The 55,009-nt window shown below is 68.3% G+C and carries 59 protein-coding genes and 1 pseudogene (1 of these 60 cut by a window edge); 20 read left to right on the forward strand and 40 right to left on the reverse strand.

The window, feature by feature from the left end:
- Window positions 1–328 precede the first annotated feature (328 nt).
- Window positions 329–1,654, reverse strand: a complete 1,326-nt coding sequence (locus ACWGIC_RS17050) for a glycoside hydrolase family 27 protein (RefSeq protein WP_452076885.1) — start codon at window positions 1,652–1,654, stop codon at window positions 329–331.
- A 235-nt stretch (window positions 1,655–1,889) separates the two neighbouring features.
- Here ACWGIC_RS17050 and ACWGIC_RS17055 point away from each other — a divergent pair, with 235 nt between their 5' ends.
- Entirely contained in the window at window positions 1,890–4,514 is a 2,625-nt protein-coding gene (locus tag ACWGIC_RS17055; protein ID WP_452076886.1) for a fibronectin type III domain-containing protein, read from the forward strand.
- Between the two features lie 52 nt (window positions 4,515–4,566).
- Here the strand turns inward: ACWGIC_RS17055 and ACWGIC_RS17060 are convergent, their stop codons facing one another.
- Entirely contained in the window at window positions 4,567–5,505 is a 939-nt protein-coding gene (locus ACWGIC_RS17060; protein WP_452076887.1) for a GlxA family transcriptional regulator, read from the reverse strand.
- 71 nt (window positions 5,506–5,576) lie between these two features.
- On the opposite strand from ACWGIC_RS17060, the gene ACWGIC_RS17065 reads away from it, so the two are divergent.
- Complete coding sequence (locus tag ACWGIC_RS17065) at window positions 5,577–5,912, forward strand: cupin domain-containing protein (RefSeq protein ID WP_452076888.1); 336 nt, start codon at window positions 5,577–5,579, stop codon at window positions 5,910–5,912.
- Here the strand turns inward: ACWGIC_RS17065 and ACWGIC_RS17070 are convergent.
- Window positions 5,909–6,301 (reverse strand): VOC family protein, encoded by a 393-nt coding sequence (locus ACWGIC_RS17070; protein ID WP_452076889.1) that lies wholly within the window; start codon window positions 6,299–6,301, stop codon window positions 5,909–5,911. The genes ACWGIC_RS17065 and ACWGIC_RS17070 overlap by 4 nt on opposite strands.
- On the reverse strand, window positions 6,298–7,122 hold the full coding sequence (locus ACWGIC_RS17075) for a helix-turn-helix domain-containing protein (RefSeq protein WP_452076890.1): 825 nt from the start codon (window positions 7,120–7,122) through the stop codon (window positions 6,298–6,300). Before ACWGIC_RS17075 ends, ACWGIC_RS17070 begins: the two co-directional genes overlap by 4 nt.
- A gap of 74 nt (window positions 7,123–7,196) precedes the next feature.
- On the opposite strand from ACWGIC_RS17075, the gene ACWGIC_RS17080 reads away from it, so the two are divergent.
- The 3 genes from ACWGIC_RS17080 to ACWGIC_RS17090 are packed head-to-tail and all read left to right on the forward strand — an operon-like array spanning window position 7,197 to window position 8,814.
- A complete protein-coding gene (locus ACWGIC_RS17080) occupies window positions 7,197–7,451 on the forward strand; it encodes a hypothetical protein (RefSeq protein ID WP_037820327.1) in 255 nt (84 codons plus the stop codon).
- Window positions 7,452–7,472: 21 nt separating this feature from the next.
- Entirely contained in the window at window positions 7,473–8,534 is a 1,062-nt protein-coding gene (locus ACWGIC_RS17085) for a DUF2891 domain-containing protein (RefSeq protein ID WP_452076891.1), read from the forward strand.
- Window position 8,535: 1 nt separating this feature from the next.
- Window positions 8,536–8,814: a hypothetical protein gene (locus ACWGIC_RS17090; RefSeq protein ID WP_452076892.1), complete on the forward strand. Its 279-nt coding sequence runs from the start codon at window positions 8,536–8,538 to the stop codon at window positions 8,812–8,814.
- Here the strand turns inward: ACWGIC_RS17090 and ACWGIC_RS17095 are convergent.
- On the reverse strand, window positions 8,811–9,416 hold the full coding sequence (locus ACWGIC_RS17095) for a TetR/AcrR family transcriptional regulator (RefSeq protein ID WP_452076893.1): 606 nt from the start codon (window positions 9,414–9,416) through the stop codon (window positions 8,811–8,813). The genes ACWGIC_RS17090 and ACWGIC_RS17095 overlap by 4 nt on opposite strands.
- A gap of 89 nt (window positions 9,417–9,505) precedes the next feature.
- Here ACWGIC_RS17095 and ACWGIC_RS17100 point away from each other — a divergent pair, with 89 nt between their 5' ends.
- Window positions 9,506–9,982 (forward strand): nitroreductase/quinone reductase family protein, encoded by a 477-nt coding sequence (locus ACWGIC_RS17100; RefSeq protein WP_452076894.1) that lies wholly within the window; start codon window positions 9,506–9,508, stop codon window positions 9,980–9,982.
- A gap of 66 nt (window positions 9,983–10,048) precedes the next feature.
- Here ACWGIC_RS17100 and ispG read toward each other — a convergent pair whose 3' ends face one another.
- The 4 genes from ispG to dxr form a co-directional block, all read right to left on the reverse strand.
- Window positions 10,049–11,200: a flavodoxin-dependent (E)-4-hydroxy-3-methylbut-2-enyl-diphosphate synthase gene (gene ispG / locus ACWGIC_RS17105; protein ID WP_337822568.1), complete on the reverse strand. Its 1,152-nt coding sequence runs from the start codon at window positions 11,198–11,200 to the stop codon at window positions 10,049–10,051.
- Between the two features lie 118 nt (window positions 11,201–11,318).
- Window positions 11,319–12,521 (reverse strand): M50 family metallopeptidase, encoded by a 1,203-nt coding sequence (locus tag ACWGIC_RS17110; RefSeq protein ID WP_452076895.1) that lies wholly within the window; start codon window positions 12,519–12,521, stop codon window positions 11,319–11,321.
- 174 nt (window positions 12,522–12,695) lie between these two features.
- Window positions 12,696–14,033: a flavin monoamine oxidase family protein gene (locus tag ACWGIC_RS17115; protein ID WP_452076896.1), complete on the reverse strand. Its 1,338-nt coding sequence runs from the start codon at window positions 14,031–14,033 to the stop codon at window positions 12,696–12,698.
- A 64-nt stretch (window positions 14,034–14,097) separates the two neighbouring features.
- Window positions 14,098–15,294, reverse strand: coding sequence for a 1-deoxy-D-xylulose-5-phosphate reductoisomerase (gene dxr / locus ACWGIC_RS17120; RefSeq protein ID WP_452076897.1), 1,197 nt, complete (start codon window positions 15,292–15,294; stop codon window positions 14,098–14,100).
- Between the two features lie 93 nt (window positions 15,295–15,387).
- On the opposite strand from dxr, the gene ACWGIC_RS17125 reads away from it, so the two are divergent.
- Window positions 15,388–15,642 carry a DUF2631 domain-containing protein gene (locus ACWGIC_RS17125; protein WP_452076898.1) on the forward strand — a complete coding sequence of 85 codons (255 nt, stop codon included), beginning with the start codon at window positions 15,388–15,390 and terminating at the stop codon, window positions 15,640–15,642.
- Between the two features lie 42 nt (window positions 15,643–15,684).
- Window positions 15,685–16,359 (forward strand): peptidylprolyl isomerase, encoded by a 675-nt coding sequence (locus tag ACWGIC_RS17130; protein WP_452076899.1) that lies wholly within the window; start codon window positions 15,685–15,687, stop codon window positions 16,357–16,359.
- Here the strand turns inward: ACWGIC_RS17130 and ACWGIC_RS17135 are convergent.
- Window positions 16,343–16,948, reverse strand: coding sequence for a TetR/AcrR family transcriptional regulator (locus ACWGIC_RS17135; RefSeq protein WP_452076900.1), 606 nt, complete (start codon window positions 16,946–16,948; stop codon window positions 16,343–16,345). The two genes, ACWGIC_RS17130 and ACWGIC_RS17135, sit on opposite strands and share 17 nt — an antisense overlap.
- A gap of 65 nt (window positions 16,949–17,013) precedes the next feature.
- Between ACWGIC_RS17135 and ACWGIC_RS17140 the strand changes: the two genes are divergently transcribed.
- The 4 genes from ACWGIC_RS17140 to ACWGIC_RS17155 are packed head-to-tail and all read left to right on the forward strand — an operon-like array spanning window position 17,014 to window position 19,622.
- Entirely contained in the window at window positions 17,014–17,607 is a 594-nt protein-coding gene (locus tag ACWGIC_RS17140; RefSeq protein ID WP_452076901.1) for an NADPH-dependent FMN reductase, read from the forward strand.
- Entirely contained in the window at window positions 17,604–18,971 is a 1,368-nt protein-coding gene (locus tag ACWGIC_RS17145) for a DHA2 family efflux MFS transporter permease subunit (RefSeq protein WP_452076902.1), read from the forward strand. Before ACWGIC_RS17140 ends, ACWGIC_RS17145 begins: the two co-directional genes overlap by 4 nt.
- Before the next feature lie 7 nt (window positions 18,972–18,978).
- A complete protein-coding gene (locus ACWGIC_RS17150) occupies window positions 18,979–19,401 on the forward strand; it encodes a barstar family protein (protein WP_452076903.1) in 423 nt (140 codons plus the stop codon).
- A 5-nt stretch (window positions 19,402–19,406) separates the two neighbouring features.
- Window positions 19,407–19,622, forward strand: a complete 216-nt coding sequence (locus ACWGIC_RS17155; protein WP_452076904.1) for a DUF1737 domain-containing protein — start codon at window positions 19,407–19,409, stop codon at window positions 19,620–19,622.
- On the opposite strand, the gene ACWGIC_RS17160 is transcribed toward ACWGIC_RS17155, so the two are convergent.
- Entirely contained in the window at window positions 19,588–21,354 is a 1,767-nt protein-coding gene (locus ACWGIC_RS17160) for an MFS transporter (protein ID WP_452076905.1), read from the reverse strand. The genes ACWGIC_RS17155 and ACWGIC_RS17160 overlap by 35 nt on opposite strands.
- A gap of 146 nt (window positions 21,355–21,500) precedes the next feature.
- Window positions 21,501–22,874: an FAD-binding oxidoreductase gene (locus ACWGIC_RS17165; RefSeq protein ID WP_452076906.1), complete on the reverse strand. Its 1,374-nt coding sequence runs from the start codon at window positions 22,872–22,874 to the stop codon at window positions 21,501–21,503.
- Between the two features lie 103 nt (window positions 22,875–22,977).
- Between ACWGIC_RS17165 and ACWGIC_RS17170 the strand changes: the two genes are divergently transcribed.
- Both ACWGIC_RS17170 and ACWGIC_RS17175 read left to right on the forward strand, forming a co-directional pair.
- Window positions 22,978–23,220, forward strand: coding sequence for a hypothetical protein (locus ACWGIC_RS17170; RefSeq protein WP_452076907.1), 243 nt, complete (start codon window positions 22,978–22,980; stop codon window positions 23,218–23,220).
- Window positions 23,221–23,260: 40 nt separating this feature from the next.
- A complete protein-coding gene (locus ACWGIC_RS17175) occupies window positions 23,261–23,755 on the forward strand; it encodes a MarR family transcriptional regulator (protein WP_452076908.1) in 495 nt (164 codons plus the stop codon).
- A gap of 58 nt (window positions 23,756–23,813) precedes the next feature.
- Here the strand turns inward: ACWGIC_RS17175 and ACWGIC_RS17180 are convergent, their stop codons facing one another.
- The 9 genes from ACWGIC_RS17180 to ACWGIC_RS17220 all read right to left on the reverse strand — a co-directional run bounded on the left by ACWGIC_RS17180 (window position 23,814) and on the right by ACWGIC_RS17220 (window position 31,272).
- Complete coding sequence (locus ACWGIC_RS17180) at window positions 23,814–24,392, reverse strand: class F sortase (protein ID WP_452076909.1); 579 nt, start codon at window positions 24,390–24,392, stop codon at window positions 23,814–23,816.
- A complete protein-coding gene (locus tag ACWGIC_RS17185) occupies window positions 24,389–25,222 on the reverse strand; it encodes a choice-of-anchor P family protein (RefSeq protein ID WP_452076910.1) in 834 nt (277 codons plus the stop codon). Before ACWGIC_RS17185 ends, ACWGIC_RS17180 begins: the two co-directional genes overlap by 4 nt.
- A 539-nt stretch (window positions 25,223–25,761) precedes the next feature.
- Window positions 25,762–26,766, reverse strand: a complete 1,005-nt coding sequence (locus ACWGIC_RS17190) for an NBR1-Ig-like domain-containing protein (RefSeq protein ID WP_452076911.1) — start codon at window positions 26,764–26,766, stop codon at window positions 25,762–25,764.
- 83 nt (window positions 26,767–26,849) lie between these two features.
- Window positions 26,850–27,212, reverse strand: a complete 363-nt coding sequence (locus tag ACWGIC_RS17195) for a hypothetical protein (protein ID WP_452076912.1) — start codon at window positions 27,210–27,212, stop codon at window positions 26,850–26,852.
- A 147-nt stretch (window positions 27,213–27,359) separates the two neighbouring features.
- Window positions 27,360–27,590: a hypothetical protein gene (locus ACWGIC_RS17200; RefSeq protein ID WP_452076913.1), complete on the reverse strand. Its 231-nt coding sequence runs from the start codon at window positions 27,588–27,590 to the stop codon at window positions 27,360–27,362.
- 27 nt (window positions 27,591–27,617) lie between these two features.
- A complete protein-coding gene (locus ACWGIC_RS17205) occupies window positions 27,618–28,076 on the reverse strand; it encodes a GreA/GreB family elongation factor (RefSeq protein WP_452076914.1) in 459 nt (152 codons plus the stop codon).
- Window positions 28,077–28,157: 81 nt separating this feature from the next.
- Window positions 28,158–28,334: a hypothetical protein gene (locus ACWGIC_RS17210; RefSeq protein WP_452076915.1), complete on the reverse strand. Its 177-nt coding sequence runs from the start codon at window positions 28,332–28,334 to the stop codon at window positions 28,158–28,160.
- Between the two features lie 7 nt (window positions 28,335–28,341).
- Window positions 28,342–29,604, reverse strand: coding sequence for an NAD(P)/FAD-dependent oxidoreductase (locus tag ACWGIC_RS17215; RefSeq protein WP_452076916.1), 1,263 nt, complete (start codon window positions 29,602–29,604; stop codon window positions 28,342–28,344).
- 144 nt (window positions 29,605–29,748) lie between these two features.
- A complete protein-coding gene (locus ACWGIC_RS17220; RefSeq protein WP_452076917.1) occupies window positions 29,749–31,272 on the reverse strand; it encodes a PucR family transcriptional regulator in 1,524 nt (507 codons plus the stop codon).
- A gap of 49 nt (window positions 31,273–31,321) precedes the next feature.
- Between ACWGIC_RS17220 and ACWGIC_RS17225 the strand changes: the two genes are divergently transcribed.
- Window positions 31,322–31,729, forward strand: a complete 408-nt coding sequence (locus ACWGIC_RS17225) for an MmcQ/YjbR family DNA-binding protein (RefSeq protein ID WP_452076918.1) — start codon at window positions 31,322–31,324, stop codon at window positions 31,727–31,729.
- Between the two features lie 53 nt (window positions 31,730–31,782).
- Window positions 31,783–32,397, forward strand: a complete 615-nt coding sequence (locus tag ACWGIC_RS17230; RefSeq protein ID WP_452076919.1) for a glyoxalase — start codon at window positions 31,783–31,785, stop codon at window positions 32,395–32,397.
- A 45-nt stretch (window positions 32,398–32,442) separates the two neighbouring features.
- Here the strand turns inward: ACWGIC_RS17230 and ACWGIC_RS17235 are convergent, their stop codons facing one another.
- The gene (locus ACWGIC_RS17235; RefSeq protein ID WP_452076920.1) at window positions 32,443–32,745 is read right to left on the reverse strand and encodes an Imm53 family immunity protein; all 303 of its coding nucleotides are present in this window, start codon (window positions 32,743–32,745) and stop codon (window positions 32,443–32,445) included.
- Between the two features lie 159 nt (window positions 32,746–32,904).
- Here ACWGIC_RS17235 and ACWGIC_RS17240 point away from each other — a divergent pair, with 159 nt between their 5' ends.
- Complete coding sequence (locus tag ACWGIC_RS17240) at window positions 32,905–35,076, forward strand: molybdopterin-containing oxidoreductase family protein (RefSeq protein ID WP_452076921.1); 2,172 nt, start codon at window positions 32,905–32,907, stop codon at window positions 35,074–35,076.
- Here the strand turns inward: ACWGIC_RS17240 and ACWGIC_RS17245 are convergent.
- Window positions 35,073–35,657, reverse strand: a complete 585-nt coding sequence (locus ACWGIC_RS17245; RefSeq protein ID WP_452076922.1) for a TetR/AcrR family transcriptional regulator — start codon at window positions 35,655–35,657, stop codon at window positions 35,073–35,075. The two genes, ACWGIC_RS17240 and ACWGIC_RS17245, sit on opposite strands and share 4 nt — an antisense overlap.
- A 56-nt stretch (window positions 35,658–35,713) precedes the next feature.
- On the opposite strand from ACWGIC_RS17245, the gene ACWGIC_RS17250 reads away from it, so the two are divergent.
- Window positions 35,714–36,607, forward strand: coding sequence for an alpha/beta fold hydrolase (locus tag ACWGIC_RS17250; RefSeq protein WP_452076923.1), 894 nt, complete (start codon window positions 35,714–35,716; stop codon window positions 36,605–36,607).
- A 56-nt stretch (window positions 36,608–36,663) separates the two neighbouring features.
- Window positions 36,664–37,257 carry a TIGR03086 family metal-binding protein gene (locus ACWGIC_RS17255; protein ID WP_452076924.1) on the forward strand — a complete coding sequence of 198 codons (594 nt, stop codon included), beginning with the start codon at window positions 36,664–36,666 and terminating at the stop codon, window positions 37,255–37,257.
- Window positions 37,258–37,331: 74 nt separating this feature from the next.
- On the opposite strand, the gene ACWGIC_RS17260 is transcribed toward ACWGIC_RS17255, so the two are convergent.
- From ACWGIC_RS17260 to ACWGIC_RS17315, 12 genes and pseudogenes are all read right to left on the reverse strand, one after another.
- The gene (locus ACWGIC_RS17260; RefSeq protein ID WP_452076925.1) at window positions 37,332–37,703 is read right to left on the reverse strand and encodes a ribbon-helix-helix protein, CopG family; all 372 of its coding nucleotides are present in this window, start codon (window positions 37,701–37,703) and stop codon (window positions 37,332–37,334) included.
- 8 nt (window positions 37,704–37,711) lie between these two features.
- Window positions 37,712–38,029, reverse strand: coding sequence for a hypothetical protein (locus ACWGIC_RS17265; protein WP_452076926.1), 318 nt, complete (start codon window positions 38,027–38,029; stop codon window positions 37,712–37,714).
- A gap of 249 nt (window positions 38,030–38,278) precedes the next feature.
- Window positions 38,279–38,983 carry a hypothetical protein gene (locus ACWGIC_RS17270; protein ID WP_452076927.1) on the reverse strand — a complete coding sequence of 235 codons (705 nt, stop codon included), beginning with the start codon at window positions 38,981–38,983 and terminating at the stop codon, window positions 38,279–38,281.
- Window positions 38,980–39,606 (reverse strand): hypothetical protein, encoded by a 627-nt coding sequence (locus ACWGIC_RS17275; protein WP_452076928.1) that lies wholly within the window; start codon window positions 39,604–39,606, stop codon window positions 38,980–38,982. Before ACWGIC_RS17275 ends, ACWGIC_RS17270 begins: the two co-directional genes overlap by 4 nt.
- Before the next feature lie 467 nt (window positions 39,607–40,073).
- Window positions 40,074–41,329, reverse strand: a pseudogene (locus ACWGIC_RS17280) (aspartate aminotransferase family protein).
- A gap of 31 nt (window positions 41,330–41,360) precedes the next feature.
- Complete coding sequence (locus tag ACWGIC_RS17285) at window positions 41,361–42,476, reverse strand: Zn-dependent alcohol dehydrogenase (RefSeq protein WP_452076929.1); 1,116 nt, start codon at window positions 42,474–42,476, stop codon at window positions 41,361–41,363.
- A 28-nt stretch (window positions 42,477–42,504) separates the two neighbouring features.
- On the reverse strand, window positions 42,505–43,860 hold the full coding sequence (locus ACWGIC_RS17290; protein ID WP_452076930.1) for an NAD-dependent succinate-semialdehyde dehydrogenase: 1,356 nt from the start codon (window positions 43,858–43,860) through the stop codon (window positions 42,505–42,507).
- Entirely contained in the window at window positions 43,857–44,561 is a 705-nt protein-coding gene (locus ACWGIC_RS17295) for a transporter (RefSeq protein WP_452076931.1), read from the reverse strand. The genes ACWGIC_RS17290 and ACWGIC_RS17295 overlap by 4 nt, the downstream gene beginning before the upstream one ends.
- Window positions 44,558–45,952 carry a flavin monoamine oxidase family protein gene (locus ACWGIC_RS17300; RefSeq protein ID WP_452076932.1) on the reverse strand — a complete coding sequence of 465 codons (1,395 nt, stop codon included), beginning with the start codon at window positions 45,950–45,952 and terminating at the stop codon, window positions 44,558–44,560. Before ACWGIC_RS17300 ends, ACWGIC_RS17295 begins: the two co-directional genes overlap by 4 nt.
- Window positions 45,953–46,013: 61 nt before the next feature.
- On the reverse strand, window positions 46,014–47,360 hold the full coding sequence (locus tag ACWGIC_RS17305; RefSeq protein ID WP_452076933.1) for an NAD(P)/FAD-dependent oxidoreductase: 1,347 nt from the start codon (window positions 47,358–47,360) through the stop codon (window positions 46,014–46,016).
- A 15-nt stretch (window positions 47,361–47,375) separates the two neighbouring features.
- The gene (locus tag ACWGIC_RS17310; protein ID WP_452076934.1) at window positions 47,376–48,299 is read right to left on the reverse strand and encodes an alpha/beta fold hydrolase; all 924 of its coding nucleotides are present in this window, start codon (window positions 48,297–48,299) and stop codon (window positions 47,376–47,378) included.
- Complete coding sequence (locus ACWGIC_RS17315) at window positions 48,292–49,824, reverse strand: flavin-containing monooxygenase (RefSeq protein ID WP_452076935.1); 1,533 nt, start codon at window positions 49,822–49,824, stop codon at window positions 48,292–48,294. Before ACWGIC_RS17315 ends, ACWGIC_RS17310 begins: the two co-directional genes overlap by 8 nt.
- 164 nt (window positions 49,825–49,988) lie before the next feature.
- On the opposite strand from ACWGIC_RS17315, the gene ACWGIC_RS17320 reads away from it, so the two are divergent.
- The gene (locus ACWGIC_RS17320; protein WP_452076936.1) at window positions 49,989–51,224 is read left to right on the forward strand and encodes a PucR family transcriptional regulator; all 1,236 of its coding nucleotides are present in this window, start codon (window positions 49,989–49,991) and stop codon (window positions 51,222–51,224) included.
- Window positions 51,225–51,226: 2 nt separating this feature from the next.
- Here ACWGIC_RS17320 and ACWGIC_RS17325 read toward each other — a convergent pair whose 3' ends face one another.
- The 5 genes from ACWGIC_RS17325 to ACWGIC_RS17345 all read right to left on the reverse strand — a co-directional run.
- Window positions 51,227–51,352 (reverse strand): hypothetical protein, encoded by a 126-nt coding sequence (locus ACWGIC_RS17325; RefSeq protein WP_452076937.1) that lies wholly within the window; start codon window positions 51,350–51,352, stop codon window positions 51,227–51,229.
- The gene (locus ACWGIC_RS17330; protein ID WP_452076938.1) at window positions 51,334–52,371 is read right to left on the reverse strand and encodes an MFS transporter; all 1,038 of its coding nucleotides are present in this window, start codon (window positions 52,369–52,371) and stop codon (window positions 51,334–51,336) included. The genes ACWGIC_RS17325 and ACWGIC_RS17330 overlap by 19 nt, the downstream gene beginning before the upstream one ends.
- 374 nt (window positions 52,372–52,745) lie before the next feature.
- A complete protein-coding gene (locus ACWGIC_RS17335) occupies window positions 52,746–53,204 on the reverse strand; it encodes a hypothetical protein (RefSeq protein WP_452076939.1) in 459 nt (152 codons plus the stop codon).
- A gap of 655 nt (window positions 53,205–53,859) precedes the next feature.
- On the reverse strand, window positions 53,860–54,267 hold the full coding sequence (locus ACWGIC_RS17340; RefSeq protein ID WP_452076940.1) for a hypothetical protein: 408 nt from the start codon (window positions 54,265–54,267) through the stop codon (window positions 53,860–53,862).
- A gap of 390 nt (window positions 54,268–54,657) precedes the next feature.
- A protein-coding gene (locus ACWGIC_RS17345; RefSeq protein WP_452076941.1) for a hypothetical protein crosses the window boundary here: on the reverse strand, window positions 54,658–55,009 show its 3' portion. The gene runs 419 nt beyond the window's last position; 352 of the gene's 771 nt are visible here — the last part of the coding sequence; its start codon lies beyond the right edge, outside the window; it ends in the stop codon at window positions 54,658–54,660.

The following is a 55,009-nucleotide window of genomic DNA, read 5'->3' on the forward strand; positions in this document are numbered from 1 at the left end:
CACTTTTTTGTTTTATTTTTGGTGGGTTGTTTTTTTTTTTTACGACACTGGGTGCCCTCGGCGCCATGCCCCGGGGCGGCCCCCCCCCGGGGCCCCGCCGCCCCGCTTCTCCCCTGGAGTCCGTGAAGGACCCCCTGAGGGAATCAGTGTCCGTGAACGTGGCCTTCACGGACGGCGAACTCACGATGCACACCGAGCCAGCCCTAGCCGGCGAGCCTTCGGTCTGGCCTGCCAGCCGAGGTTGTGGTCCGTGAAGGGCTCCTTGAGGGAATCTGATTCCCTCAAGGAGTCCTTCACGGACGGCTGGAACGGCTGAGGCTGTCGTGGCTCAGTGGTGACGCGGAACCAGGTGCAGCAGCCGCGAAGCGTGCGGCGCCAGGGTCGCGGTGAAGCTGTCCCGGCTCATGCCCAGGTTCCGGTGCGCCCACAGATCCCGCACGGCCGCCGGGCCGCGCAGTCCCAGGTCCTGCCAGGACGCCGTCACCGGGGCTTCTGTCGAACCCAGGTTGAACAGCGCGACCGTCACCCCGCCCCGCCCGTCGGGGCTGAACCACACCTGCTGCTGGGTGGCCTGCGAGACCGGACGCGCCGGGCGGCCCGCCTGGTCGACAGCCAGCACCTCGCGGTTGGTGAGCAGTTTCAGGTCGTCGGGATCGAGTTTCGTCAGGTCGGTGCCGAGCAGCAGCGGCGAGGCTTCGATCGCCCACAGCGTCATGACGCTCTGCCGCTCGTCCGGGGTGATGCCGTTCGCTTCGCCGTTGCCGACCTCGATGGAGTCCAGGTCGTTCCAGTGGCCGGGCCCGGCGTATTGCGTCCACTTGGGAGCGTCGGCGAAGCGCAGTTTGACCCGCACGTCCCAGTTCGTGAGGCCGACGCAGTGCGAGTAGCACTCGATGTCGCCTTCGATCCGCCAGCCGTTGCTGTAGCGCTGCCAGGTCCCGGCCTCGGCGATGCTGAGCGAGTTCGACAGTTCCAAGTGGATCGGGCGGCCGGTGGCCTGTATCGCCGAATGCCACTGCCGGATGTCCTCGCGGTTGTCCGCGGGGATCTTGCCGCCGCCGGGCCCGACGAAGTCCATTTTGATGTAGTCGACGCCCCACGAAGCCAGCTGCCGCGCCTGCGAGCGGACGTACGCGGCCGCGCCGGGCTTGCTGAAGTCGAGTTTCGCGGATTTGTCGTCCGCGGTGTTGCCCGCGCCGGGCATGACGATGTCGTGCACCCGGTACGGCGTGCCCTCGATCGGAGAATCCGCCGCGACCGCTTGCGCCGGGACGCCGGGCACCAGGTAGATGCCGAATTTCAGGCCGCGCTGGTGCAGATACCGGGCCAGCGAGGCGACGCCGTTGGGGAATTTCTTCGGATCGGCCGCGACCCGGCCGAACTCGTCGACGTGGTCGTTCCAGCCCGCGTCGATGTTGATGTACCGGTAGCCGTAGGCGGCTAGCCGGTCGTGCAGGACGTCGGCCTGCGCCTTGATCGTCTCCTCGGTGAATTTCCGGCGCAGCGCGCTCCAGCTGCTCCAGCCCATCGGCGGCGTTCTCGCCACCGGTGTCCAGGACTCGATCGACTGACTGTCCGCCGCCGCTGTTCCCGCCAGCGCACCGGCCAGCACCGTCACCGCCGCGGCCAGCACACCGATCCGACTCCGCTTCATCGCGACCACCTCTCCCGGGGATCGCTTCGTTGTACGCGCGCCGGACGCACGACAGCAATGATTCATCGGATCACTGACCGCTAGCCGGGACGGAACCCGCCGACCGGGCCAACCCTGTTCACCACCGTGAATGCCGGGAATATCCGTGCGAGACCTCTCGACACGATCGTAAATAGATCCTATCTTTCTCTCGGCGCTGACTCGCGTCGTTCACTGGCGAACACGGAGGTCCCGGATGAAGCTCAGACCAGCGCGCTCCAGCCGGCGGCGCGCACTCGGGCTCGCCGCCGCGGTGCTGACCGCGACCGCGGTGCTGCCCGCCGGTGCGGCCGCGGCGTGGCCGGGCGGCCAGGACGTGTACGTCTCGCCGTGGGGCAACGATTCCGGATCCGGCGCCGTCTGGTCGCCGGTGCGCACGCTCCCCCGCGCGCAGCAGCTCGTCCGGCAGCGCGCCGCGCACCTGAACTCCGACCTGACCGTGCACGTCGCCTCCGGCACCTACCGGCTCGACAAACCGCTCGAACTCGACGCGGCCGATTCCGGCACAAACGGACACCGCGTCGTCTGGCAGGGTTCGCCGGGCACCGTGGTCAGCGGCGGCAAGCAGGTCACCGGCTGGCGTCCGGTCGCCGGACGGCCGGGCCTCTACTCCGCTCCCGCGCCCGCCGGGCTGGACAACACTCGCCAGCTGTACGTGGACGGCGTCCGCGCGCAGCGGGCGTCCGGACGGCTTCCGGTGAGCGTGCAGGCGACCGACACCGGATACACCGCGTCCGCGGACACCATGGCGCACTGGCGAAACCCGAGCGACCTCGAACTGGTTTACACCAGCGGCGAACAGCTGTGGAACGTCGTGCGCAACGGCCTCGGCCAATGGACCGAGCCGCGCTGCCCGATCGCCTCGGCAACCGGCACGACGATCACCATGGCGCAGCCGTGCTGGGACAACTCCACCCGGCGCGTGATGTTCGCCGACATCCCCGGCCGTTCGGTCAACATGGTCGGCCCCGGCGATCTCACCAACGGGCGGCAACCGTCCTATGTGGAGAATGCGTTCGAACTCCTGGACACCCCCGGCGAGTGGTACCTCGACCGCGCCGCGCACACCGTGTACTACCTGCCGCGCAAGGGCGAGAACCTGCACTGGGCCGACGTCGAGATGCCTGCGCCGGAAAAGCTCGTGGACGGCCGCGGCACCGCCGAAGCGCCGGTCCACGACATCTCCTTCCGCGGCATCCAGTTCTCCTACGCGACCTGGCTCGAACCGTCGTCGCCGGAAGGGTTCTCCGAAATCCAGGCCGGCTACCGGATCACCGGCGAACGCGGCTGGGCCACGCAGGGCCTGTGCCAGTTCACACCCGGCGGCACCTGTCCTTACGCGGACTGGACGAAGGAACCCGGCAACGTCTCGATGTCGCACGGGCACCGGATCGAATTCCGTGACACCGTGTTCGCGCACCTCGGCGCGGCTGGGCTCGATCTCGGCGAAGGCGCGCAGGACAGCAGTGTGTCCGACAGCGTGTTCACCGACATCTCCGGCAACGGCGTCGAAATCGGCGGGGTCAGCAAGCCCGCCGCGTCCGGCGCGGACCTGACCGCTCGGGTCAAGGTGACCAACAACCACCTGTACGGCATGCCGCGCGAATTCACCGGCGGGGTCCCGATCGTCAACGGGTACTCGCAGGACAATGTCGTGTCGCACAACCAGATCGACCACGTCGCCTACTCCGGCATCTCGATGGGCTGGGGCGGCTGGCCGGACAAGATCAAGCAGGCCGCGACGCCGAACGTCTCGCGCAACAACGTGGTGTCGGACAACCTGATCCACGACTACATGCTTTCGCTGGACGACGGCGGCGGCATCTACACCCAGGGCATCACCGGGCCGTCGCAGGCCGAGGGCGAGAAGGTGACCGGCAACGTCATCTACGACCAGTGGGGTCTCGGCAAGTCCGTCTACACCGACAACGGCTGCACCTACGAAACCGTTTCGGGCAACGTGCTTTACCACGCGGCGTACGCCAATGTCGCCTCCACGCACACCGACTACCGGGACTCGCTGGGCAACCTCGACCCGACTGTCATCTCCGGGAACTACTGGGAGCAGGGCGACAAGGACGGCAACAACAAGGGCGTCATCACCCAGGGCAACCACCTGCTGAACAACCCGGCCGCCGCCCCTAGGTCCATTGTGGACAACGCGGGCATCGAACCGGGCCACCGTTCGGTGCTGAACCGCCGGATCGACGGCGCGTCCGCCCCGCAGGCTCCGACGCGGATCGGCACCTTCTCGGTGTCCGGTCAGCTGTACGCGACCTGGAACCCGACGGTCGCGGAAAACGGTGCGCCGGTGCAGGACTACGTGCTGACCGCCTCGGACGGCAAGCACAGCGTCACGAGTTCGGTGTCCGCAAGGGACTTCGCACGCACCGGCTACACCGTGATCCCGAAGCTGACGGACGGTCAGACGTACACGGTCACGGTGGCCGCGCGCAACCGGTTCGGCACTGGCCTGCCGTCGCTGCCCTCGGCACCGGTCACCGTCGCGCAGCCGGGCACCCAGCCCGCTGCCGCGCCGACCGGAGCGAAGGCCCTGCCGAGCACTGACGCGGCGAGCATCCGCTGGACGCCGCCGAAGGAAACCGGGTCGACCCCGGTGATCGGCTACCGGATCACCGTGTCCGACGGCCGCACCATCGAGGTCACCGGACGCGACACGATCGTCAGCCAGCCGACGCAGAAGGGCCTGACGCGCGTCGTGGACGGACTGAAGCCAGGCACCGCGTACACCTTCACCATCGCCGCCGTCACCGGAACCGGTGTCGGACCCGCGGTGACGGTGCAGACCGCCACCGCGTAACCCGGTGATCGGCGCGTACCGGACCTCCCTGCCGGTGCGCGCCGATCACCCTTCATCCCAGGCGGAACGCCCTTCGATACGCCCCCGGCGTCGTCCCCACCTGAGCCCGGAACCGGCGGCGCAAGTTCACTGCCGACGCCAGGCCGACCCGCGTGGCGATCGTGTCCACCGGCAGATCCGTCTCCTCCAGCAGCCGCCGCGCCTCCGCCACCCGCCGCGACAACAGCCACGCGCCCGGGCTCGTCCCCAGCTGATCAGCGAACCGGCGAGCCAGCGTCCGCGGCGAAATCCTCAAGTGCGCAGCCAAATCCTCCACCGACAACGGTGTCGCCAAACGCTCCCCCGCCCAGTCGAGCAACCCGTCCAGAGAAGCGTCCACGGACACCGGCCGCGGCACATACTGCACCTGGCCGCCCTCGCGATGCGTCGGCATCACCATGTGCCGCGAGATGAGCGCCGCGTGCGCCGCCCCGTGGTCGCGCCGGACCAGATGCAGGCAGAGATCGATGCCCGCCCCCGCGCCCGCGCTCGTGGCGACGTCGCCGTGGTCCACGTAAAGGACGTCCGGTTCCACGCGCACTTCCGGGAAATCCCGTTGCAGCTGCTCGGTGCGCGCCCAGTGGGTCGTCGCCGTTCTTCCGTTCAGCAGCCCGGTCTGGGCCAGCGCGAAGACCCCTGAACAGATCGTGACCAGCCGCGCGCCTCGGTCGTGCGCGCGCAGCAACGCCCGGCGCACCTTCGGCGAGAGCGGCGTTTCCACGGGCGTCCAGCCGGGGATCAGCACCGTGTCGGCCTTCGAGAGCGCCGAAAGCCCGCTGGAAACGTGGATCTCATATCCGGCCGTGGTCGGCACCGGGCCGGGATTTTCGGTGCACACCTCGAATTCGTAATGCTGCGGCACCCCGTCCCTGATCGTGCCGAACACCTCCGTGCCGCAGCCGAGCTCGAACGTCGACTGCACCGGCCGGACAAGAGCCACCACGCGATGCATGGCAAGAAAGTACCCGATGACGTCTTTCCTGACACTGTCTCGCCCGGGTCCGGGTTGCCAAGCTGGGGGCCATGCATCCCGAAATCCTTGCCCAGCCGGGCTACACCTCGGTCCCGGTCGGCGAAGCCCCGGTGAAGGACCTGTTCCCCGGCATCCGCCTCCGTCCGCTGTGGAAGGGCGAAAACGGCGCGCACGCCAACGTGGTCGAGTTCGATCCCGGCAGCACCTGGCCCGAACGCGACGTGCACGAGCCCGGTCCGGAAGAGGTCTTCGTCGTGTCCGGCACCTTCAACGACGGAGCGCGCGACTACCCGGCTGGAACGTTCATCCACGCCCCGGCCGGTTCGTGGCATGTCCCGGCGACAGAGAGCGGCTGCACCCTGTTCGTGTTCTACCCCGAAGGTTAAGCGCCGCGGTAACTCCCGATCGTCCAAGCGTTCCCCTCGGGATCGCGGACGGTGAACGTGTGCGAGCCGTAGTCGGTGTCGTGCAGCTCCAAGCTGATTTCGGCACCGGCTTCGCGCACGCGGGCGTAGATCTCGTCCACGCGATCCGAGACCACGTACACCGCGCTGGCACCGGGTTTCATCTCGTCGTGCACGCCGTCGGCGGGCCCGCCGCAGCTGCCCAGCATCACGGCACCGCCTTCGGGCCACCGGAGTTCGGCGTGCGCGACGCCGTTTTCCCCAGGCACCACGAGGGTCTCCTCGAAGCCGAGAACGTCGGTGAGGAAACGGATCGCGCCGCGGGCGTCGGTGTAGCGGAAAGCGGGCCAGACCGTCGGTTGTGGTGTCATGCCGTCGATTCTGCGGCGGCGGCCTTGGTCTCGTCTTGGAGAAACGGGAGCTCCTCCGCCATCCACGTCCGCGGCGAGCACCCGGCCAGCGCGCGCCACTCGTTCGAAAAGTGCGCCTGGTCGTAATACCCGGCCGCATAAGCGATTCCGGCCAGCTCACGGTGTCCGGTACGCAACAACCGGACCGCGCGCTCGAACCGCAGCACGCGCGCCGCCTGCTTCGGGGCCAACCCCAGCTCGGCGCGGAACCGCTCCCCCAGATGCCGCCGGCTCCAGCCGACCTCGTCCGCCAAATCGCCGACCCGCACCAGCCCGCCGCTGCGGCGCAGCTCGTGCCACGCGCGGTCCAGCTCCGGCGGCTGCTCGGCGCGCTCGACCGCCCGCGCGGCGAGCACGTCGTCGAGAATCGCGAACCGGGCACGCCAATCCGCGGCCTCGGCCAGCCGGTCCGGCAGCCGGGCGAGGTCGCCGCCGAAATCGGCGAGGTCGGCCACCCGGCCGGTCAGCTCGGCGGCCGTGACGCCCAGCAGCGTCCGCGCTCCCAGCGGGTCCAGCTCCAGCTGCACGCCGCGCTGCACCCGGTCCTGGGTGATCAGCGCGGGTTCGGTGTGCAGGCCGCCGACCGCGCTCCGCAGCGTTCCGGCCCCGTCCAGCCCGGCGTACCGGATCGGCTCTTCGAGGCTGATCACGAGCGTGAGGTGCCGCGAGGGCAGCCCGCGGTGCACCGCGAGGGTGACGTTCTCCTGTGCGTAGCCGACGTAGCGCGTGACCAGGCCCCGCAGCACCGGATGCGGCGGACGGGCGGCCCAGCTGTGACTCACGCGACCAGGCTAGCCCGGAAACGCGCGGATTCTGCTACCACGGGAGAGCGGTCCCCACGATGAGGAGAAGCCCGATGACGATCCAGGAACAGGCGCAGCAACTCGAACTGCTCGCCGACCAGGTGCCGACCGGAATCGCCCTCGCCACGAAGGGCGAGCTGGAAGACCTGCAGGCCCAGGTGCTCGGCCTGCTCGGCGAAACCGGCAGCGCGACCGCGATCCAGGGTTCGGTGCAGATCGCGATCCGGCAGATCGACGAGGTCGCGGCCTCGCTGGAGAACGTGCGGATCCAGATCCGCGAAGCCGCGCAGCATCACCTGCGCGGCTGACTTTCGCGGCACTATGGACCGATGACCGGATGGAGCGCGGAACGAGCCCGGCTGCTGGCCGCGCACGCCGGTGAATTCGCCGAAACGGCGCTGGCCAACGTCGTCCGCGAGTACCCGCACTACGAGAGCCACTGGCGCACCGACGACACTCCTGTCCCGCCGATCCGCCAGCTGCACCCGTGTTTCTACGGCAGCTTCGACTGGCATTCGTGCGTGGAAATGTTCTGGGTGCTGGCACACCTGCTGCGCCGATACCCGGCGCTGGTACCGGCCGACGAGATCCGCGCCGTCCTCAACACCCGCCTGACCGCGCCCGCGCTGGCCGCCGAAGCCGCCTATTTCACGCCTGACCACCACCGCACGACCCAACGCCCGTACGGCTGGTCGATCCTGCTCGCGCTGACCGTGGAAACCGCTACCTGGGACGACCCCGACGCGGCGCGCTGGTCCGCTGCTCTTCAGCCGCTGAGCAAGCTTTTCACCACCCGCTTTCTCGAGTGGCTGCCGAAGGTCATCTACCCGATCCGGTACGGGCTGCACGAGAACGGCGCCTTCGGGCTCTCTCGCGCGCTGCCGTACGCCGATTACCTGGCCTCCCGGGGCGAACCGGCGTTGCAGCAGGTCATCACCGAGACGGCGGGGCGGTGGTTCGGCGCAGACCGCGACTACCCCGGAGCCTGGGAGCCGTCCGGAGCCGACTTCCTCACTCCGGCGCTGGCCGAGGCCGAGCTGATGAGCCGCCTCCTGACTGCCGCCGACTTCGGTGCTTGGCTGGACGCCTTCCTCCCCGGAATCGCCGACCATGTCCCGACGGCGCTGTTCACGCCGGTGCGGGTGACCGATGCTTCCGACGGGTTGATCGCCCATCTGCACGGGCTCAACCTGCACCGCGCTTGGTGCTGGCGGCGGATCGCGGCGGCGTTGCCGGGCGGGGACGGGCGGGCCGGGGCGATGGAGGAGGCCTCGCGGGAGCATGCGGAGGCCTCGCTGGCGCAGGTTACGGAGGGCCCGTATGCGGTGGAGCATTTCCTGGCCTACTACGCGCTGCTCCTGCTGAGTGACGCCGAATCGGGGACGGCCTGAGGTGTCGGATCCCTGGCTGCTCATCGAAGTGCTCGACGGAGAAGTGCCAGCAAGCGCCTGGCGACGCGCTTGCTCCGACGCGCTGTTCAAAGCCGCGATCACCGACCGCGCGGTGCGGTGGTCATGGCGGACGCGCGAACGCGGTGTCGTCTTCGAGATCGCCTTCAAGACCAGGGCCATCCGCGACGAATTCTGCGACCAGCCTTCAGTGAGGTCGGCGCTCGACGCCGTACCGGATCCGCGCCACGGCCTCACCATCACACCCGGCGGCGGTGATTAGCCCTCCGGCAACGGCTCCCGGTGCTCGGCGCGCAACCCGTCCAGCGAAACCCGCAACAGCCGGTTCCACAGATGCGGCTGCTCCGCGTCGGTGAACTGCGCCGCGTAGCCCAGCGAAATCAGCAACAGCACCAGGTCATCCGTAGTCACCCCAGGCCGCAGCGACTCCGCCGCCCGGGCCCGCAGCTCCTCGAGCACCTCCCGAAGCCGCGGAATCCCCGCCGGATCGGGATCGGTCCACGTCAGCGCGAAGCTCTCCATGATCGCCCGGTGCCGGGCGCAGCCGGACAACGCCTGCCGGTAGAAATCCGCCAGCGCCGCCCACGGGTCCTCCGCCTCGACCGCGGCCTGGCGCGCGGCCTCGGCCCACCGGGAGAAGTCCTGGTCCAGGACGGTCCGGACGAGGTCTTCCTTCTTCGGGAAATGCCGGTACAGCGTCCCCATGCCGACCCCGCTGCGCCGGGCGATCTCCCGGACGTCGACCGCTGCTCCCTGTTCCGCCATCACCTCGGCGGCGGCTTCGACGATCGCCTCCCGGTTGCGGATCGCGTCCGCGCGCGGGGCGCGGCGCCGGGGGGTGGTGTGCGGTTCGACCACGGTCATGCGCCGAGCATACCCGCTTACCCGGAGCACTTGCTCCTCCTAGTGTGCTAGTTTGCGGAGCAAGTGCTCCGCCTAGTAAAGGAGATGCTGTGCCCGACCCCACCCTCGCCGACTGGAACGTCCGGATCATCGCCGAATTCCGGGAGAACTCCGGCTACGTCGCCTGGAGCAGTCCGGAGGAATTCGCGGCGGGCCGTCCCGTTCCGCCGCACATGCCCGGGTTTCCGGAAAAGGGAATGCCGCTGATCCTCGTGCACCACGTCGGCGCGAAAACCGGCAAGGCGCGGATCAGCCCGCTGTTTTCCCTGCCGGTCGGCGACAGCTGGGCCGTTTTCGGCACGCACGGCGGCAGCCCGCACAACCCGCCGTGGTACGTGAATCTCATGGCGAATCCGCAGACCGTCATCGAAGCGGGCGTGGAAAAAATCCCGGTCCAAGCACGGCTCGCCGCCGGAGCGGAGCGGGCCGCGATCTGGGCCGAGCAGATCGCGCTGGTCCCGAAATTCGCCGAATTCGAGGCCGCTTCCGGACGGGAGATCCCGGTCGTCCTGCTGGAACGCCGCTGAAAAGCCGTGAAGGGCTCCTTGAGGGAATCTGATTCCCTCAAGGAGCCCTTCACGGACCGGGAAAACTCAGCCGACGGTGACGCTCGGCGCGCCCTCTCCGATGCTCTCGCCGGATTCCTCGGCGATCCGCATGGCCTCTTCGATCAGGGTCTCCACGATCGCGTGCTCCGGCACGGTCTTGATGACCTCGCCCTTCACGAAGATCTGGCCCTTGCCGTTGCCGGAGGCGACGCCGAGGTCGGCCTCGCGGGCCTCGCCGGGGCCGTTCACGACGCAGCCCATCACCGCGACGCGCAGCGGGATCTCCATCCCTTCCAGCCCGGCGGTGACCTGGTCGGCCAGCGTGTAGACGTCCACCTGCGCGCGCCCGCACGACGGGCACGACACGATCTCCAGCTTCCGCGGCCGCAGGTTCAGCGACTGCAGGATCTGCGTGCCGACCTTGACCTCTTCCACCGGCGGCGCGGACAGCGACACCCGGATGGTGTCGCCGATGCCCTGGCGCAGCAGCGCGCCGAACGCGACGGCGGACTTGATCGTGCCCTGGAACGCGGGCCCGGCCTCGGTGACGCCGAGGTGCAGCGGGTAATCGCACTGTTCGGCGAGGATCTCGTAGGCGCGCACCATCACGACCGGGTCGTTGTGCTTCACCGAGATCTTGATGTCGTGGAAATCGTGCTCGGCGAACAGCGACGCCTCCCACATCGCCGATTCGGCGAGCGCTTCCGGGGTGGCCTTGCCGTACTTCTCCAGCAGCCGCTTGTCGAGCGACCCGGCGTTGACGCCGATCCGGATCGGCGTGCCGTGGTCCTTCGCGGCCTGCGCGATTTCCTTGACCTGGTCGTCGAACTTGCGGATGTTGCCCGGGTTCACCCGCACCGCGGCGCAGCCGGCCTCGATCGCGGCGAACACGTACTTGGGCTGGAAGTGGATGTCGGCGATCACCGGGATCTGCGACTTCTTCGCGATCGCGGGCAGCGCCTCGGCGTCGTCGGCCGACGGGCACGCGACGCGCACGATGTCGCAGCCGGCCGCGGTCAGCTCGGCGATCTGCTGGAGGGTGGCGTTGACGTCGGAGGTCAGCGTCGTGGTCATCGACTGCACCGAGATCGGGTGGTCGCTGCCGACCCCCACCGACCCCACCATCAGCTGGCGGGTCTTGCGACGCTCGGCGAGAACGGGCGGGGGCAGAGCGGGCATACCTAACGCGACGGTCACGCTTCCAGCGTACCCACCCCACCCCGGCGCGTTTCAACGAAGTCAGCCGACGCGGTGAGCAGCGTTACCCCCGGTCGGGCGGGGCGGGCCGGAGGCGTGACCCGGCCGGTGCGCGCGGTTACTGCAGGCGGATCGGATTGACGATGTCCGCTGTCACCGTGAGCAGCGTGACGCCGCCGCCGATGACCACTAACACCATCGTGATCGCGGACAGCTTCGTGTAGTCGACCGGGCCGCCCGCGGGTTTGCCGCGCAGGCCGCGCAGCCAGTCGCGGACGCGTTCGTACCAGACGATCGCGATGTGCCCGCCGTCCATCGGCAGCAGCGGCAGCAGGTTGAACACGCCGATGAAGAAGTTCAGGCTGGCCAGCAGCAGCAGGAAGACCTGCCACAGCCCGGCCTCGACCGCCTCGCCGCCGAGCCTGCTCGCGCCGACGACGCTGACCGGGGTGTCCGGGTCGCGCTCGCCGCCGAAGATCGAGTTGAAGACCGCCGGGATGCGCTTCGGGAAGGCCATCAGCCCGTCCCACGTGCGGGCGAACATGTCGCCGGTGAACGACGCCGCGCCGCCGAACGCGCCGCCCACGCTGTACTGGATGCTCCGCGCGACCCCGACGCCGACCGCGCCCACCGATTCGGTGCGGCCGTTCGCGGCGGGCCGGGTCACCTTCGGCACGTCGACGACGAACGTCTGCTGCGTCCCGCCGCGCTCCACGACCACCGGGACCGGCCCGGAGACCGCCTTGACCTGGGTCACCATCTCGGTCCAGGTCGGGGTCGGCTTGCCGGCCACCGAGAGCACGACGTCGCCGGGCAGCAGGCCCGCCTTCTTCGCCGGGGCCGGGTCGCCGGGCTGGCAGACCGGGTTGTTGACCTGCTCGACCGTGGCACCGCCGCGCACGCAGTCGGAGATGGTCGAGACGATCGGCTTCTGGTCCACGTTCGGCAGGCCCATGGTGGCCGCCATGATGAACAGCACGATGAAGCCGAGCAGGAAGTGCGTGATGGAACCGGCCGACATCACGACGGTCCGCTTCCATGCCTTGAACCGCCACATCGCGCGCGGCGCTTCCTCCGGGGTGACCTCGTCGAGCGCGGTCATGCCGGCGATGTCGCAGAAGCCGCCGAGCGGGATCGCTTTGAGGCCGTACTCGGTCTCGCCGCGCCGGAAGGAGAACACGGTCGGCCCGAAGCCGACGAAATACCGGCGGACCCGCATCCCGAACATCCGGGCGGTGACCATGTGGCCCGCTTCGTGCAAGGCGACCGAAACACAGATCGCGAGCGCGAAAAGCACCACGCCGATCACATAGGCAAGCACGGGCCTTGCACCTCACCCCTCAGCCGCGATCCGCGAGGCGGTGGCGGCAGGTTCGTCGTCTTTCACGGCTCCAGCAAGCGGTGAGACCACCCGACAAGTTCCGGGTTCAAGTATCCGCCGCCAGCGTGAAACCAGTGTTGCATCGACCGGCGCGGCTCCGTGCACCGGTCGAGGTCAGCTTGCCAGGTCCGCGACGATTTCCCCGGCGGCCCGGCGTCCGGACTCGACGGCGCCGTCGAAGTAGCCGTTCCAGTGCACCGCGGTCTCGGTGCCCGCCCAGTGCAGCGGTCCCACCGGCTGCCGCAGCGACGGGCCGAAGGTGGTCCACGCGCCGGGGACGAAATGTCCGGAGAAACAGCCCCTCGTCCATTCCTCGCCGAGCCAGTCGAACTCCACGTAGTCCTGGGGTTCCTGCGCCTGCGGGCCGAAGAGCGCGGCGAGGTGGTCCAGCACCAGACGACGGCGCACCTCGGGACGTTCGCGCCGCAACGCGACGGCTTCCGCGCCGTACGCGAAACCCGTCAGCACGGCCCGGGGCGAGCCGGGCGGGGTGTTGTCGACGGTTTCGGTGAGGACGCCGTCGGTCGAGCGGGCGACGCCGGAAAGCCCGGCCTCGTGCCAGAACGGTTCGGCGTAGATCGCGTGGACCTTTAGCGCGGTACCGGCGGGCATCCGCTGGAACGCGCCTTCCCGGAGCGCGGGCAGCGGCGGGTCGTAGCGCATCCGCCCGGCGAGCGAGGGCGGGACCGCGACGATCACTCGCGCGGCCTGCCAGCAGGTGGTGCGGGTGTGCACGCGCGCCGCGTGGTCGTCGTACTCGATCGCCGTCACCGGGTCGCCGAGCCGCAGTGTGCCGGGCGGAAGCGCGGCGGCCATCTGCTCGGCGATCTGCTGGGCTCCCCCGACGATCCGGCTGTCCTGTGCCCCGCCTTCGTACCCGAGCAACGGCTCGACGCCGCCCGCGCTGGCGAGGTAGAACAGCGTCTCCAGCAAGGACGTCTCCGCGGCGCTGCCGGCGAGCAGACCGCCGGAGACGACGCGGTCGAGAAACCGGAAAGCCGCCTGCGGCAGGTCTTTCGCCGAGAGCCAGGACGCGAACGTGCACTGGTCCCATTCAGCGGCGCGCGGGCTCGTCCACGGTTGTTCGACGACGATTTCCCGCGCCAATGCGTCCAATTCGGTCAGCACCGCGGCGGCTTCCGGCGGGGTGTCCGGAACCCGTTGCCCGCCGTACTCGACGACCATCTCCCCCTGCCCCGGCGTGGGGTAGAAGCCGATGCCGTACCGCTCGACCAGCGCCATGATGTTGCTTTGGGACGGGCCGATCCACTGGCCGCCCAAATCGAGCTGGGTGCCGTCCGGCAAGTACCGGGTGAGCACCCGGCCGCCGACCCTCGGCCGCGCTTCCAGCACGCGCACCGACAACCCCGCCTCGGTCAGCGTTTCCGCCGCGCTCAGCCCGGCGAATCCCGCACCGACCACCGCGACCTCGGCCTCGCCGTAGCTCGTCATGCCGCCAGCATCGCCCCGGATCGGCGGGGACCGCGCGCGAGCGCCCCCGAACGGGGGACCGCGATCACCCCAGCAGCTCGGCGGCCCGGGTGCGAGCCCACTGCTCAGCGGCGAGCACGTCCGCGACGTCGCGGGGTTCGCGCCGCCATTCGCCCGCGTCGGACACCACCTGCGAGACGGTGTCCACAATCGACAGGAACCCGGCCTTGCCCGCCAGGAAAGCGGCCACCGATTCCTCGTTCGCCGCGTTGAAAACCGCGGGAAGGCAGCCGCCCGCGGCACCCGCCTCGCGAGCCAGTTCGACGGCCGGGAACGCCTCGTTGTCGACCGGCTCGAAGGTCCAGCTCGCCGCGGCGTCCCAAGTGCACGCGGGGGCCGCGCCGGGAACGCGGTGCGGCCAGTTCAGCGCCAGCGCGATCGGCAGCCGCATGTCCGGCGGGCTCGCCTGGGCGATCGTGGAGCCGTCGGCGAAGGTGACCATCGAGTGCACGATGGACTGCGGGTGCACCGTCACGTCGATCCGCTCCGGTTCGATGCCGAACAGCAGCGACGCCTCGATCAGCTCCAGGCCCTTGTTCACGAGCGTCGCCGAGTTGATGGTGACCAGCGGACCCATCGACCACGTCGGATGCGCCATCGCCTGCTCGACGGTGACCTCGCCGAGGTCCCCGCGCTTCCGGCCGCGGAACGGGCCCCCGGACGCGGTGAGCACGAGCCGTGCGACCTCGTTGTCCTCGCCGGAACGCAGTGCTTGCGCCATCGCGGAATGCTCGGAGTCGACCGGCACCAGCTGTCCCGGCTTCGCCGCGGCGAGCACGAGCGGACCGCCCGCGATGAGGGATTCCTTGTTGGCCAGCGCGAGAGTCGCGCCGGTGGCCAGCGCGCGCAGCGTCGGGTCGAGGCCCTGCGATCCGGGCACCGCGTTGAGCACGACGTCGACCGGCACCGATTCGATCAGCTCGGCCACCGCGTCGGAACCGGCGAGGATGCGCGGGAGACGGAACTCGCCCTTCGAGTACCCCCGGCGCTGCGCTTCGGCGTACAGCGCGAGCTGCACGTCTTCGACCGCCGTGGGCTTCGTCACGGCGATCGCGGCTACTTCGTGCGCGATCGCTTGCTCGGCGAGCGTCGCCGGGTCGGAACCGCCGGCGGCGAGGCCGGCGATGGTGAACAAATGCGGGTTACGTGCGGCGACGTCGAGCGCCTGGGTCCCGATCGACCCGGTGGAACCCAGCACGAGGACGCTTCGCGAAGTAGTCATCAGCAAGCATTATGGCCCGGGTCCTGTCCGCGCGGCGGCCAGCGGTGTGGGATCATGCGGGGGCACAACGTCAGGCGGTTTGAAGGAGTGGTCGTGGCAGGCAAGGCGGTCGAAAAGCGCCCCGAGGTCGACCCGCGCGACGAGCCGTCGGCGGAATGGGGCTGGCACGGCTCGTTCCCGAAGGCCACCCGCATCGCGGGCTGGGTGTCCGCGGCCATCCTGCTGGTGATGATCAAGGGCAACCACGAGAACAACACGGAGAACGTGTGGCTCGTCGGGCTGTCCGCGTTCATCGTCCTGCTCCTGCTGCTCGACCTGCGCAAGAGCCGCACCGCCTGGCGCAAGTAAGCCCTGGCGCCCGGTGCCCGGGATTCGCTAGTTTCCGGGCCCATGAAGCCTCGCTGGGCCGCGCTCGCGGCCGCCGTCATCGCCGGTCTTTCCCTGTGCACCGCGGCCCCGGCCAGCGCCGCGTCTTCGGTGACGCCGCCGGTGGTCAGCTGCACCTTCACGCCGACGCCGGACAACCCGGCGGCGCGTCCGGTGCTGCGCCCGTTGCCGTTCGCGCTCACCCGCGGGACGGTCGACGTCACCTTCCACTACAACTACGGCCCGGTCACCGTGCGGCTCAACCGCGCGGGCGCGGCACCGTGCGCCGTCGCGAACATGACCAGCCTGGTGTTGCAGCACTTCTACGACCGCTCCCAGTGCTGGCGGCTGTCGAACTCCGCGCGCCTGGGCGTCCTGCAGTGCGGCGACATCTACGAGGTCGAAAAGGGCGGCCCCGGCTACAAATTCCCGGACGAGGTCACCGGCAAGGAGACCTACGAGCGCGGCACCGTCGCGATGGGCAACCAGGGCCCCGGCACCAACGGGTCGGAGTTCTTCATCGTGCACTCGTTCGCGCACATCCCGGCGAACTATTCGGTGCTCGGCAAGGTGGTGCGCGGCATGGAGGTCCTCGACCGGATGGTCGCCGACGGCATCGTCCCGACCGACCCGAACGGCCCGCTCGACGGCGCGCCCAAGCATCCGGTGAAGATCCGCTCGGTCAGCTTCGGCTGGTGACCTCCGGCGCGTAAGCGCGCAGGAAAACGCCGACGCCAGACCGGACCAGCGCCTCCCAGTCCTCCCCCGGTTCGGCCGCGGCGGCGCTGCCCGCGGTGAGCTGCACGAGGTGCACCGCGGCCAGCGAAGGATCCGCTATTGCGAGGTGCCCTTCGGCGGCAAGCCTGCGCAGATGCCCGGCCAGCGCCAGCCGCACCCGGGTCGGGCCGCGCTCCTTCCAGGCCGCGACCGTCTCCGGGTCGATGTGGTCCAGGTCGGCCTCGATCTGCCGGACCAGCGCCCAGTGCGGTTCGGTTTCCGGATCCCGTTTCGCCCACTGGAGGCCGAACTCGACGAGGTCGGCCTCCAGGTCGGCGATCCGGCCGAGCAGCTGGTCGGCGACCGCGATCTGGCGTTGTGCCACCCGGTCCGAGCTGTCCAGGATCACCGCGCGGAACAGTCCGGCCTTGTCGCCGTAGTGGTTGTAGATCGTCCGCGACGACACTCCCGCTTCGGCCGCGAGCACGTCGATGCTGGCGCGCGAGTAGCCGTCCCGGGCGAACACCCGGAGGGTGCCGTCGAGCAGAGCACGTTGCTTGTCCGTCCGCACCGGCTCAGTATGCCGAAGTACAACGAGCGTTGCAAAAACTACAACGAGCGTTGTACCTTCGGGGCATGACTTCTCCGCTTCGCCTCGCCGTCATCTCCGGAAGCACCCGACCCGGCCGCCGGGCGACCCAGGTCTCCGAATGGACTCGCGCCCGCGCCGCCGCTCATCTCGGCGACCGGGCCGAGGTGCGGGTCCTCGACCTCGCCGAGATCGACCTGCCGTTCCTCGACGAACCGATGCCCGCCGCGATCGGCAGCTACCGCAACGACCACACCCGGCGCTGGGCGCGGCTGGTCGACAGCTTCGACGGCTTCGTGTTCGTGACGCCCGAGTACAACCACTCCATGCCCGCGGCGCTCAAAAACGCCATCGACTTCCTGTTTTCCGAATGGTCCGACAAGGCCGCCGGTTTCGTCAGCTACGGAACGAACGGCGGCACCCGCGCGGTGGAACACCTGCGGCTCACGCTCGCCGAGGTGAAAGTCGCCTGCGTGCGTTCCCAAGTCGCGCTGGGCTTGTTCACCGACTTCGACATCCCCGACATGGCCGAGCCCGGCACGTTCGCCCCCGCCGAGCACCACAAGGGCATCCTGACGCGGATGCTGGACGAACTTGTCGACTGGTCGACCGCACTGCGCACGCTGCGGATCTCGCAGTGACCACCACCTCCGCCCCCATCGACCGCGCAACGTGGCGGATCTGCTGGATCATCGTGTTCGGCGCGTTCGCGAGCGGACTCGACGCGTCCGTGGTGACGATCGGCCTCGACTCGATCAGCAGCGACCTGGGCGCGGATCTCTCGGTGACGCAATGGGTCGCGAGCGGCTACCTGCTCGCGCTCGCCCTGTCGCTCCCCTTGACCGGTTGGCTGGCACGACGATTCGGCGCCGGGCGAGTATGGCTCGTCGCGCTGGCGGCGTTCACCGTGACGTCTGGGTTGTGCGCGGTCGCCCCGGACGTCGGGCTGCTCATCGCTTTCCGCTTCCTGCAAGGATTGGCGGGAGGCATCCTGATCCCGGCCGGGCAAACCGTTCTGGGACAACAGGTCGGCGCGGCACGGCTGGGCCGGGTGATGGCTACGCTCGGAATCGCGGTGAGCGTCGCGCCCGCGCTCGGCCCGCTCGCCGGAGGACTGATCCTGCACGGTCTTTCGTGGCCGTGGCTGTTCCTGATCAACCTGCCGATCGGGGCGGTCGGCCTGTTTCTCGGTCTCCGATACGTGCCACGCGGGACGCCTGAGCCCACTGGCCGGATCGACTTCTTCGGCCTGGCACTGATCGCCGCCGGGTTGCCGTTGGTTCTGTACGTCGTCACCACATGGGGCGACACCGGACGGCTTGACTGGGTAATTCTGTTTCCTGGCCTCGTATTGCTGGTGTGGTTCGTGCTGCGGTGCCGTCGGCATCCGCGTCCGCTGCTGGACTTTTCCTTGTATCGCAACCGGCTTTACCGGGCGGCGAGTCTGGCCGCCGCTTTCAACGGTGCGCTGATCTTTGGCAGCGGGATCGTCGTGACGCTGTACTTCCAGCTGGGGCGGCACCTGGATTTCGTTGGCACTGGGCTGAGTTTGCTCGGCTTCGCCGGTGCCACGGCGGCGATCGCGCCGGTGACCGGGCGGGCGGTGGATCGGTACGGCGCCGCGCCGGTTGCGTTGGCGGGTGCGGTGCTGGCGGTGGTGAGCACGGTGCCGTTCGTGTTCCTGCCGGTGGATGCGCCTGGGGTGGCGGTGCAGGTTTTGCTGGCGGGGTTCGGTGCCTCGGTGGCTTTGGTGAGCATGCCGATGGGGATCGCGGCGTACAAGACTGTTGAGCCGTCACAGCTTCCGGACGCTGCCGCACAGGTGACGATCCTGCTGCGGGTGGGCGGATCGCTGGGGGGTGCGGTGTTCGCGGTGCTGATCGCTGGACGGTTGCCGGATGTCGATACGGCGTTCCGGATGGGGTTTTCGGCGATCTGTGTCGGGGCGGTGGGGGCGTTGGGGACGGCGTGGATGGTGGCTCGCGCTTCCCGGGCATTACGCTGACGCGGCTATGGACGAGATCAAGCCGGGACTGTCGGTCTTCGCCGAAATCGATCTTGGCGAGTTGACGGACAAGGCGAATCGCGAGGGATACCGCGTGCTGGTCCTGTCGGACGTCGGCCCGGACAAGAAGTCCTTCTTCGACCAGGTGGAAACGCAGCTGCCGACGGACCCTCCGCTGGGGAAATTCAACGTCTGGGACGCCCTCGAAGACTCCCTCTGGGAGGGCCTGCGCTGCCTCCCGGAGCACAAACTGCTTCTGGTTTGGCCCGATAGCAAGGAGTTCGCCGAGAACTCCCCGGAAGAGTTCGCCATCGCCCTGTCAGTATTCAAGGGCCTCGCCGACATCCCGATGCCCCTGGAAGACTCGCCGGAACCGCGGAAATCCGTGGCGATCTTCGTAGCCGCCACCGCAGCCACCCTGAAATCATGACCCCTATGAGCACACCCCCAGACGGTCTCCCCGCCTACCGAGTCCTCACCGGCCCCGACGACGCCGCCTTCTGCCGCCGGGTCAGCGAAGCCCTCGCGCTCGGCTACCGCCTGCACGAGGGGCCCGCGCTGACCTTCAACGGCGAAACCGTCATCGTCGCCCAAGCCGTGCTCTGGCCGGAAGCCGCTACCGGTCGCTCCGCGGAGAAACCAGTTCGCTAGGCCCGCCACCGGATTCCCCGGCCACCGCGGCCAATTCCTCGCCCACCGACTCCGACGACTTCTTCGTGTCCTTCGTCAGCACCGACGCGACTGCACCGATCAGGCACACCACGATCGCGAAGCCGAACGCCACCGCGAGGCCGTCCTGGAACGGGCCCGAGATGAGGTTCGGGAAGAAGCTCCGTCCGGTCAGGAAGCTCGCCTGGTCCGCGGGCAGGTGCGCGAGCTGGCCGCCCAGTAGCTGCTGGATCGGGTTGTAGCCGAGGAATGCCGCGAACAGCACCGCCACCGCCGGCAGGTGCGCGACCTGTTGCGCGGCCGCCTCGGGGACGCCGTGCTGGGTCAGGCCCTGCGACATCGCGATCGGCAGGTGATCCGACAGACCGGCGATGATCAAACTGAAGAAGAAGCCGATCGACAGCACCATCGCCGCGTTCTGGAAGGTCGTCATCATGCCCGCGCCGGAACCGCGCGCGTCGGCGGGGAGGCTGTTCATCACCTCGGCCCGGTTCGGCGAGGAGAACATGCCCATGCCGATGCCGTTGAGCAGCAGGATCCCGGCGAACGCCCAGTAGTCGAAGTTCACCGGCAGCAGCGTCAGCAACAGGAACGTGAGCGCGGTGATGACCAGGCCGCCGGAGGCGAGCGCGCGGCTGCCGATCCGGTCGGACAGGATGCCGGACGTCGGCGCGGCCACCAGGAAGCCGATGGTCAGCGGCAGCATGTAGATCCCGGCCCACAGCGGCGTCTGCTCGAACGTGAAACCGTGCTGCGGCAACCAGATTCCCTGCAGCCAGATGATCAGCACGAACTGCAGCCCGCCTCGGCCGAGCGACGCCGTGAGGTTCGCCAGGTTGCCCCAGCTGAACGAGCGGATCCGGAACAGCGACAGCCGGAACAGCGGGTTGGGCACCTTCGTCTCGATCACCACGAACGCGATCAGCACCGCGGCCCCGCCGATCAGGCAGGACAGCACCATCGGGCTCCCCCAGCCGGTCTGCGAAGTGCCGTACGGCTGGATGCCGTAGGTGATCCCCACCAGCACCGCGACAAGGCCGACGGCGAAGGTGATGTTGCCCCACCAGTCCATTTTCGCGTGCTGGCGGACGCCGGTGTCGTGCAGTTTGAGGTAGGCCCACACCGTGCCGATCACGCCGAACGGCACCGACACCAGGAAAATCAGGTTCCAGTTCACCGGCGCGAGCACGCCGCCGACCACGAGGCCGAGGAACGAGCCCGCGATGGCCGCGACGCCGTTCATGCCGAGCGCGAGACCGCGCTGGTTGGCCGGGAAGGCGTCGGTGAGGATGGCCGACGAGTTCGCCATCAGGAACGCGCCGCCGACGCCCTGCACGATCCGCCAGCCGATCAGCCACAGCGCGGCCGCGTCGCCGTCGAACCAGGTGATCGCGAGCATGATCGAGGAAACGGTGAACACCGCGAAGCCGAGGTTGTACATCCTGGCCCGGCCGTACATGTCGCCGAGCCTGCCGAACGCCACCACCAGCACCGCGGTGACCACCAGGAAGCCCATGATCATCCACAGCAGATAGCTGGTGTTCGACGGCTCCAGCGGGTTGATGCCGATGCCCTTGAAGATGTCGGGCAGCGCGATCAGCACGATCGACGAGTTGATCGTCGCGATCAGCATCCCGAGCGTCGTGTTGGACAGCGCGATCCACTTGTACCGCGGACCGAGTTCCGCGATCGAATACGTCCTGCGCTCCGCCACTGTCGAAAACCTCTCTCCCGGCCGTTCCCTTAGCTAGGCTAAGCAAGTTGCTTGCGGTAGGCAACCAACCAAGGAAAACGACTGGGAGACAAGGGTCACAAACGCGTGACTATCCTTTGTGGACTGTTTACTTTCACCCGGCCGAGTTACCGCTGCGCGGGGCCGCCGACGACCTTTCCCGGATTGAGAATCCCGTGCGGGTCCAGCGCGTTTTTGACCGCGTGGTGCAGGTCGAGGACGGCCGGGCCCAGCTCGCGGGCCAGGCCGGGCCGCTTCAGCAGGCCGACGCCGTGCTCGCCGGTCACCGTTCCGCCGAGTTCGAGCGCGTCGGCGACGATGTCGTCGAACGCCGCTTGCGCGCGGCGCTGCGCGTCGTCGTCCCCGCTCGGCGTGATCAGGAGCGGATGCAGATTTCCGTCGCCGATATGCGCGATATTGGCGATTTGCGTGTCGTGCCGTTGTGCGGCCGCGTCAATGCGGGCGAGCATTTCCGGGACCAGATGCGTCGGCACGCAGACGTCCTCGGTGAGCACCGGGCCGAGCCGTTCGAGCGCGGGGTACGCCAGCCTCCGCGCGGCGAACAGGGCATCCGCCTCCGCCTCGTCGGTCGATTGCGCGGCCCAGGTCGCACCCGCCTTTTCGAAGCACTCCACCATCGCCGCGGCCTCGTGCCCGCCCGGCACGTCGCTGCGACCCAGCAGCACCACGTTCGCGTCCGCGGACAAGCCCATGTTCTTCCAGGCGTCCACCGCGGCCAGGCAATGCCGGTCCACCAGTTCCAGCGCCGAGGGCACGATCCCGGCCGCGCGGATCGCCGCCGCGGCCTCCCCCGCCGCGACCGTCGAGTCGAAGTAACCGGCGACGGTCGCCTCCGGCGCGCGTTTCGCCCGCAGCCGCACGGTGATTTCGGTGATGACGCCGAGCGTTCCCTCCGAGCCGACCATCAGCCCGGCGAGGTCGTACCCGGCCACGCCCTTCGCGGTGCGGCGGCCGAGCCGGACGAGTTCGCCGGTGCCGGTGACGACCTGCAGCCCGAGCACGTAGTCGCGGGTCACGCCGTACTTCACGCAGCAGACGCCGCCCGCGTTCGTCGCGACGTTGCCGCCGATCGTCGACCACGGCGAACTGGCCGGGTCCGGCGGGTACCAGAGGCCGTGCTTCGCGCAGGCCTCGCGGAGATCGTCGTTGACCACGCCGGGTTCGACCACGGCGAGCCGTTCCACCGGGTCGATCTCCTTGATCTTGGTCATCCGGTCGGTGGCCAGCACGACGCATCCGGACAGCGCGTTCGCCCCGCCGGACAACCCGGTCCCCGCGCCGCGCGGGACCACCGGCGTGCCGTGCTTGATGCACTGCCGCACGGTCGCCTGCACCTCGTCCGCGGTGCGCGGGCGGACCAGGACCGCCGGTTCGCCGTACGGGGCCCACTCCGCCTCGTCGTGCGCGAAGCTGCGCAGCACGTCGGGGTCCCGCACGATCCGGTCGTCCGGCAGGACGGTGTGCAGGTCGTCGATCAGCATGGGGGCTCCCGCGTTCTCTGGTCCGCTTCTCCCCGCCAGGTTAGGTCGAAATCCGGGCGGCTCGTTCGACGTATCGGTGAGAGCGAGCTTCCAGGAGGCAGCCATGACCACCACCGTCACCCGCCGCGGGATCTCGATGCTGCGTGCCGTCGCCGCCGGGCGCGGAAGGCTGACCTGCAGCTGCGAGCCGGATCTGTTCGTGGACGGCCTGCCCTGCAGCGACCAGTTCACCGCGCACGCGCTGGCGCACGCCGGGCTGCTGCGCGCGGCGGAACCGGGGCCGCTCGGGCATCCGGTGCCCGCCGTGCTGACCCCGGCCGGGGAAGCGCTGCTCGCCGCCGCCTGACCCGGCTACGCTGACCAGCGAGAAACGGGAGGCGGGGCAGATGGCTTCCGGAGCATCCGGAACGGAGACGGCGCGGCGCAGGCGGCGCACGACGGTGGCGCTCAAGGAGTCGCTGCGGGAGCTGCGCAATCAGCTGTCGCTGCTGAACCACCAGGTCGGCGGGCGGCTGAAGCTCAAGGACGTCGACCTCGACTGCCTCGAACTGATCTCGTCGGCCGGGCCGCTGAGCCCGAGCGCGCTCGCCCGCCGCGCGGGCCTGCACCCGGCGACCGTGACCGGCATCCTCGACCGGCTGCAGCGCGGCGGATGGGTGGTGCGCGAACGGGATCCCGACGCGGCCGACCGGCGCGCGGTCACCGTCCGGGCGGTGCCGGGGCGCACGCAGGAACTGTTTCGCGTGTACGGCGGAATGAACGCGGCGATGGACGACCTGTGCGCCGGCTACACCGAAGACGAACTCGTGCTGATCGCCGGGTTCCTCCGCCGCACCGCCGAGGCGGGCCGGGCCGCGACCGACGAACTCTCCGGAGAATGACGGCAGGGCCCCGCCGCTTCGCCCGAGCGCGAAACGACGAGGCCCCGGTACCAGTCGCTCAGCTGTCGAGCGTGCCGTACACGATGATGTTGTCGAGATAGCTCTTCTTCTCGGGGTCGAACGCACCGCCGCAGGTGATCAGGCGGATCTGCGAATCGGCGGTGTTGCCGTACACGGCTTCGGTGGGGAACGTCTTCTTCGCGATCTGGTCCACCTTGGTCACCGTGAACGAGGCCGTCGACCCGTCCTTGCGCCCGATCATGACCTTGTCGCCCTTCTTCATCTCGTGCAGCCGCCAGAAAATGCCCTTCTGGTGGTTGCCGTCGATGTGGCCGAGGACGACCGCCGGCCCGATCTGGCCCGGTTTGGGGCCGAAGTGGTACCAGCCTGCCTGCAGCGGCTGGTCCACCGGCGGCACCTGGACGGTCTTGTCGTCGTTGAGGCCGAGCGGCACCAGCGACGAATGCGCGGAGATGCTGGGCACGTCGAGCGAGACCGGGTCCGCGACCTGCTGCGCGGCCGCCGCCGAACTCGCCGGGGCGGCGGGCGGGGTGTCCGCCGAACCGCAGCCGAGCAGGGCGAAGTTCGCGACGAAAGCCAGCAGGAGCGCGAAAAGCCCGAACCGGGAACGCGTCACCGGGCGGTCACCGCGGCCAGCGAGCCGTCGCCGGTCTCCGGCGCGCCGACCGGCACGACGGTCACCTGGCCGGGGCCTTCGGCGGGCGGGGTGCCCGGCTTGCCCGGCTCGGACGGCTTGGTGGGCTGCGTGGTCGGCGGGGTGGTCGGGTTGCCCGCGACCTTGGCGCAGGTGGCCGAGGCGAGCACGATGTCGCCCTTGCCGAGCGCGCCGGTGACGTCGCCGCCGAGAAGCTTGATGTGCAGCGCGTTGACGGTGAGGCTGCCGTCTGAGTGCTTGATCTGCTCGTTGACGATCAGCTGCAGCACGCCGTCGATGCCGAGCTTCTGGTTCGGCTTGGTCGACACCGGGAGCTTGCCGATCTTGCCGAGGTCGAGGCCGGCCAGCTCGGACGAGGCGGTGATGCCGTCCGGAGTGGACTTGCACTCGGAGCTGATCACGCGGGCCTTCGGGGTGGAACCGGCGAGCGGGGCGAGCACCGGGAGCGCGGCGTCGACGATCGAGGCCTTCGCGTCGACCGGGCCGTTGCTGCCGTTCTGCTTCGCGGAGCTGCTGATCACCTTCGCCGTGACCAGGCCCTTCAGCGGCACGTTCACCACCTCCGCGGACTCCGGGCCCGCCGTCGAGGACGGGGCGATCTTGCCGGTGTCGACGGTGATCCCCTTGTCGCCGAGCACGCCGGGCAGCAGCGAAACCGAGGCGGACGCGCCGTAAGCCGACCCGGCGGGAGCCTCGGCGGCGAGCGCCGGCGGGGCGACGGCGGCGGCGAGCAGAGCCAGCGCGGGCACGGCGACCGCGACGGTCCGTCCGCGCAGCAGGGCAGAACGCATGAATTGTCCTTCCGAACATCAAGAATGGAACCGCCGCACGGATCCCCGAATCCGCGCGTGACCGAGCACAACTGTCGGTCACCGGCAGAGCGCGACATTATCAAGACGCCCTGGAAACGCAAAGCAAGATCCGTCGCGCAGCGCGCCCGCCGGACGGTTCCCGTGACCACAATTATCGCAATTTCACCACTAAAGAGTGATGTAACGCGGCCTCTTCGCCGCGACTTTCTCACGCTGAGCTACCGGAACCACGGCCCCGATGGAGGATTGCCGCCTGGCCCACTCGGAGGAGTGATCCTGCGGAGGGTGAGATTCGGACACTCGCTGCGATGTGACCGCTACCGAGCCCGGCCGCGCATTCCCGGTTCGCCAATTCATCCCGGAACGGGCCCCGGCGCGGACGGAAAATGTCCACAATGGAATAACCCGGACGGAACGAGCGAACGGGGAAAAGGATACGTTTTTCCTGCCCGGGGCGATGACCAGCGGCAATGGGCGATTGTGGACAGTCCGAAAAGGACTCCGGCGCGCGTTCCCGGCTACTCGACGGTGACGGTGACCTGATAGAAAATCCCGGTCCGGTCCGGAAACACCAGCGCGCCCCGTGCGTCGGTCATCTTCCACAGCACGTGGCAGACCCCGGTTCCGGTCGGCGTCACCGGGACGCTCACCTCGCCCAGCTGTCCCGGCTCGGCGTCCGGGACCGGGACGCGCGGCGGGGACGGGCAGAGCACCGTGGTGCCGCCCGCGACCTTCAGATAGCGGCTGCGCCACGGCACCGAGCCAGTGTTCTTCAACCGCCAGATCTTCGTGAACGTCTGGCCGTAGCGGGCTTTCGCGCCGTCCGGGAAGGTGACGTCGCCAGGCAGGCCGTCGCCGCCGAAGCCGGACGCGTCGCCGGGCAGCGGGTAGTGCGGGGCGGCGGCTTCCTTGTCGCGAGCTGACGGGGTGGCCAGGACCACGACGGCGGCCACGAGCCCGAGAACGACCAGCACGGTCGCCGCGACGACGATCGAACCCCAGCGGCGGGGCTTGGCCGCCGCCGCTTCGGGACTGGAAGCGGGGGCCGCTTGAGCGTCGGCGGTCCGGCCGGTCGGCTCAGCTGAGGATTCCCGCTCCGGAGAAGGTTCTTCGCGCACCGGAGACGTCCAATACTCCGCGCCGGGACTTCCTGTCGGATCGGTCACACCGTCGGGCGAACCAGCTGAATCCGCCGACTCGACCGTCTCTTCCCAGCGGGCCAGCCACTCTCGCCGCACCGCTTCCTCGTCGCGGCCAAGGCCGTTCACCGCGAGGCTCCGGACGAACTCCCACGTCGTCGGCCAGGACGGGACGCTGCGCCCGCGCGTGGCGGCCGACAGAGCCGACTTCGACGCCGCCGCGCCGAGTTCGGTGCGCATGCGGTCGTAGGACGGGTCGCCCGCCTCCCGCTTCAGCTCCAGCAGAGCGCGGGCGAAACGGGCGACCGGGCCGGCGCCGGCGTCGGGCACGATGTGCTTGCGACCTCGGCGGGCCCGGGGCTGCCCGGCCGCGGGCTCGCTCATGACACCTCCCATGATCGACATCGACCCTTGGAGGTTGCCAGGCGGCCCGGGACGGCGCAGCCCCGGGATCACCGCGGCTCAGCTCAGAGCTTGCAGCCCTTCTGGATGCGCGCGACCGTGCGGTCCGCGCCGATGTGGAACTTCTTCTTTCCGCTGGTGCCGCCGTTGGTGGTCATGCACTGGACGCTCAGCGCGCCGTCCATGTCCTTCAGCACGATGCCCGCGGACACCTTGTGCGAGCAGTGGTTGTTGAAGTACACGGTGACGTTCGTCAAACCGTCGCCCCAGGAGTAGTTGGCCTTCTTCCCGGACGGCTTCGAGCACTTGATGCTCGCGGTGTGCTTGCCCTGCGCGCTCACCGTGTCCGCCGACGCCGCGGGCGCGGCGATCCCGGCAAGTGCGATCCCCAGCGCGGAGGCGGCCATCAGCGTCTTGCCGATCTTCATGGTGTCCCCTCGGACGAAATGGAATGGAGTACAGCCGGGAAATCCCGGTGCGCTCATCCCAGCGCGTCGTCCGTTTTGTCCTCAACCGCTGACTGTCCGCGGTCAAAGCGGGGTGTTGTCCACGCAGGTCAGCGAATTGTCCACGGCTCAGTCAGCTGGTCCGCGCAGTGTCAGGACCACGCGTAAGACGTGTTCGACAGCCGACTCGAACATCGCGGCGCGGAGTTCGCCGCGCGTCTCGAGGTTGCGCGCGGCGAAGTCGAGCATGCCCTCCGGCCCGGCCCGGCGAACGAGAAGCGCGGCGACCTCCTCGAGGTCGAGGCTCGGGTTGTCGAGCCGGGCGAGGGCGAACTCGATGATGAGCTCTTCGTCGGTCACCTTGTCAGGGTAATCACAAAACGGGGTTCAGCCGCGGCTCCGATAGCGCCCGTACGGATAAGCCTCGACCAGCGTGACGCGCACGACCGCGCCGCTGGGCACCTCGTACTCCCGCCGCTCCCCCGGCTTGGCGCCGTCCAGCGCCCGCCCGAGCGGCGAGTCCGGCGAGCAGACCTCGAGCCCGGCGCCGGACTCGTCGCGCGCGGCCAGCAGGAACGTTTCGGTCCCGCCGTCGTCGTAGCGGACGGTCAGGACCATGCCGGGCTCGGCGATCCCGTCGTCGGGCGGGTCCTCGCCGACGACGGCGTTCTGGAGCAGGTCCTGGAGCTGCCGCAGCCGCGCTTGCCGGTGCTGCCTGCGGTCGAGCCGGTCGTGTTCGCCCGCACCTTCGCCGAGATCGGGTTCGCGCTGCAGGGCGGCGAGTTCCGCGGCGAGGCGGGCGTGCGCGCCGGCGGTCAGCCAGGGGCGCGAAGAGGTCGTCGACATGAGGGGCGCCTTTCGGATGGTCGTCCGTGGGGGCCGGCCAAGGCGCCTGGCCCCCACGGACTTCGAGGAGTCCCGCGGCGGTCAGCGGGGCTCGGGCTCGGTGCGGCGGTCGAGCACGCCCGCGTCGGCGGCGAACCAGCCGGCGGCTTTCACCAGGATGTCCCTTTCGGTGCGCAGCAAGGCGTTCTCCGCGCGCAGGAACAGCAGCTCGGCGTGCTCGTCCGCGGTCAGCGGCGGACCGATGGGTTCGGCGGACACGCGCCCGTCACCGCAGCGGGTCGAACGGCCGCAGCGCTTCCGGCTGTTTTCCGGTGGCGATCTGCTCGGCGAGCAGCCGTCCGGTGATCGCGCCGTGGGACAGGCCCCACATGCCGTGCCCGCCCGCGACGTACATCCCCGGCGCGCCGGTCGCGCCGATCACCGGCCGCCCGTCGGCACTGACCGGGCGCGAGCCGACCCACGTGTCGGTGCGCTGGTCCCAGCGCAGGCCCTGGAGCAGCGGCCGGGCCGAGGCGACGATCGCGTCGACGCGCGCCGGGTACAGCGGGTCGTCGGGCTTGCGGAACTCCATCGTCCCGGCCACCCGCAGCCCTCCTCGGTACGGAGTGCACGCGACCCGGATATCCGGCAGGTACATCGGGCTCGGCACCGGCTCTTCGGTCGGAACGGTGAAGGAGTACCCGCGTCCGGCGCGCACCGGAACGCGCACGCCCCACTTGCGCGCCAGGTCGCCCAGCCACGCGCCGGTGGCGAGCACGACGGCGTTGGCGTTGACGGTCCGTCCGTTCGCCGAGCGCACGGTGTAGGCGTGTTCGTGCCGGTGGATCGCGGCGACCTCGAATCGGTGCCGGATCGTGCCGCCGCGGCCGACCACCGCGCGGGCCAGCGATTCGGCGAACCGGCCGGGGTCGACGTACCGCTGGCCGTCGATCCGGATGCCGGCTCCGATCCGGTCGGTGACCTGCGGGAAATGCTCGCGCAGCTCCGGTCCGGCGAGCTGGGTCCAGGACACCTTCTGCCCGGCGTCACCGAGCCGGTCCAGCTCCTTGATCAGCGTCTGAGCCTTCGCGGACGTCTCGAACAGGGCGGTGATCGGCGCGTCGACGGTCGGCGCGTCCACGCCGTTCGCGGTCAGAAGGTCAAACGCCTCAAGGCATTCGTCGTTGAACGGCAGGTTCGCGCGCACCGCCCGGGTCCACGACCGGTGGGTGCAGTTCGCCGCGAAGCGGGCGAGGAACCGCCACAGCCGAGGGTCCGGGCTGGCCGGGACGTGCAGCGGGGCCTGCCGGTCGAGCAGGGTGCGCAGGCCGTAGCGGAGGACGGCGGGTTCGTTGAGCGGGATCGACAATCCGGGCGAGAGCCAGCCCGCGTTGCCCCAGGACGAGCCCGCCGCGATGCCCTCGCGGTCGACGACGGTCACCCGCACCCCGTGCTCCTGCAGGAACCACGCGGTCGAGAGGCCGACGATGCCCGCGCCGACCACGATCGCCGAACGCGGTCCGCCGTCCCTGCGGTCGAGAGCGCCCATCTGTTCCTCCGCCGTGCCGCTGCTGGTGCTGGTGGTGCTGATGCGGCCAGGATGACCCGGATCCGGCGGGCGGTCTTTGTCGAGTCCGGCCAACCGGAGCGGGCCGGTTTGTCCGGATCGGTCAATCGGTCGAACCCGCGGCGGTCAATCCCGCGGATCGGCGACGGCCAGCTCGATGATCATCGCCAGCCGTTTCGCGGGCAGGTCGAGCCGCAGCGGCGTCACGTCGGCCATCTTTCGCAGCCGGTATCGGATGGTGTTGGGGTGCACGCCGAGCCGTTCGGCCGCTTCGGTGAGGTCGCCTTGGGTTTCGAGCCACGCGCGCAGGGTCGCGACGTAGCTGGTCGAGTTGGCCGCGTCGTGCCTGGCCAGGTCGGCGATGGGACCGCGCGCCGGGGCTCGGCCCGCAGCCGCGGCGGCGCGCAGGCGAAGGATCAGGATGTCGTCCCAGGACTCGTCGTACGCGACGGTCGCGCCGGGCTTCGGGCGGATGTCGTGCAGCGCGAGGCATTCGTCGGATTCGCGGCGGCTGGCGGGCAGTTCCGCAGTGGACGCGGGCGCCCCGATCCCCGCCGCGACCGTGACCTGCGCGGGCAACGCGTCGCGGATCCCGTCGATCCACGCCCGCGCGGTCTCGACGTCCTCACCGGGCAGAACGGTGTAGACGGTGTTGCTGAACAACGTGCTCCGGCCCGGCCGCGACCAGCCGAACCCGGTGGTCGCACGCTCGAACGCGAGCAGGAGCGCGGCGTGCCGTTCGTCGGCGATGTGCGCCTGGAGCGCGACCACCCGGAACCGGCCGGGCGGCAAACCGAGCCTGCTCAGCACGGCCGCCGCGTCCGGGGTGCCTTCCAGCAGCCGGATCACCAGGTCCGACTCGACCTGCCGTTCGAGGTCGGCGCTCGCCCGCGACCGCAGCAAATGCAGCCCGACCGTGCGGGAACTGTCGTGCAGGACGGTGCGCCGGACGTCCGGCAGCGGCTCCTCGCACTCCACCCAGATCGACCCGAGCGTCTCGCGCCCGGCCCGGACCGCGACGACCATGCGCCCGGTGAGCCCGTGCTCGGAATCGGCCTCGACGAACAACGGCTCGTCCGAGGTGGCGAGATGAGCGAACACGCCACGGCGCTCGAACAGTTCGCGCACCTCGTCCGGCACTCGCCGTCCGAGAATCGTCTCCAGCCGCACCCGGTCCGCTCCTTGCTGGCGGCTGGAGTACGCGAGCACTCGCGACAGCTGATCCTCGATGGTGACCGCGCTGCCGAGTGCGTCGGCGAGGCTGTCGGCCAGCGCGAACAGGTCGGTCGGCCCGCGTCCGGATTCCGTCTCGCGCCCTTCGAGCACCAGGCCGTAGACCACGCCCGCGAGCTGGCCCCACGACACTTCCGGGTCCACGAGCAGCACCGCGACCTGGCCGTCCTCCTCCGGCCCCGGCGGCGTCGTTCCCCGCACCAGCACGACCGATGCCCGCGCCGCGATAGCGCGTTCGACGGCATCCCGCACCGATTCGACGCCCACCGCGAGGTAAACGTCGCCGCGCAACTCGCGCGGGTCGGCGGGGTCGTCCATCACGACGTCCCGCAACGCGACCTCGCGCGAGACGGGACAGCAGCACAACCGCGCGCCGTATCCGCCGAGGACGTTGACGAGCCGATCCAGCGTGACCATGCCCTGTTCATACCTGACGCCGGGCGCGCGGAGCCGTATCGTGCAGGTCATGCGGGCGCGGGTCGAGGACGTGCACGAGCTGGCGCTGGGGATGCCCCACGTCACGGTGGTCCGCGGCTCGCGGGAAAACCCGGTGTACCAGGTCGGAGGCAAGTCGTTCGTGTTCTTCCGGACGCCGCGGCCGGACGCGTTCGACCCGGAGACCGGGCAGCGGTATCCAGACGTGATCGTGTTCTGGGTACCGTCCGAATCGGACAAACAGGCGCTGGTCCAGGACCCGGACAGCCCGTTTTTCACCACTCCGCACTTCGACGGCCACCTGTCGGTGCTCGTCCGCGCCGCGCGTCTCGGCGAGCTGACGCGGCAGGAACTGGCCGAGGTGGTCGAGGACGCCTGGCTGTCCCGGGCGTCGCCGCGCCGGCGCGAGGCGTGGCTGGCCGGGCGTCCGGCCCGGTAAGCGATCAGGAATCAAGAAGCGTCCGGGCCGGGGCCGGACTTAGCGTTTACGGCATGACCTCCTTCGAATTCGTCACCCTGGACGTTCCCGATGTCGCCGCCGCCGAACGCTTCTACACCGCCGCGTTCGATCTTGGCGACCGCCTCCGCTTCCGGCAGGCCTCCGCGCCGAGCACCGGTTTCCGCGGATTCACCTTGTCGCTCACCGTTTCCCAGCCCGCCAACGCGGTCGCTTACCTGGACGCCGCCCTCGCCGCCGGCGCGACTTCGCTGAAGCCGGCGGCCAAGTCGCTGTGGGGTTTCGGCGGGGTGGTGCAGGCTCCCGACGGGGCGATCTGGAAGGTCGCGACTTCCACGAAGAAAGATTCCGGCGCCGGGGTCCGGGAATACGACCAGATGGTGCTGCTGCTGGGCGCGTCGGATGTGGCGGCGACCAAGCAGTTCTACGTCTCCCACGGGCTCACGGTGGGCAAGAGCTACGGGCGCAAGTACGTGGAATTCGAGACCAGCCCGGTCAAGCTGGCGCTTTACGGCCGGAAGGCGCTGGCGAAGGACGCCGGGGTGCCGGAGGAGGGTTCGGGTTCGCATCTGCTGACCATCGGCGGGAACGCGGGACGGATCACGGACCCGGACGGATTCGCTTGGGAGAGTTCGGTTCTGGCCGGCTGACGGGCCGGGTGGATCCGTCGAGACCCGCTCGACGGATCCGGCCCGCTAGCCCGGCTGGCCCGCGAAGGCCTTGAACTGGGCGAGGACCAGCTCGAACGAAGCCGGGTCACAGGCTCCGTGGAACTTCTCGCCGTCGGACCAGCATTGCGCCCAGCGGCCCGCGTCACCCTCGAAATCGGATCGTTCCATACGGCGCCCGGCGAGGTCGGTGTATTCCAGATCGACTTCGAGCAGCCAGCCCGGGCTGTCCAGAGTGGACAGCTTGACGCCGAACTCGTGTTCCCATTCCTCGTCGCATTGCTCGGCGTACCAGTCCAGCAGGAACTGGAAACTTTCTCCCAAAGCCACCGGAAGCCCCTCGGTTAAGCATTTCTTCGCCGATCTGGCGACGACACCGAGCTTGCCGCACTCCCCGGGCGCGAGGCCACCGAGTTAGCAGCCGGTCCGGTCCGCTGAAACGCTGGACCCGCCAGCACCGACTTCCAGGCAGAGCCCCGGAGGTGCGCGATGGCGACCGAAGTGCCGACGTTCTGCCCGTTGTGCGTGTCGAGGTGCGGGGCCACCGCGACGGTCGAGGACGGGCGGCTGCTCGCGCTCCGCCCGCTGCCCGGCCATCCGACCGGGGGCGCGATCTGCGTCAAAGGCAAGGCCGCGCCGGAAATCGTCGCGCATCCGGACCGGCTGCTGCATCCCCTCCGCCGGACCGCCCCGAAGGGCGCGGCCGACCCGGGCTGGGAGCGCATCAGCTGGGAAGAGGCGCTGGCGACCATCGCGTCCCGGCTGACCTCGATCGCCGAGGAATCCGGCCCGGAAGCGGTGGTCTTCGGCAGCGCCTCGCCCTCGACGTCGGCGATGTCGGACACCATCGAATGGCTGACCCGGCTCCGGCGCGCCTTCGGCACCCCCAATTTCGTCAGCTATATGGAACTTTGCGGATGGGGCCGTCACCTCGCCACGCTCTACACCTGGGGCGAGCCGGTCCCCGGCGCTTACCTGCCCGATCTCGACAACGCCCAATGCGTCCTCTACTGGGGCTACAACCCGTCGGTCTCCCGTCTGGCGCACGCCACCGCGACCACCGCCGCGCTGCGCCGCGGGGCCAAGCTCGTCGTGGTCGATCCCCGGCGCGCCGGGCTGGCCAGCAAGGCTGACCAATGGCTGCGCGTCCGCCCCGGCACGGACGCGGCGCTGGCGTTGTCGATCACGCACGTCATGATCGACAATGATTGGTACGACAAGGAATTCGTCGAGCGGTGGACCAACGCGAGGCAACGGGTCGGCTCTGCGCGGCGGGTCTGGGACCTGATCGTCGAGGAGTGCGCGAAGTATCCGCCCGAGGCCGCCGAAGAGATCACCGGCGTGCCCGCCGAGCAGATCGTCGCCACGGCTCGGCTGCTGTGGGAGCAGCGTCCGGTCGCGTTCTACACCTGGAGCGGGCTGGAGCAGCACAGCAACGCGACCCAGACCGTACGCGCCATCGGCCAGCTCTACGCACTCACCGGCTGCATCGACACCCCGGGCGGGAACGTGCTGTTCACGCCCGTTCCGGCCAATCCGGTCGACGGCCGCGAACTGCTGCCGCCCGAGCAGCGTGCCAAGGCCATCGGAATACAGGAGCGTCCGCTCGGCCCGGCGAGGTTCGAGTTCATCACCGGCGAGGACTTCTACCGGGCAGCGCTGGACGACGTCCCCTACCGGGCCCGGGCGCTGGTCAACTTCGGCGGCAATCTGGTCATGGCGCACGGCGACAGCGCACGGGGCCGGGACGCTCTCCGCGCGCTGGATTTCTTCGTCCACACGGATTTGTTCCTGAATCCGACCGCGGAGCAGGCGGACCTCGTACTGCCCGCGACAAGCGCGTGGGAAGCCGAGGCGTTGCGGATCGGTTTCGAGACAAGCCAAGCCGCGCAGTCGACTGTCCAATTGCGACAGCCGTTGGCCGCTGCCCGGGGCGAAGCCCGGTCGGATATGCGGATCATCTTCGACCTCGCCGTCGCCCTCGGATTAGGCCACCATTTCTTCAACGGAGACGTCGAAGCGGCCTGGCAGCATCAGCTCGACCCCAGCGGCCTCACGCTCGACCAGCTGCGCGCTGCCCCGGAAGGCATCCGCCTGCCGTTGCGGACGATCTACCGCAAATACGAACGGAGCGGCTTCCAGACTCCGTCCGGGCTGGTCGAACTGTACTCGGAACCGTTGCTGGAGCACGGATATCCGCCACTGCCGACCTTTGCCGAGCCGTCGATCAGCCCGCTGTCCCGACCGGATCTGGCGACGCGCTACCCGTTGATCCTCACCTGCGCGAAATCGCTGTTCTTCTGCGAAACCCAGCATCGAGAAATCACGAGCCTGCGCAAATCCGCCCCCGAACCCTCGGTCGAACTGCACCCCGAAACCGCTGCCGCCCGCGGAATCGGCGCCGGGGATTGGGTTCGGCTGGAGACGCCTCTGGGAAGCATCCGCGCGAAGGCGAAGTTCAACGTCAACCTGCGGCCGGACGTGGTGTGCGGACAGCACGGCTGGTGGCAGCCCGCAGGCGAACTCGGAGAGCCCGGCTATCCGCCGTTCGGCGAAGGCAGCGCGAACCTCAATCTTGTGCTGAGCCAGGGTCCGAGCGATCCGATCAGCGGCAGCTCGCCGCTGCGGGCTTCCCTCTGCGAGATCGCCAAAGAAAGCTAGCTCCGGGCCTGCAACGCCTGCGAAAGCGCGCTCAGGCTGATGTCGACGATCGCGCGGAGCTGTTCCTGACTCGCTCCGGCCCGGCTCATCACGGCCAGCGATTGGTTGACCGCCGCGAGGTGAACGGCGAAGTCGTCGGCCTCGGCCAATTTCGCGGCCTTCAACGCGGTCCGCAACCGCGCGTGCTGAGCGTGCAAGGCTTCGGTCGCGCGCGCGGCGACGGCGGGGCTCAGCACCGGTATCGCCATCGTGGTCTGGGCGACGAGGCATCCGTCCGGCACGTCGGGGTCGGCGATGCGCGTCAGGGTGACTTCGAAAAACTCCCGTATCGCCCGCAATGGCTCCTCGGCCGCGCTTGCCAAAGCCTGGTCGTACCTCTCCCCGTAGCGCGCGGCATAACGGTCCAGGCAGCGCAGATAGAGGGAGTCCTTGTCGCCGAACGACGAGTAGAGGGAACTGCGGTTCAATCCGGTCGCCTTGGAGAGGTCGTCGAGCGAGGTGTCGGCGTACCCGGCCCGCCAGAACTGGACCATCGCCGCGTCGAGCGCGGTGTCCACATCGAACTGTTTCTTCCCTGCCATCTGCCCAGCCTAGCGCATCTTGAACTGATCGGTTCAAGATACGCTACGCTTGCGCCATGATTTCGATCCCTGATTTGCCGCTGCCCGACCTGGCAGGATTCACGCACCGCTGGGTCGACGCGGAAGGCGTCCGGCTCCATGCCGTGGAAGGCGGCCGGACGGACGGTCCCGCCCTCGTCCTGCTCGCCGGGTTCCCGCAGACCTGGTGGGCTTGGCGCAAAGCGATGCCGGGCCTCGCCGAGCGCTTCCGGGTGATCGCGATCGACCTGCCCGGGCAAGGTCACTCCGACCGTCCTCACGACAGCTACGACACGCACACCGTCGCGTCGCGTGTCCAGGCCGCGGTGTCTGCGCTCGACGTGCCGAAGTACTGGCTCGCCGCGCACGACATCGGAGCCTGGGTCGCCTTCTCACTGGCGCTGAAGCACGAGGAGCGCCTGCACGGTGTCGCGCTGCTCGACGCCGGCATCCCCGGAATCACCCTCCCGGACTCCATCCCCACAGACCCCGACCGGGCCTGGAAGACCTGGCACTTCGCGTTCCACCTGGTGCCCGATCTTCCCGAAACGCTGCTCGCCGGTCGCGAGCGCGAGTACGTCGACTGGTTCCTGAACGTCAAAGCGTTGTCCCCGGACACGTTCGACAGCGTCGAGGTTGACCATTACGCCGCCGCCATCGCAGCCGAAGGCGGTCTCCGGGCTTCGCTCGCCTACTACCGCGATGCAGCGGAATCGGCGCGCAAGAACCGAGCCGCGCTGGACCGGCAGCGCTTGACCGTCCCAGTCCTGGGCATCTCCAGCTCCCACGGCTCGATCCCCGACATGGCCGTTTCCCTCAGCCCGTGGGCGGACAACACGACCGGCGTCGTCATCCCGGATTCCGGGCACTTCATTCCCGACGAACAACCTGGCGCGGTCGTGGACGCGTTGACCGCGTTCATCTCGGGGTAACGCCACGTCGGATTTACGCCAGCACAGGAGGTCCTCGCGGCGAAAGACTGGCTGGCATGATCGACCGTTTTCTCGCCGCCAGCACCGAATTCGGCCAGCGCTTGCCGTCCGTCCACCCCGAACAGTGGACGGCCCCGACGCCGTGTGCGGAGTGGAACGTGCGTCAGCTCGTCAACCACATGGTGCGGGGCAATCTCAACTACGTCGATCTGCTGGCAGGTGGCAGCCGCGAGGACTTCTTGCGCATGCGTGACGCGGACGCCCTGGGTGACGATCCGGTCGCCGCGTACACCGCGTCGGTGCGGTTAGTCGTTGACGCGTTCGGCCGTCCGGGGGCGCTGGACCGGCTGCTCGATTACCCGTTGGGCGAGGTGACCGGACGCCAAGCGTTGGCCGTGCGCGCGACGGATTCCGCCGTCCACGCTTGGGATCTGGCGCGGGCGCTTGGGGTTGATGACCGTCTTGATCCTGACTTGGTCACGTGGATCTGTGATGATTTGGAAGTGATCTATGCGGGGCTGGCGGAATCCCCTGTCGCGGCTGACACGACGCATCGGTTCTTCGCCGAGCCGGGGACGTTGAGCGGGTCAGCGTCCCGGCAGGACCGGTTGCTGCACCTGATGGGCCGGAAGCCGGGGCAGCCGAACTGACCCGCGGGCGGCCAGCTAAACCAGATCCCCAGTCAGCGGATCGAGCAGACCCGATGCACAGCGATCCGCCGGACTCATACGGATTCGCGATAGACACGCCGGGCGATCTGCTCGACTTGTTCGACGGTGAGCACCGGAGCGTCCGGTCGCTGCACCGCTTGGGTGAGGATCCGCCGCACCAAGGCAGAGGTGGGGATCTGCTCGGCCGCAGCGCGAGCCTTCAGCGCGGCCGCGAGCGATGTCGGCACCCGCAGGGACAGCGCGGACTGCTCATTTTCGGCGATGTCAGCAGCGACCGCGTCCGCTTCCTCGTCTTCATGGTCCCGCCGGGACCGTGCGTGTCGCAGCAGGCGCTCGCGCTTGACCGGATCGTCTTCCTGGCGCGCCGCGGCTTCCTGCTCGGCAATCTCTCCCCGGATCCCGGCCAGCACCTGTTCACGGCTCATGGGCTCAGTCATGACGCAGTGTCCTCTCCTCCAAGAGCCGTTCGGTACGCACGCAAGTCGGCACCACTGGTCTTCCAGGCATTGATGCCGGAATGATCCACGCGATCGATGATCACCGTGATCACGAATCCTGCTGCGGGCGAGTAACCGATCACGCGGATGTCTCCCCAGTGGCTCTTCGGGTCAGGATCACGGGTGATCCGATGAGGATCAGCTGCCGCTTCCAAGGTCCAGGCTGGCTCGATGTCACTGGCACCGGGATACCGGCACGATCGCGTGCGGATGTACTCGCCATCAGCTTCCTCCCACCACAGCCCGATCGCCATAGCAAAGCGTAGCACATCTACACACAACTGCACACAGGCATTGGGCCTCGGTATCTGCTAGCCGATTCGCCGCAGTCGGGCACGCCAGCAAGGGAGGATCGCGGCCAACGCCAGAGCTCGGGACCTGCAGACGCCACCGCTGAGGAGCATGGCGCGGAGACTCGAGTCGAGTGCGACGTTCGGCTTCTGGTCCGTCCCGAGATCCTCCGGCTTCCAAGTACTTTCGAACAGCTTCCTCAACCACTGAGCTCACCGACGATTGCGGTAGCCGCGAAGAGCGATGGCGAAACGCTCCTTGAGATCATGCTCAGCTTTGCACCCAGGCAGTACTCCGAACTCATAGTGCTGTTTCCGGCCTTGCAGAAGATGAGAAACAGACTCACTGACCACGGTCGCCGCCATGATCGTGTAGGCCGCCGAGAGATCGACATTCAGCCCGAGGAACTGCCTTCCTCCTCCGAGCGTCAGCGGTGAGCTGTAGTATTTTCCCTCCACTACAAGGACCGCTTGATGACTTCTGGGATCGAGGTCGAGCATGCGGCATCTCGACGCTATGTCTCCAGGAAGCACCAGGACATCTGCCTCGTGCGCTACCTTGCTCTTGCCGATCACAGCGACGCCTGTGTGCACCTCGAGCGAACCCTTGGAACTGCCAGGCAGGCTCAGCTTCGCGTGAGTGAAGTCGCCGCTTGGCAGGCGTCCGGGACTGCGACGCAATCTAAAGACCGCCGGCGGGTTCCCGGAGCGTTGATGGAACGTGACCTCGTAACCCTCCCCTCTGGCGGCTCTCAGCACGAGGGAAAAGAGAAATGCTTCGTACAAGTCGTTTCCCGGCGTCGGATCGACACCGCCGAGCTGCAGTGCGGACGGGAGCGCCGATGGGAGCTCCGCTTCAAGCCGATCAAGCAAGTCCCGCGCGGTGTCGTCGTCCGGAGCAACGCCTTGGCCCGTCATTTCTCCCCCACCGACCAGGAATTGAAGGACTCTTCACCGCCGTAAGGTGCGAGCCACTGTCCTCGCGGCACTCCGGCCAGTGCCCGCAGTTCATCGACTAATCCGAGCACGTCGGACACCCGCTGCCTGGGCTGCGCGCCGACGGCGTCCGCCGTGAGCGTCCATGGCTCGCGTGCCTGGCCACGCAGCTCCGCCTCTGGCGGATCTTCGAACGTCAGCCGGCCGTTGGCCGAAGCTGCCCCGAGTTGTTCGACTACTGCTTGTTCCATCGCGACCGTACCAGCGGTAGCGACCTCCACGAGATCGAGCAACAGCGCGAGCCGAGCGCGGACATCGAGCGGAGCAACGACGACGTCTCCGCTTTTCAATCGGTCCTTGCCGGCCGAAGGCATTTCCTCGGCCAAGTCCCACAGCCGCGCCGTCGCCCCGGTAGTCCGGCCATACTCAGAACCGCCTGATGTGGAACGGGTGTCAGAACCATGTCCGCGCGTGAATTCCTCCGGAGTCAGGGATCTTCCCTCGGCCGCGATGACGCGCTCTTGCACTACAGCGAATCCGAGCCCGATGCGCTCCAAGCGTTGTTCCAGCGCGAGTAGCAGACGCGCGAGTTCCTCCTCGGTCACGACGCAGTCCCCCTCCAGGCAAGCGTCCGACAAGCCACTAGTACCACGTTGGGCATGAGGTTACCCAGCATAACGGCTGGGCAGCGACAAGCACTCGCCACCTTCGCCGCGGGACCGGTTTTCCTATCAGACCAACAATGCCATCTCCCGGGACAGCGCTACCGGAGGCCACGATCCGCAGGGCTGAGAAAGACCTGCCAGACGGGCGGACCGGTGCAGAATCAGCGAGCGGTCAGCCAGGGCGCGAGAAGCTTCTCCCACGCGTCGTCCGACAGCGCCGTCGTGGAACTCGTACCATCGCGAAGCCTTGCGAGCCGCGTAGCAGTCAACCTCGAACATGCCCCAGGAAGTACATGACGCTTCCCAAATCTAAGCTCAGCGAGCTCAATGAGACTACTGCCCCACAGACTCATCGTGTTCGCGAATCTGTGGCAGCCCAACAGCAGCACGGCGGTCAAATTCAGAAGTCACGATCGGCGCAGCACCTTCTCAACCGCCTCCGCCGTCGCCTCGATGTCCGAAGAAGTATGCGCCGTACTGAGGAACACCTTCCCCGACGGCATGAACAAAACCCCCTCCCGCAACATCCCCTCCAACAGCACACTCCAAAGCCCGCCAGCGCCATGCAGCCCAGTCGCCCCACCCGCCGGAACGTACTGAAGAAGCGACCCAACCCGGTTGAAGCTGCCACCGTCAGGAACCGACCCGAGAACGCCCCCGACAAGCGATTCGAACCCGGACGAGACCTCCTCAAGCACCTTGTAAACACCCGGATCAGCCAAAACGCGCATCGTCGCCTCGACAGCCGCCAACGCGATCGGGTTAGCGTTGAAGGTTCCGGCATGCGCGACGCCGGACGTCACCTGATCGACCAGTTCCGCTCGCCCGACGACGGCGCTCTGGGTGAATCCCCCGGCCATCGCCTTTCCGTAACGGACAGGTCCGGCAGCACCTCGTACCTCTCCGCCGCCCCGCCGCGTGCGATCCGGAACCCGGCGATCACCTCGTCGAAGATGAGGACCACGCCGTGCCGGTCGCACAGAGTCCGCAGCGTGGACAGGAATTCCGGCGACGGCGCCTCGACCCCGGCATTGCTCATCACCGGATCGACGAGCACCGCGGCAATGTCGCGTTCGGCGGCGTCGCGCAGGAGACGCTCGGCGAGAGGTACGTCGTTGAAGCGCGCCACGATCAGGTCGTCCAGCACGCTGGGCGACTGCCCTTTGCTGCCCGGCCGCGCAGGTCGATCGCCGTCGTCCTCGGACATCCCGGCGTAAACGGTGTCGTGCCAGCCGTGGTAGCTCTTGGCGAACTTGAGGATGCGCCGCCGCCCCGTCGCGGCTCTGGCGAGGCGCAGCGCGACCTGCACGGCTTCGGTTCCGGTGTTGCTCCACAGCAGCCGCTCGCCGTGTGGCACGGCTTCGAGGACCGCCTCGGCAGCGAGGTATTCGAGGGCGTGGCCGGTACCGACGACCTGCATCTTCTTCGCGGCCTCAGTCACGGCGGACAGAACGCGCGGATCGCCGTGGCCGAGCACGAGCGGTCCCCAGGCCATCACGTAGTCGACATACCGGTCGCCGTCCAGGTCCCAAACGTGCGCCCCGCGTGCCTCCCGCACGAAGAGCGGGTGGGGACGCATCGAGGCGCGCAAGCCTGACCCCACGCCGCCGCCGACGCTGCGACGGGCTCGTTCGTAGGCGATACGCGAAGATTCCAGAGCCATGCGACGGTAAATGCCTTTCTTCACAAGGGCTTCAGTACTTGATCACCGAGCGAATCCCGTGGCCGCGCTTCATCTCGTCGAACGCCTCGTTGACGTCCGCCAGGTCGATCACGCGTGTCACCAGCGAGTCGAGATCGATGCGGTCGTGCATGTAGTGGTCGACCAGCAGCGGGAAATCGACGGCGGGCTTGCTCGAGCCGTAGTTGGAGCCGATGAGCGAAAGTTCCTGATCGGACATGACGAACGGATCGATCGAGACCCGCACGCCGTCCGCCACCTGCCCGGCCACGACGGCCGTTCCGCCTCGCGCCAGCACCTCGTAGGCCGACTCGATGGTGCGCGGCAGCCCGATGGCCTCGACGGCGACCTCCACCCCGCGTCCGTCGGTGAGCTGGCGTACCCGGTCCGCGAGATTTTCCCGCCCGCTGTTGATCAGGTCTGTCGCACCGAAAACGCGGGCTTGCGCAAGCTTCTCGTCGGAGAGGTCCGCGGCGATGATCTTCCGCGCGCCGACCAGCCGGGCACCCTGGATCGCGTTCAGCCCGACGCCGCCGCAGCCCAGGACCAGCACAGTGTCGCTCGGCCGGACCTTCGCGGTGTTGACCGCCGCCCCGACCCCGGTCGTCACGGCGCAGCCGACCAGGGCGGCCTGCTCGAACGGAGCGTCGTTCCGGATCGCGATGGCGCCGGATTCGGGCACGAGCGTGTACTGGCCGAACGTTCCGACGCCCGCGAAGCTGTAGACGTCCCGGTCGTCCGCCGACGTGACGCGAGTCCGGCCGTCGAACGACAGGTGGTTGGCCGAGTGCTGGCTGACCAGGTCGCAGAGAACGGGCCGGCCGCTGACGCAGTAGCGGCATCGGCGACACGAAGGTGTCCAGGACAGGACGACGTGATCACCCTTCGCCAGGGTCGTGACGCCTTCGCCCACACTCTCGACGATTCCGGCGCCTTCATGGCCGAGAATCATCGGCGAAGGGGCGTCCCATTCCCCGGCGACCACGTGCAGGTCGCTGTGGCACACCCCGCTCGCCTTGAGCCGCACCAGCACCTCGCCGGGCGGCGGCGTGTCCGGGAGCGAAACTCGCTCGATGGTCAGCGGCGCGTTCGGCGTCGTGAAGACGGCGGCGTCGAATTCGACGGTCATGGCAGATTCCCCTCTGGCTAGGGCTGATTCACGCGCGAGCCGTGCGGATGAGCTTCTTGTTGGCGAACTCGTCGATCCCCGCCCGGCCGAGCTCCCGCCCGAAGCCGGACCGCTTGACTCCGCCGAACGGCAGTTCCGCGCCTTCGAGACCGACGCCGTTGACGAACACCATGCCCGCCTCGATCTGGCCGGCGACCCGCATCGCTTGCTCGGGGTCCGTGGTGAACACGTAGGAACCCAGCCCGTACGGCGTGTTGTTGGCCAGTTCGACGGCCTCGGCTTCGGATTCCGCTCGATATACGGTCGCGACCGGGCCGAACAATTCCTCCGCGGCCGACGGCGAATCCGGCGACACACCGGTCAGGACGCCAGGTGGAAAGAAAGCGCCTTCGCGTCGCCCTTCGCAGACCAGGGTCGCACCGTCGTCGACAGCCCGCTGCACCTGTGCTTCTAGGCGCTCGGCGGCCGTCACCGAGGACAACGGAGCCAGTCCGCTGGCCGTGGCGAGCACTTTTTTCGTGAATATGTCGAGGAATTGGTCATAGATGTCCGCGGCGACGATGACCCGCTTGCCCGCGTTGCAGGCTTGTCCGGCGTTCTCGAAGCGAGTGTCCACCGCGGCCTGGGCCGTGGCTTCCAGATCGTCGGAAGACAGCACGATGAACGGGTCTGAACCGCCTAGTTCGAGCACTACCTTTTTGAGGTTGCGGCCCGCTTTTTCGGCGATTTCCGCCCCGGCCCGCTCAGAACCGGTGAAGGACACGCCTCGCACCCTGGAATCGGCGATGGCGTCGGCGGCCTGGCCGTTGGTCGCGTAGACATTGACGTAACAGCCCTCGGGACAGCCAGCGTCGGCGAAGATCCGTTGCAGGGCCGCGGAAGACTCCGGGCATTGCGGCGCGGGCTTGAGCACGATGGTGTTGCCCAGCACCAGGTTCGGCGCGGCGAACCTGGCGACCTGGTAGTACGGGTAGTTCCAGGGCATGATGCCCAGCAGCGGGCCGATCGGCTGGCGGCGGATGAACGCCGTGCCCTCCCCCTCGAGCAATTCGACGGGTTCGTCAGCGAGAAACTTGTGCGCGTTCGCGGCGTAATACGCGTAGATCGACGCACTGAACTCGACCTCGGCGACGGCCTCTTCCAGCGGCTTGCCCATCTCCTGCTGCGCGATGCGGGCGAGTTCTCCGCTGCGCTCGTTGTGCAGGGCGGCAACGGTGTTCAACACCTCGGCGCGCTCAGCCAGGGTGGTCTTTTTCGACCATTCTCGGTAGGCGTTCGCAGCCGCGTCGAGCGCTAGATCCATGGCTGCGTCAGTCGCGGCCGGATACTCCCGGACCAGCTCGCCGGTAGCCGGATCGACGACGGCGTACATCTGTGAGTTCATGACGACGCACCCGCTTCCTGCACGGTTTTCGCGCCCGAGGCCACGTTGTGGTTGTGCAGCGCGCGGTAGGCGAAGAAATAGACGAATCCCTGCGTACCCCACGTCGCCAGCGCTGCGGTGTAGAAGAACGTGCGGTTCGCATCGTCGAACGAGAAGGGGAAGAAGTCGTAAGTGATCGCGATAGTGGTGGCGGCAGCGGTAACCAGTCCCGTCCAGATCGCCGGCCATTTCGCGCCGATGTTCCAAAGCCGCTTGGCGAAGTACGCCAGGAAGACCGCCGCGGCGAGGTTGGCCACGACGTAGAACGCGGAGACAGCGAACGCGCCGTGGTCGACGCGGGGGTTTTCGCCGTGGAATTGCCGGAGGAACAGCCCGGCCGCGGTGGCGAGCGCGAACACGCCGACGTCGACAGCGAGGCTCGGCTTGTAGCGATGGGTGACCTTCATCAGGCCCATCACGAGGATGAGCGTGATGCCGACTGACCGCGAGAAGGCGTCGAAGAAATACGCTATGCGGTAAAGGACACTGCCCTCGTTGGCGCCGAGCAACGACCAGACGAGGAAGTTGCTGCCCGAGGTCGCGACGACCATCCACTCGAGACCGAGCAGGTAATTGCCGTACCGGCGGATGAATTTCCAGCCGAAGAAGTAGCCGACGAAAATCATCCACACATCGGCGAGCAGGAAAAAGATGTCTTTCATCCCACCGGCACCTCTCGGGACTCGCGCGCCACCGCGGCCGCGACGCGCTCGGCGGCACGCTGACCGGTCAGGACAGCGCCGTTCATGCAGCCCGCCCACTCGCCCGCGGTTTCGGTGCCCGCCCAGTGGACGCGCCCGTGCGGTTCGGTGAGAGCAGGACCGTAAGCCGTGGTCGCGTAAGGACCGACAGCCGGGTTCGGGCCTCCCGGGGCGAAAGGTTCCTCTCCCCAGCAGTGGTCCAGGTAGTCGATGGGCGCGCTCGCTTGCGTGCCGTACAGCTGGACGAGCTGCTGAAGGACCAGGCTGCGGCGCCGGTCGGGACTGAATCCGTCGAACACCCGAGGGTCGCAGAACGTCATCAGAATGCCCGGCCCGTTGGCGTCGGGCGAAACGTCGAAGGTGATGAACACGGCCCCGGTATCGGTCAGTCCCTCGCCGGAAAGTCCGTTGGCTCGCCAGAACGGCCTTTCGTACGCGACGAACGCCTTGCTCAGGACGCCCATGCGCCAGTTTTTCGCGAGCCCTGCGGCCTGCTCGGGCAAGGCCGGGTCGAATTCGATCTCGGCGCGTTGCGGCGTCGCGACGGCGACGATCGCGTACTTCGCCTTGATCTCTTCCGAATCGGTGCGAACCGTGACGCCGTCGCCGTCTTGCGTGATCGCGCGAACCGGCGTCCCGCGCACGACGCGGTCGCCGAGTTGCGCCGCGACCCGCTTCGCGATCTCTTGGGTGGTTTCGACGTACCGTTCCTGTTGCTGGCCGCCCTCCACGTCGAGCATGTGGTCGACTCCGCCCGCCGCGCGGATGTAGCGCAACGTGTGCAGCAGCGAGACGTCTCCCGGGCTGCAACCCCACTGCACCTTGCTGACGATGGTCATCATGGCGCGGGTAGCCGGCGTCGCGTGCTTCCGGTCGAGCCACTCGCCGAACGAGATCGCGTCGAACTCGCTTGCCTGGGGAGAATTCCAGGCCGCTTCGACGTCGATGCTCGCGACCAGCTTGTTCAACGCCAGCTGCACGCGCGCCATGTCGACCAGCACCGCGGGCGAGACCTTCGGAATCGTGCCCTGGTAGGTACGGCGCCGTCCGGCCATCCACAGCACGTTGCGGCCTTCGGCGAACTGGCCGGTCGTGGTGCAGCCCGCCCGGCTCGCGAGGTCGCGGATCGCCGTGTGCCTCCGGGACACCCAGGTCGCGCCGAGATCGACCCGCACCCCGGCCACCTCGCCGGTGAACGACCGGCCGCCGACTCGGTCGCGGCCTTCCAGGACGAGGACGGACTTGCCTGTGCTCACGAGCCGTTCGGCGGCGCTCAGGCCGGCGAATCCGGCGCCGACGACCACGACATCGACTGAAACGGCTTTGGAGCGGGTATCCCGGGAACTCGACATGCTTTTCTCCTTTGCCCACGCAGTTGCGTGCTGCGAGATGTAATGGGGTTAGGGCCGCGGTTCAGCGCACCCGGGCCGCTGCGCGAAGGGCGCGGCGGCGGCTGCCGTTGATCAGATCGGTGAAGCGGTCGAGTGCCCACACCGTGCGCAGGCCGAGCGGGCCGACCATCGCGAAGGGAGGGAATTTCGGCTTCTCCGCCCAAATGCCGTCGAGATCCTCGTGCCGTTTTCCGTCGACGATCAGGTCGGCGATCAGCGATCCGACGTACGGCGCCTGAGCCAATCCGTGTCCGTTGCAGGCGATCGAGTAGTAGATGTTGTCCTCGATCCGGCCGGCGATCGACAGCCAGGACGAGGTGATCGCGATCCAGCCGCCCCACGCCCGCTCCACGGCGACGTCGGCGAGCGCGGGAAACCGGGTCGCGAACGCACCCGCCAGCTCTTCGACCATCGCCCGGTCCGGGGCCTTCGCAGGCAACGGGTAGGTCTTGCCGCGTTCGACGCGCCGGACGCCGAACACGATGGTGCCCCGCGCGGTGGGGCGGTAGTGCTCCATGACCTGGTGCTGGGTGATCACTCCCGACCGGCTGCTCCATTCCAGCGCGGCGAGGCGTTCCGGGGCGATCGGCTCGGTCTCCATCTCGATGAGCCACATCGGCACCGAGAGCCGCTCGGGGGTGATGTCCCACTCCCCCGAGTAGGCGTTCGTGGCGAGCACCGCCTTGCTCGCCCGCACGGTGCCGCCGGGGGTCGAGAGCACGACCTTGCCGCCGTCGCGGCGCACATCGGTGACCTTGGTCCGTTCGAACACCCGGGCCGACGACGAGACCACGGCGTGGCGCACTCCCCGGCTCAGCTTGCCGGGATTCAGCATTCCGCCCACGGCCTCCCGCATGCCGCCGACGAACGTGCGGGGAATGCCGAGTTCCTCGCTCGTGCCGACGCGCCCACGTCCGCCGGCGCGCCGGAGAATCGCCGCCAAGGTCCGCGTGCGAAGCATCTGCCCGTGTCCCACGGCGGCGAACGCCAGGCCGTTGGGTTCGTAGTCGCAGTCGATCGCGTGGGTCTTGATGAGGTCTTCGGTGAAGCTCGCGGAATTCTCGGCCAGCCGCACCATGCCGGGCACCTTCTTGGGATAGAAGAGGCTCAGCAGCCGGAGGTCCCCGCCCGGGACGCTCGCGATCTGGCCGCCGTTGCGGGAACTGGACCCGTAGCCGCAGAACTCGGCCTCCAGCAGCACGACGTCCTGGCCGCGCTCGGCTAGCCGCAGCGCCGTCGCCATGCCGCCCATGCCCCCGCCGACGACCGCGACCTCGCATTCGAGGTCTCCGTCGAGGCTGGGGAGGACGTCCGCGGGCGGGTCGATCCAGCCGCTGAAAGTGCTGTACTCGACGTTGTCGATCTTCATGAGGCTGCGCTCCGTTCAGGAGATCCGGGCATGGTTTCCCCCTTCGGTCACGCGCTTGGCATGTTCCGAGATGTATTGCGTGATGGGCTCGACCAGTGCCTCGGGAATGTGGTGCCCCATGCCGGGAATGACCACGTGCTGTGCGGAGCGGATCGCCTTCACCGTCGCGGCGCCGCCGGTGGGAGCGACCAGCAGGTCCCGGTCGCCGTTGAGCACCAGGGTGGGCGCGGTGATCCGGCTCAGCTGCGCGGTCCGGTCTCCGGACGCCTGGATGGCCTGGATCTGCCGGGCCGAGCCCGCAGCCAGGTCGCCGGCAGCGCGGTCCCAGCCGCCCGCCGCGACGGCGGCCTCGGCCGCGTCGTCGATGGGATATCCCGTTCCGGCGATGTGGCTGGTGATCCGCAGGTGCGCGCGCACCGCCGCCGTCCTGGTCCGCGCCGACGGGCCGGCGAGCAACCGCATTGTCGACAACGCCGGTTGGCCGACCTTCTTCGCACCCGTGGTCGAGAAAATCGAAGTCAGGGAAAGGACCCGCGCGGATTCGGTCGCGGCGACCGTCTGCGCGATCATCCCGCCCATGGAGCGGCCGACGACGTGCACCCGGTTGATCCCGAGGTGGTCGAGGACGCCGACCGCGTCGGAGGCCATGTCCGCCAGCGAATAGGCGTCGCTGCGGGGACGTGCGAGCAGCTGACGCCACAGCGCGGGCGGCGGGGTGGCCGCGAAGGTGGACTGGCCGACGTCGCGGTTGTCCATCGTGACGACGCGAAAACCCCGGTCCACCAGCGAATCGACGAACGAAACGGGCCAGAAGGCGAGGTCCTCGCCCAACCCGGCGATGAGCAGGATCGCGGGATCGGCCTGGTCGCCGTGGTCGCGGAAGCAGATCGTCGTGCCGGACGGCAGCGTCGCGTACTGGTCGTCGTTCGCGTCAGACATGAGCCGACCGCCTCTCCTTGGACAGCGCTGCCGGCCGCGCGGTGCCGAATTCGAGGTTCTCGTCGGCGACCGGGCCGCGCAGTGCCTTGGCGTCCTCGGGGAACGACATCGCCATCCGCCACGGGGCGGCCTGTCCCTGTTTGGGCAGCTGCTTCTCGGCGCGTTTGGCGTAGCCGGCCTTGAGGTCCATGACCGGCTTGCGCGGCATCCCCGGCACCGCGACCGGGACCACCCGGTCGTAGCCGCGGGCGTCCATGTGCCGCACCAGGTCGATGAAGTAGTGGCACATCAGGCTCACCTTGAGCGTCCAGGACGACGTGGTGTAGCCGATCGCCATCGCCCAGTTGGGAATCCCGCTCAGCAGCATCCCGCGGTAGGAGACCGAGTCCGCGATGTCGACCTCTCGCCCGTCGACCACGATCGGCATTCCGTCGAAGAGCCGCATGTTCAACCCGGTCGCGGTGACGATGATGTCGGCTTCCAGCTCCTCGCCCGATTCCAGGACGATGCCGCGTTCGCTGAACCGCGTGATGGAGTCGGTGACGACGGAGGCGGTGCCGGCCTTGAGCGCGTCGAAGAAGTCGCCGTCCGGGGCCAGGCACAGCCGCTGGTCCCACGGGTCGTACGGCGGGTTGAAATGCTTGTCGACGTCGAATCCCTTGGGCAGCCGCTTGAGGTTCTCGCGCCGGATGAACGCCCGCCCGAGCTTCGGGAACGTCCGCAGGCCCTTGACGACGCCGTGCTCGACCCAGATGTTCTTGAATCTCGTCGCGGCGTACCCGCGCTTTTCTCCCAGCAGCTTCGTGAGAGTCGTGGCGACCCGGTCGACGCGGGGCAGCGCCATGATGTAGGTCGGAGTGCGCTGCAGCATCGTGACGTGCTGGGCGGCGTCCGGCCCGGTGGACATGGCGGGCACCAGCGTCACCGCGGTCGCGCCGCTGCCGATGACGACGACCTTTTTGCCGCGGTAGTCGAGGTTTTCGGGCCAGTGCTGCGGATGGACGATCGTTCCCGCGAAGTCCTCGCGCCCGGGGAACTCCGGGGTGAAACCCTTGTCGTACCGGTAATAGCCGGTGGCGGCGAACACCCAGCCCGCCCGGATCGTCTTCGTCGTGCTCGACCCCGTGGCGGGATCGGACACCTCGACGAGCAGCGTCCACTGCGAGTCCACTGTGGACCATTCCGCCCGTACGACGCGGTGGCGCAGCCTGATCAGCCGCTCCAGGTCGTTCTCGTCCACGGTTTCCCGGAGGTACTCCCGGATGAGCGGAGCGTCGGCGATCGCGGCCTCGTGCCGCCACGGCTTGAACTCGTACCCGAAGGTGTGCAGGTCCGAATCCGACCGGATGCCCGGATAGCGGAAAAGATCCCAGGTGCCGCCGATGTTGCCGCGGCCCTCCAGCACGACGAGCGATTTGCCGGGCAGCTCCCGGCTGAAATACGCGGCCGCGCCGATCCCGGAGATTCCCGCGCCGATGACGACGACGTCGAATTCCTCGACCGCGTCCAACACCTCAGCTGTCATGTCTGCGTCTCCTCGCTGAGCCGGCTGCTGATGAGGTATCACTGTCGCCAGCAGCGACGCCGGTCACAACGACAGCGAGCACCGGCTTCGCCCGGAGCCGGTGCACGATGCACTCCCCCGGCACAAGCCGTGCCGACTCGCCGGGGCCGAGGCACACTTCGGGGATGGAAGAGCTGTGGCCCCCGCCGACCCCCGAGGCCGCCGAGGCGATCCGGTCCGTGTGCCAGCGGCTCCTGGCGGACACCGAAGCGCTGGCCGACGCCGTCTCCGCGTCCACTCGCCGGGTGCAGTACAACCCGGTGGCGCTCATGGACGCGTCGCTGGGCGAGGAGGACCACGAACTCAACCGCTCGGACCTAGTCCAGTGGCTGACCTCGAACATCCAGCGCCCGGGACAGCGGGTGGAGCCCTACGTCGGCCCGAGGATCACCGCGTACATCAGCGATCTCGTCGCCCGAGGCATCGCACCCGACTTCGCCGAGGGGTGGCGGGCGGCGCTGGGGCTCGGCTGGCGGCGCTGGCTGGAGGAATGCTCGGCGCACTGCGCGGACCGGGACCTTCTCGTGGATGTCCTGGACGTGTCGGCGAAGTCGCTGGTGCAGTACGCCCTCGACTCGGTCGCGACCCTGCGCGAGGCCAGCCTCTCCGCCGCGATGGGCAACGCGGACGCCGAGGCGATCGGCCTGATCCAGATGATCGCCAGCGGGGCGCCCGTGACGGAGGATTTCGCCGAGGGGCGGCTGCGCTACCGGATGGCGCGGTGGCACGTGGGTCTCGTGCTGTGGGTCGACGATCCCGGCCAGCAGGAGGCGCTGGACCAAGCGACCGCCGCCCTTCGGTCCGCCGACGCGGCCCGAGGCGCGTTGGTCGCCAGGTCCAGTGCCACGTCGCGCTGGATCTGGCTGTCCGGAGCGGATACTCCGGACCTCCACCAGGCCGAGAAGGTCGTGGCGACGGATGCCGAGGTGCGCGTAGCCGTAGGAAGGCCGGGCCGCGGGCTCGACGGTTTCCGCTCCAGCCACCAGGACGCCCTCTCGGCCCAGGCGCTGATCGTCCGGCTCGGCTCCGACCGGCGGTTCACGGCCTACGCCGACGTCGAACTGATCGACGCCCTCACGAAAGACCGCGCCAGCGCCCGCCGTTTCGTCGTCCACACTCTCGGCCCGCTGGCCGAAGCCGACCCGGCGCTACGGCAGGCCCTTCTCACCTACGTGCAGTGCGGCTTCAACACCACCCGGGCGGCCGCCAACCTCTACGCCCACCGCAACACCGTCGAACGGCGAGTCTCGCGCGCCAACGAGCTGTCGCTCGTCAAGGTCGAGAACAACCCCACCCATGTCGCGGCCGCGCTGCTGGTGCTGGACATCGCACCGGAAGTCATGACAGCCAGTCCCAGCTGAACTCACGGTTGCTCCAGCTTCCGGAACCAGTGCAGCGCCGGAAGCGCCAGCAGAGTCGCCCCGGCCAGAGCCGCGAACGCGAGAGCCGGGCTGGCGACGAGGAAACCGACTACCGTCGCCAGCACCACTCCGCCCAGATTGCCCGCCATCCAGATAGCCCGGCGGCAGTGCTCTCGGCGTCGAGGGCGTGCCGCTCGCTCAGCGACAGCACGATGGGCAGCGCCGGCAGGAGCATGAAACCTGTCCCCACCAACGCAAGGAAAGCCATCGGCACGCTCGGCACCAGAGCAAGGTGCAGGCAGGCCACGGCCGTGAACGCGATCCCCGCGCCCATGACCCCGACCTCGCGGCCCCGCCGATCCGCCCACACCGGCACGACCGCACAGCCGAGCACCCCGGCGATCATCGTGAACGCGAGAATGAGGCCCGCGGTGGATTCCGGAATTCCGGCCGGTGCCAGCAACGGTTGCGCGAATGTCGCTAACGCGATGAATGTACCCATGGGGATGGCGACACCCGCGCACAAACGGCGAACGTAGCGATTCCCAAACGCCGCGCGGAAAGCCCGCAGCCCGCCACTGGGACTCGCCTGCGCCGGTGGCACGCGCAGTGCTCCGACAACACACAGCCCGGCGTCCAGAGCGATCAGCGCGGTGATGAGCGTGAGGGTGCGGATGTGGCTCTCACCAGGCAAGAACGCGCCGAGCAGATACCCGAGAACCATGCCGCCAAAGGTCGCCGACGACGCCGCGGCGATGCCCGTGGCGCGGTCCTTCGCCGCCAGGTAACCCACCGCGAGACCCGGTATGGCGTTGAGGATGAACGGCTGGCCCACCGCGGCGACGACCTGGCCGATGAACGCCCACTTGAAGTCGTCGCCGACCAGCCGTAGGAACGCCCCGGCCGCCGTCAGTACCGCGCCGGTTACTAGCGCTGGCCGCAGAAACCGGTCGAGCGCGAGCCCGGCGGGAATCGCGAGAACCACGTAGATCAACGGGAAAACCTGAGACAGCCAACCGATATCGCTGACGGACACACCGAAATGGCGGGCGGCGTCCGCGGTCACCGGCGCGTAGTTCACGAAGAGCGCCTGACTCGCGACCGCCAGCATCCCGAAAGCGAGAAAAACCGTCCACCGGCTCTTCACTTGCGGCTGCACCGCCTCCGGGATTCTCCGCGCGACCCGGACTTTTCGGCGCGGAGCAGACAGACCGAACGAAGCGTCCCTCCTGCGGGCGGAGCTTCCGATCACAACAGTGGCGACCGCGACCACGCCTGCGGCGGCAGCACCACGCACTCGTCGTTGAGGGGGCATCTGAGTGTCCTTGTCGCTCGAACGTGAGGCCTCACTGTCGCCATCGCGTTCGTCGTTGGGTACGACACTCTGCACCCCGATTCGCGCCGGGTGGTGCACCGGGCACCATCCCGCGGGGCGCTTTACCAGCCGTTGGTGAATCCACAGTCGCGCGCTTTTCTCTTTCTTCCAACCGCTGACCTAGGACGACTCGCCCACCACCAGCATCACTTGTCCGGAATGTCCAGACCTACGTCCCGCGCCAGCGCACGCACCTCCCGATTCCCGGCAAGGGTGGGGTACTCCCGCACCACCCGTTGCAACTCCCTAGAGATGAAACCTGTGCCAGCATCCACAAATTCATCGACGGAGCAACGCGACGTGATCTCCAGATAGGTTGGAGTCATGCGGAGGAAATTTCGCTCGAGCTCAAAGCTGATGAATTCGGGATTTTCAGTGAAGTCGATCTTCCCGAGAGCATTTCCCCCTCGCGCGAAAACCATCACCTGCTGCACGCTGTACATCGCATCGAACAGCGGCACCCAGCCCCATGGAGGACCGATATCCACGCCAGCGCAGCGGATCGAAAGGCGTCCGAGGAAGTAATACCACGTCAGGTCGGCCTTGGAAATTTCGGCCAGATCACCTACCTGCGTGCACTCTCGCCCGTGAGCGGCGTAGTCCATACTTGACGAGAAAGATATCTTCACAAGAAATCACCCAACAGGGAATGCATTGCGTACACGGTTTGCTCCGGGACAATCATAGATGCGCATCGCATGAAGCGGCATCCCATTTCGATCTCTCGCGCGTCCAACAGGCACCTCGCAGGTGAATTACTTGACGATTCCATCGCAGCCCTGCGTATTCGTCACGACCCGGCCGCCTCCGGAGCCGCTTCGCCAGCAACTCCATCCCGTCCCGCCGCGGCTACCGCGCGCATGCAGTTCGCCAGCACCTCAGACGCGCGCCGATCCACCTCAGCTTACTCGACGGAGCCGCACCGGTCTTTCTACGGCTCGGATAAGCCGCAGTGATCCGACGCACCGCCGCCGCCACACGCCTGTAATTCGCCAGTGGCTCACCCATGCCCACCTTTTTACAACAGGACGACAAACCGCATTCACGCAGCTCAGCACGTATCTCCTCAAATGCGACCTCAGTCACGACGAGAGAAGACCCCGACGCAACCGCTCCGAGCTGAGACAATCGCCGTCAGCTCAGCCTGCATCCCGCAATGCAAAACCGCCCATTTCCTCATCTTCTTCAGGCCAGGAGCCAGCCTCGCTGCCACAAGAACCTCGCCGACCTAGCCGCTGGGACACACTCTTAATGGAGCGATCAACTCTCCTTGCGCGAGAAGGCCCACGTTACAGCCTCGCCAGAACTGACCGTCAGAAGTGCCGCAGGAAACTCCAGAAGGACACCGCATACCTCGCCTGCAGAATTTATCTTCTCCGATTTCGAGATTATGACGTCAAGGCCAGAAGCCCCGATCTCGGGAATTTTCTCGAAATCCCATGACTCAACAGGCCAGCACCATTCCGGGAGCGTCGGCCATCGACCTTCAGTTACCCGGAGAGTCCAGTCAGTATCAGTAGACAACAAAACGGATGAACCTCCGTAAAGTATCAGCTCCACAGCTTCGTAGGATTCGTCGCCCGGAACGCCGCCCGCGACATACTTCACGCCAAACGCAGCACGCAGACTCCGACCGGCCCGCAGATCGACAACCTCTCCATGAGTCATTCGAAGCACCTTAATGAGCGGGGAAGCGCTTGCTCAAACCAACAGTTTTACTTGCCCATAGGAAACATGGTAACAAACTGTCCGTCACTCTTCGTCAGCAAAAGGTCGTTTCCTCTACGGATCGACACCGTCCTCGCAGCTTTGCGAGGCAGCACCGCAAACCTCTCAACAGCAAACGAGACGATGGCGTTTCTCGTCCAACCATACGACCCGGACGATCCGTGCCGCAGCTCCTTCTGCGAACCCGAATGGACTTCCACTCGCACGTCGGCATCGATGCGTCGTGATCCTGACGGACGGCTGGCTGGTGCGGCGAGGGGCGCACCGGCCAGGGACGAATCGATCACCTTGGGCTGCGTCATCTGCGTGGACTGAGCCGTGCGGTGCCCGCTAGGGAGCGGCCAGAGCGGCTTCAGCGCTGCACGGAAGCTCCATCCGCTGATCCCGAGCGCTGAGCGCCCACACCCGCACCCCGTCATCGACCCGCCGGCCCATCATGCAGTCCGTGTCCTGGACGCCCGTCCGGGCGAACAGGGCCACGCCGACGTCGGATCCGTGAACCTGAACGAAGACCTCCGGCGGGATCCCGGCCAGGTGGGTCTCGGGATCCACCGGGGGCGCGGGCATCCCGGAGGTCAGCGCCGCGCGGATCTCCAGCGGGCTGGCTGTGGCCGGCAGGTGCCGCAGGACGGCCTCGAGCGCCGGGGCGAATCCGGGTGGGATGTCCCGCCTCGGCAAGGGC

This window comes from Amycolatopsis sp. NPDC054798 (assembly GCF_053611505.1).

Coding starts and splice junctions, on each gene's coding strand:
- ACWGIC_RS17050 (WP_452076885.1), bottom strand. CDS start 1,654: ATGAAGCGGAGTCGGATCGGTGTGCTGGCCGCGGCGGTGACGGTGCTG.
- ACWGIC_RS17055 (WP_452076886.1), top strand. CDS start 1,890: ATGAAGCTCAGACCAGCGCGCTCCAGCCGGCGGCGCGCACTCGGGCTC.
- ACWGIC_RS17060 (WP_452076887.1), bottom strand. CDS start 5,505: ATGCATCGCGTGGTGGCTCTTGTCCGGCCGGTGCAGTCGACGTTCGAG.
- ACWGIC_RS17065 (WP_452076888.1), top strand. CDS start 5,577: ATGCATCCCGAAATCCTTGCCCAGCCGGGCTACACCTCGGTCCCGGTC.
- ACWGIC_RS17070 (WP_452076889.1), bottom strand. CDS start 6,301: ATGACACCACAACCGACGGTCTGGCCCGCTTTCCGCTACACCGACGCC.
- ACWGIC_RS17080 (WP_037820327.1), top strand. CDS start 7,197: ATGACGATCCAGGAACAGGCGCAGCAACTCGAACTGCTCGCCGACCAG.
- ACWGIC_RS17085 (WP_452076891.1), top strand. CDS start 7,473: ATGACCGGATGGAGCGCGGAACGAGCCCGGCTGCTGGCCGCGCACGCC.
- ACWGIC_RS17095 (WP_452076893.1), bottom strand. CDS start 9,416: ATGACCGTGGTCGAACCGCACACCACCCCCCGGCGCCGCGCCCCGCGC.
- ACWGIC_RS17115 (WP_452076896.1), bottom strand. CDS start 14,033: ATGACGAGCTACGGCGAGGCCGAGGTCGCGGTGGTCGGTGCGGGATTC.
- dxr (WP_452076897.1), bottom strand. CDS start 15,294: ATGACTACTTCGCGAAGCGTCCTCGTGCTGGGTTCCACCGGGTCGATC.
- ACWGIC_RS17130 (WP_452076899.1), top strand. CDS start 15,685: ATGAAGCCTCGCTGGGCCGCGCTCGCGGCCGCCGTCATCGCCGGTCTT.
- ACWGIC_RS17140 (WP_452076901.1), top strand. CDS start 17,014: ATGACTTCTCCGCTTCGCCTCGCCGTCATCTCCGGAAGCACCCGACCC.
- ACWGIC_RS17150 (WP_452076903.1), top strand. CDS start 18,979: ATGGACGAGATCAAGCCGGGACTGTCGGTCTTCGCCGAAATCGATCTT.
- ACWGIC_RS17155 (WP_452076904.1), top strand. CDS start 19,407: ATGAGCACACCCCCAGACGGTCTCCCCGCCTACCGAGTCCTCACCGGC.
- ACWGIC_RS17165 (WP_452076906.1), bottom strand. CDS start 22,874: ATGCTGATCGACGACCTGCACACCGTCCTGCCGGACGACCGGATCGTG.
- ACWGIC_RS17170 (WP_452076907.1), top strand. CDS start 22,978: ATGACCACCACCGTCACCCGCCGCGGGATCTCGATGCTGCGTGCCGTC.
- ACWGIC_RS17175 (WP_452076908.1), top strand. CDS start 23,261: ATGGCTTCCGGAGCATCCGGAACGGAGACGGCGCGGCGCAGGCGGCGC.
- ACWGIC_RS17185 (WP_452076910.1), bottom strand. CDS start 25,222: ATGCGTTCTGCCCTGCTGCGCGGACGGACCGTCGCGGTCGCCGTGCCC.
- ACWGIC_RS17190 (WP_452076911.1), bottom strand. CDS start 26,766: ATGAGCGAGCCCGCGGCCGGGCAGCCCCGGGCCCGCCGAGGTCGCAAG.
- ACWGIC_RS17195 (WP_452076912.1), bottom strand. CDS start 27,212: ATGAAGATCGGCAAGACGCTGATGGCCGCCTCCGCGCTGGGGATCGCA.
- ACWGIC_RS17205 (WP_452076914.1), bottom strand. CDS start 28,076: ATGTCGACGACCTCTTCGCGCCCCTGGCTGACCGCCGGCGCGCACGCC.
- ACWGIC_RS17215 (WP_452076916.1), bottom strand. CDS start 29,604: ATGGGCGCTCTCGACCGCAGGGACGGCGGACCGCGTTCGGCGATCGTG.
- ACWGIC_RS17220 (WP_452076917.1), bottom strand. CDS start 31,272: ATGGTCACGCTGGATCGGCTCGTCAACGTCCTCGGCGGATACGGCGCG.
- ACWGIC_RS17225 (WP_452076918.1), top strand. CDS start 31,322: ATGCGGGCGCGGGTCGAGGACGTGCACGAGCTGGCGCTGGGGATGCCC.
- ACWGIC_RS17230 (WP_452076919.1), top strand. CDS start 31,783: ATGACCTCCTTCGAATTCGTCACCCTGGACGTTCCCGATGTCGCCGCC.
- ACWGIC_RS17240 (WP_452076921.1), top strand. CDS start 32,905: ATGGCGACCGAAGTGCCGACGTTCTGCCCGTTGTGCGTGTCGAGGTGC.
- ACWGIC_RS17245 (WP_452076922.1), bottom strand. CDS start 35,657: ATGGCAGGGAAGAAACAGTTCGATGTGGACACCGCGCTCGACGCGGCG.
- ACWGIC_RS17250 (WP_452076923.1), top strand. CDS start 35,714: ATGATTTCGATCCCTGATTTGCCGCTGCCCGACCTGGCAGGATTCACG.
- ACWGIC_RS17255 (WP_452076924.1), top strand. CDS start 36,664: ATGATCGACCGTTTTCTCGCCGCCAGCACCGAATTCGGCCAGCGCTTG.
- ACWGIC_RS17260 (WP_452076925.1), bottom strand. CDS start 37,703: ATGAGCCGTGAACAGGTGCTGGCCGGGATCCGGGGAGAGATTGCCGAG.
- ACWGIC_RS17265 (WP_452076926.1), bottom strand. CDS start 38,029: ATGGCGATCGGGCTGTGGTGGGAGGAAGCTGATGGCGAGTACATCCGC.
- ACWGIC_RS17270 (WP_452076927.1), bottom strand. CDS start 38,983: ATGACGGGCCAAGGCGTTGCTCCGGACGACGACACCGCGCGGGACTTG.
- ACWGIC_RS17285 (WP_452076929.1), bottom strand. CDS start 42,476: ATGACCGTCGAATTCGACGCCGCCGTCTTCACGACGCCGAACGCGCCG.
- ACWGIC_RS17290 (WP_452076930.1), bottom strand. CDS start 43,860: ATGAACTCACAGATGTACGCCGTCGTCGATCCGGCTACCGGCGAGCTG.
- ACWGIC_RS17295 (WP_452076931.1), bottom strand. CDS start 44,561: ATGAAAGACATCTTTTTCCTGCTCGCCGATGTGTGGATGATTTTCGTC.
- ACWGIC_RS17300 (WP_452076932.1), bottom strand. CDS start 45,952: ATGTCGAGTTCCCGGGATACCCGCTCCAAAGCCGTTTCAGTCGATGTC.
- ACWGIC_RS17305 (WP_452076933.1), bottom strand. CDS start 47,360: ATGAAGATCGACAACGTCGAGTACAGCACTTTCAGCGGCTGGATCGAC.
- ACWGIC_RS17310 (WP_452076934.1), bottom strand. CDS start 48,299: ATGTCTGACGCGAACGACGACCAGTACGCGACGCTGCCGTCCGGCACG.
- ACWGIC_RS17315 (WP_452076935.1), bottom strand. CDS start 49,824: ATGACAGCTGAGGTGTTGGACGCGGTCGAGGAATTCGACGTCGTCGTC.
- ACWGIC_RS17320 (WP_452076936.1), top strand. CDS start 49,989: ATGGAAGAGCTGTGGCCCCCGCCGACCCCCGAGGCCGCCGAGGCGATC.
- ACWGIC_RS17335 (WP_452076939.1), bottom strand. CDS start 53,204: ATGGACTACGCCGCTCACGGGCGAGAGTGCACGCAGGTAGGTGATCTG.
- ACWGIC_RS17340 (WP_452076940.1), bottom strand. CDS start 54,267: ATGACTCATGGAGAGGTTGTCGATCTGCGGGCCGGTCGGAGTCTGCGT.